General features: G+C 67.7%; 52 protein-coding genes and 3 tRNA genes (2 of these 55 only partly in view). 14 read left to right on the forward strand and 41 right to left on the reverse strand.

Features of this window, described 5'->3' with window-relative positions; all coding sequences use genetic code 11:
- Positions 1–2415: the 3' portion of a formate dehydrogenase subunit alpha gene (gene fdhF / locus C566_RS0111580; RefSeq protein ID WP_018774509.1), read on the forward strand. It extends 261 nt beyond the left edge of the window; 2415 of the gene's 2676 nt are visible here — the last part of the coding sequence; its start codon lies off the left edge, out of view; its stop codon occupies positions 2413–2415.
- Positions 2416–2432: 17 nt separating this feature from the next.
- Here the strand turns inward: fdhF and C566_RS0111585 are convergent, their stop codons facing one another.
- From C566_RS0111585 to dxr, 11 genes are all read right to left on the reverse strand, one after another.
- Positions 2433–3845: a pyridoxal phosphate-dependent decarboxylase family protein gene (locus C566_RS0111585; protein ID WP_018774510.1), complete on the reverse strand. Its 1413-nt coding sequence runs from the start codon at positions 3843–3845 to the stop codon at positions 2433–2435.
- 66 nt (positions 3846–3911) lie between these two features.
- A complete protein-coding gene (locus C566_RS0111590) occupies positions 3912–4706 on the reverse strand; it encodes a sulfite exporter TauE/SafE family protein (protein ID WP_018774511.1) in 795 nt (264 codons plus the stop codon).
- A 28-nt stretch (positions 4707–4734) separates the two neighbouring features.
- Complete coding sequence (locus tag C566_RS0111595; RefSeq protein ID WP_018774512.1) at positions 4735–6546, reverse strand: proline--tRNA ligase; 1812 nt, start codon at positions 6544–6546, stop codon at positions 4735–4737.
- A gap of 435 nt (positions 6547–6981) precedes the next feature.
- Positions 6982–7752 carry a hypothetical protein gene (locus C566_RS0111600; RefSeq protein ID WP_026266619.1) on the reverse strand — a complete coding sequence of 257 codons (771 nt, stop codon included), beginning with the start codon at positions 7750–7752 and terminating at the stop codon, positions 6982–6984.
- 41 nt (positions 7753–7793) lie between these two features.
- Positions 7794–8681: a GNAT family N-acetyltransferase gene (locus C566_RS0111605; RefSeq protein ID WP_026266620.1), complete on the reverse strand. Its 888-nt coding sequence runs from the start codon at positions 8679–8681 to the stop codon at positions 7794–7796.
- Positions 8644–9810, reverse strand: coding sequence for a flavodoxin-dependent (E)-4-hydroxy-3-methylbut-2-enyl-diphosphate synthase (ispG, locus tag C566_RS0111610; protein WP_026266621.1), 1167 nt, complete (start codon positions 9808–9810; stop codon positions 8644–8646). The genes C566_RS0111605 and ispG overlap by 38 nt, the downstream gene beginning before the upstream one ends.
- Positions 9811–9859: 49 nt before the next feature.
- Complete coding sequence (locus C566_RS0111615; RefSeq protein ID WP_018774516.1) at positions 9860–10150, reverse strand: YciI family protein; 291 nt, start codon at positions 10148–10150, stop codon at positions 9860–9862.
- Positions 10151–10208: 58 nt separating this feature from the next.
- On the reverse strand, positions 10209–10721 hold the full coding sequence (locus C566_RS0111620; RefSeq protein ID WP_018774517.1) for a hypothetical protein: 513 nt from the start codon (positions 10719–10721) through the stop codon (positions 10209–10211).
- Positions 10718–11407 (reverse strand): hypothetical protein, encoded by a 690-nt coding sequence (locus C566_RS0111625; protein ID WP_018774518.1) that lies wholly within the window; start codon positions 11405–11407, stop codon positions 10718–10720. The genes C566_RS0111620 and C566_RS0111625 overlap by 4 nt, the downstream gene beginning before the upstream one ends.
- Positions 11408–11526: 119 nt before the next feature.
- Positions 11527–12858 carry a M50 family metallopeptidase gene (locus C566_RS0111630; RefSeq protein WP_018774519.1) on the reverse strand — a complete coding sequence of 444 codons (1332 nt, stop codon included), beginning with the start codon at positions 12856–12858 and terminating at the stop codon, positions 11527–11529.
- An 18-nt stretch (positions 12859–12876) separates the two neighbouring features.
- A complete protein-coding gene (dxr, locus tag C566_RS0111635; RefSeq protein ID WP_018774520.1) occupies positions 12877–14061 on the reverse strand; it encodes a 1-deoxy-D-xylulose-5-phosphate reductoisomerase in 1185 nt (394 codons plus the stop codon).
- Positions 14062–14169: 108 nt separating this feature from the next.
- On the opposite strand from dxr, the gene C566_RS0111640 reads away from it, so the two are divergent.
- Entirely contained in the window at positions 14170–15672 is a 1503-nt protein-coding gene (locus C566_RS0111640) for a lipase maturation factor family protein (RefSeq protein WP_043466823.1), read from the forward strand.
- 119 nt (positions 15673–15791) lie between these two features.
- Here the strand turns inward: C566_RS0111640 and C566_RS0111645 are convergent, their stop codons facing one another.
- The 3 genes from C566_RS0111645 to C566_RS0111655 are packed head-to-tail and all read right to left on the reverse strand — an operon-like array spanning position 15792 to position 18890.
- Complete coding sequence (locus C566_RS0111645) at positions 15792–17324, reverse strand: tripartite tricarboxylate transporter permease (RefSeq protein WP_026538271.1); 1533 nt, start codon at positions 17322–17324, stop codon at positions 15792–15794.
- Entirely contained in the window at positions 17317–17856 is a 540-nt protein-coding gene (locus C566_RS0111650; protein WP_018774523.1) for a tripartite tricarboxylate transporter TctB family protein, read from the reverse strand. Before C566_RS0111650 ends, C566_RS0111645 begins: the two co-directional genes overlap by 8 nt.
- A 2-nt stretch (positions 17857–17858) precedes the next feature.
- Positions 17859–18890: a Bug family tripartite tricarboxylate transporter substrate binding protein gene (locus C566_RS0111655; RefSeq protein ID WP_018774524.1), complete on the reverse strand. Its 1032-nt coding sequence runs from the start codon at positions 18888–18890 to the stop codon at positions 17859–17861.
- Between the two features lie 172 nt (positions 18891–19062).
- Between C566_RS0111655 and C566_RS0111660 the strand changes: the two genes are divergently transcribed.
- A complete protein-coding gene (locus C566_RS0111660) occupies positions 19063–20643 on the forward strand; it encodes an ATP-binding protein (protein WP_018774525.1) in 1581 nt (526 codons plus the stop codon).
- A complete protein-coding gene (locus tag C566_RS0111665; protein WP_018774526.1) occupies positions 20640–21386 on the forward strand; it encodes a response regulator in 747 nt (248 codons plus the stop codon). Before C566_RS0111660 ends, C566_RS0111665 begins: the two co-directional genes overlap by 4 nt.
- A gap of 447 nt (positions 21387–21833) precedes the next feature.
- Here the strand turns inward: C566_RS0111665 and C566_RS0111670 are convergent, their stop codons facing one another.
- The 7 genes from C566_RS0111670 to C566_RS0111700 form a co-directional block, all read right to left on the reverse strand.
- Positions 21834–22676 carry an HpcH/HpaI aldolase/citrate lyase family protein gene (locus C566_RS0111670; protein WP_018774527.1) on the reverse strand — a complete coding sequence of 281 codons (843 nt, stop codon included), beginning with the start codon at positions 22674–22676 and terminating at the stop codon, positions 21834–21836.
- Entirely contained in the window at positions 22673–23245 is a 573-nt protein-coding gene (locus tag C566_RS21400; protein ID WP_018774528.1) for a MaoC family dehydratase, read from the reverse strand. Before C566_RS21400 ends, C566_RS0111670 begins: the two co-directional genes overlap by 4 nt.
- On the reverse strand, positions 23242–24000 hold the full coding sequence (locus tag C566_RS0111680) for a CoA transferase subunit B (protein ID WP_018774529.1): 759 nt from the start codon (positions 23998–24000) through the stop codon (positions 23242–23244). The genes C566_RS21400 and C566_RS0111680 overlap by 4 nt, the downstream gene beginning before the upstream one ends.
- 2 nt (positions 24001–24002) lie before the next feature.
- A complete protein-coding gene (locus C566_RS0111685) occupies positions 24003–24803 on the reverse strand; it encodes a CoA transferase subunit A (protein WP_018774530.1) in 801 nt (266 codons plus the stop codon).
- 19 nt (positions 24804–24822) lie between these two features.
- Entirely contained in the window at positions 24823–25986 is a 1164-nt protein-coding gene (locus C566_RS0111690) for an acyl-CoA dehydrogenase family protein (protein ID WP_018774531.1), read from the reverse strand.
- Positions 25987–26084: 98 nt separating this feature from the next.
- On the reverse strand, positions 26085–28361 hold the full coding sequence (locus tag C566_RS0111695; protein ID WP_018774532.1) for an ATP-binding protein: 2277 nt from the start codon (positions 28359–28361) through the stop codon (positions 26085–26087).
- A 7-nt stretch (positions 28362–28368) separates the two neighbouring features.
- Positions 28369–29976: a carboxyl transferase domain-containing protein gene (locus C566_RS0111700; protein ID WP_018774533.1), complete on the reverse strand. Its 1608-nt coding sequence runs from the start codon at positions 29974–29976 to the stop codon at positions 28369–28371.
- A 161-nt stretch (positions 29977–30137) separates the two neighbouring features.
- Between C566_RS0111700 and C566_RS0111705 the strand changes: the two genes are divergently transcribed.
- A complete protein-coding gene (locus tag C566_RS0111705; protein WP_018774534.1) occupies positions 30138–30806 on the forward strand; it encodes an SACE_7040 family transcriptional regulator in 669 nt (222 codons plus the stop codon).
- Positions 30807–31023: 217 nt separating this feature from the next.
- Here the strand turns inward: C566_RS0111705 and C566_RS0111710 are convergent, their stop codons facing one another.
- Genes C566_RS0111710 through pdhA form a run of 3 tightly spaced genes read right to left on the reverse strand, consistent with a single transcriptional unit; the run spans position 31024 to position 34627 of the window.
- Positions 31024–32442, reverse strand: coding sequence for a dihydrolipoamide acetyltransferase family protein (locus tag C566_RS0111710; RefSeq protein WP_018774535.1), 1419 nt, complete (start codon positions 32440–32442; stop codon positions 31024–31026).
- Positions 32439–33449, reverse strand: coding sequence for an alpha-ketoacid dehydrogenase subunit beta (locus C566_RS0111715; protein WP_018774536.1), 1011 nt, complete (start codon positions 33447–33449; stop codon positions 32439–32441). The genes C566_RS0111710 and C566_RS0111715 overlap by 4 nt, the downstream gene beginning before the upstream one ends.
- Positions 33449–34627: a pyruvate dehydrogenase (acetyl-transferring) E1 component subunit alpha gene (pdhA, locus tag C566_RS0111720; RefSeq protein ID WP_018774537.1), complete on the reverse strand. Its 1179-nt coding sequence runs from the start codon at positions 34625–34627 to the stop codon at positions 33449–33451. The genes C566_RS0111715 and pdhA overlap by 1 nt, the downstream gene beginning before the upstream one ends.
- Before the next feature lie 195 nt (positions 34628–34822).
- Here pdhA and C566_RS0111725 point away from each other — a divergent pair, with 195 nt between their 5' ends.
- On the forward strand, positions 34823–35296 hold the full coding sequence (locus C566_RS0111725) for an Lrp/AsnC family transcriptional regulator (RefSeq protein WP_026266622.1): 474 nt from the start codon (positions 34823–34825) through the stop codon (positions 35294–35296).
- Between the two features lie 135 nt (positions 35297–35431).
- On the forward strand, positions 35432–36178 hold the full coding sequence (locus C566_RS23195) for a hypothetical protein (protein WP_231386343.1): 747 nt from the start codon (positions 35432–35434) through the stop codon (positions 36176–36178).
- Between the two features lie 87 nt (positions 36179–36265).
- Here C566_RS23195 and C566_RS0111735 read toward each other — a convergent pair whose 3' ends face one another.
- Together C566_RS0111735 and C566_RS0111740 are read right to left on the reverse strand one after the other, a co-directional pair.
- Entirely contained in the window at positions 36266–37882 is a 1617-nt protein-coding gene (locus tag C566_RS0111735) for a solute symporter family protein (protein ID WP_026266623.1), read from the reverse strand.
- The gene (locus tag C566_RS0111740; protein WP_018774541.1) at positions 37879–38259 is read right to left on the reverse strand and encodes a DUF485 domain-containing protein; all 381 of its coding nucleotides are present in this window, start codon (positions 38257–38259) and stop codon (positions 37879–37881) included. The genes C566_RS0111735 and C566_RS0111740 overlap by 4 nt, the downstream gene beginning before the upstream one ends.
- Positions 38260–38519: 260 nt before the next feature.
- On the opposite strand from C566_RS0111740, the gene C566_RS0111745 reads away from it, so the two are divergent.
- The 4 genes from C566_RS0111745 to C566_RS0111760 all read left to right on the forward strand — a co-directional run bounded on the left by C566_RS0111745 (position 38520) and on the right by C566_RS0111760 (position 42429).
- Entirely contained in the window at positions 38520–39737 is a 1218-nt protein-coding gene (locus C566_RS0111745; RefSeq protein ID WP_018774542.1) for a sensor histidine kinase, read from the forward strand.
- Positions 39738–39778: 41 nt separating this feature from the next.
- Positions 39779–40498, forward strand: a complete 720-nt coding sequence (locus C566_RS0111750; RefSeq protein ID WP_018774543.1) for a LytR/AlgR family response regulator transcription factor — start codon at positions 39779–39781, stop codon at positions 40496–40498.
- The gene (locus C566_RS0111755) at positions 40495–40872 is read left to right on the forward strand and encodes a hypothetical protein (RefSeq protein ID WP_018774544.1); all 378 of its coding nucleotides are present in this window, start codon (positions 40495–40497) and stop codon (positions 40870–40872) included. The genes C566_RS0111750 and C566_RS0111755 overlap by 4 nt, the downstream gene beginning before the upstream one ends.
- Before the next feature lie 90 nt (positions 40873–40962).
- The gene (locus C566_RS0111760) at positions 40963–42429 is read left to right on the forward strand and encodes a sodium/solute symporter (protein ID WP_018774545.1); all 1467 of its coding nucleotides are present in this window, start codon (positions 40963–40965) and stop codon (positions 42427–42429) included.
- A gap of 57 nt (positions 42430–42486) precedes the next feature.
- Here the strand turns inward: C566_RS0111760 and C566_RS0111765 are convergent, their stop codons facing one another.
- From C566_RS0111765 to rpsB, 6 genes are all read right to left on the reverse strand, one after another.
- Complete coding sequence (locus C566_RS0111765) at positions 42487–43113, reverse strand: DivIVA domain-containing protein (protein ID WP_051082302.1); 627 nt, start codon at positions 43111–43113, stop codon at positions 42487–42489.
- A gap of 31 nt (positions 43114–43144) precedes the next feature.
- Positions 43145–44065 carry a phosphatidate cytidylyltransferase gene (locus tag C566_RS0111770; RefSeq protein WP_018774547.1) on the reverse strand — a complete coding sequence of 307 codons (921 nt, stop codon included), beginning with the start codon at positions 44063–44065 and terminating at the stop codon, positions 43145–43147.
- The gene (gene frr / locus C566_RS0111775; RefSeq protein WP_018774548.1) at positions 44065–44622 is read right to left on the reverse strand and encodes a ribosome recycling factor; all 558 of its coding nucleotides are present in this window, start codon (positions 44620–44622) and stop codon (positions 44065–44067) included. The genes C566_RS0111770 and frr overlap by 1 nt, the downstream gene beginning before the upstream one ends.
- 134 nt (positions 44623–44756) lie before the next feature.
- Positions 44757–45494, reverse strand: a complete 738-nt coding sequence (pyrH, locus tag C566_RS0111780; protein WP_018774549.1) for a UMP kinase — start codon at positions 45492–45494, stop codon at positions 44757–44759.
- Between the two features lie 174 nt (positions 45495–45668).
- Positions 45669–46505, reverse strand: coding sequence for a translation elongation factor Ts (gene tsf, locus C566_RS0111785; RefSeq protein WP_018774550.1), 837 nt, complete (start codon positions 46503–46505; stop codon positions 45669–45671).
- Positions 46506–46638: 133 nt separating this feature from the next.
- A complete protein-coding gene (gene rpsB / locus C566_RS0111790; RefSeq protein ID WP_026266624.1) occupies positions 46639–47556 on the reverse strand; it encodes a 30S ribosomal protein S2 in 918 nt (305 codons plus the stop codon).
- Between the two features lie 477 nt (positions 47557–48033).
- Here rpsB and C566_RS0111795 point away from each other — a divergent pair, with 477 nt between their 5' ends.
- Positions 48034–48666: a M23 family metallopeptidase gene (locus C566_RS0111795; RefSeq protein ID WP_018774552.1), complete on the forward strand. Its 633-nt coding sequence runs from the start codon at positions 48034–48036 to the stop codon at positions 48664–48666.
- Positions 48667–48742: 76 nt separating this feature from the next.
- Here the strand turns inward: C566_RS0111795 and C566_RS0111800 are convergent, their stop codons facing one another.
- The 6 genes from C566_RS0111800 to C566_RS0111825 all read right to left on the reverse strand — a co-directional run bounded on the left by C566_RS0111800 (position 48743) and on the right by C566_RS0111825 (position 54174).
- Positions 48743–49933: an acyl-CoA dehydrogenase family protein gene (locus tag C566_RS0111800; RefSeq protein ID WP_018774553.1), complete on the reverse strand. Its 1191-nt coding sequence runs from the start codon at positions 49931–49933 to the stop codon at positions 48743–48745.
- Between the two features lie 210 nt (positions 49934–50143).
- Positions 50144–50217 (reverse strand) — tRNA-Ile (locus C566_RS0111805).
- A 195-nt stretch (positions 50218–50412) separates the two neighbouring features.
- The gene (locus C566_RS0111810; RefSeq protein WP_018774554.1) at positions 50413–51609 is read right to left on the reverse strand and encodes a glycosyltransferase; all 1197 of its coding nucleotides are present in this window, start codon (positions 51607–51609) and stop codon (positions 50413–50415) included.
- Positions 51610–51714: 105 nt separating this feature from the next.
- The gene (locus tag C566_RS0111815; RefSeq protein ID WP_018774555.1) at positions 51715–52617 is read right to left on the reverse strand and encodes a DMT family transporter; all 903 of its coding nucleotides are present in this window, start codon (positions 52615–52617) and stop codon (positions 51715–51717) included.
- Entirely contained in the window at positions 52617–53240 is a 624-nt protein-coding gene (locus tag C566_RS0111820; RefSeq protein ID WP_018774556.1) for a CDP-alcohol phosphatidyltransferase family protein, read from the reverse strand. Before C566_RS0111820 ends, C566_RS0111815 begins: the two co-directional genes overlap by 1 nt.
- 55 nt (positions 53241–53295) lie before the next feature.
- Complete coding sequence (locus tag C566_RS0111825) at positions 53296–54174, reverse strand: phage holin family protein (RefSeq protein ID WP_018774557.1); 879 nt, start codon at positions 54172–54174, stop codon at positions 53296–53298.
- Between the two features lie 184 nt (positions 54175–54358).
- Between C566_RS0111825 and C566_RS0111830 the strand changes: the two genes are divergently transcribed.
- Together C566_RS0111830 and C566_RS0111835 are read left to right on the forward strand one after the other, a co-directional pair.
- On the forward strand, positions 54359–55582 hold the full coding sequence (locus tag C566_RS0111830; RefSeq protein WP_018774558.1) for a multidrug effflux MFS transporter: 1224 nt from the start codon (positions 54359–54361) through the stop codon (positions 55580–55582).
- A gap of 248 nt (positions 55583–55830) precedes the next feature.
- A complete protein-coding gene (locus C566_RS0111835; protein WP_026266625.1) occupies positions 55831–56238 on the forward strand; it encodes a hypothetical protein in 408 nt (135 codons plus the stop codon).
- A gap of 124 nt (positions 56239–56362) precedes the next feature.
- Here the strand turns inward: C566_RS0111835 and C566_RS0111840 are convergent.
- From C566_RS0111840 to dnaG, 3 genes are all read right to left on the reverse strand, one after another.
- Positions 56363–56435 (reverse strand) — tRNA-Asn (locus C566_RS0111840).
- Positions 56436–56570: 135 nt separating this feature from the next.
- Positions 56571–56643 (reverse strand) — tRNA-Asn (locus C566_RS0111845).
- Positions 56644–56696: 53 nt separating this feature from the next.
- A protein-coding gene (gene dnaG / locus C566_RS0111850; RefSeq protein WP_018774560.1) for a DNA primase crosses the window boundary here: on the reverse strand, positions 56697–56985 show its 3' portion. Its footprint extends 1667 nt past the window's final position; the window shows 289 of its 1956 coding nt (coding positions 1668–1956); its start codon lies beyond the right edge, outside the window; its stop codon occupies positions 56697–56699.

A 56985-nucleotide genomic window follows, 5' to 3' on the forward strand; every position in this document is an offset into this window, starting at 1 on the left:
GCCATCGTCGCGGGGCTGCCGACGCGGGCGCTGGATGTCCCGGCCGACCGCAGCGAACTGGTCCGGCAATGCGCCGACTACGGGGTGACAGCCCCGTCTGGTGCCGTCACGCCGCCGGAGCGCGGACTTGACCACTCTCACCCGTACGTCAAGCTTGACCGCGATCTCTGTATTGCCTGCGGGCGGTGTGTCCGCGCCTGCGCGGAGATCCAGGGCACGTTCGCCCTGACCCTCACGGGCCGCGGAGCCGGCACGGTGGTGGCGCCGGGCACCGGTGGTCCCTGGGCGGAGTCCGACTGTGTCTCGTGCGGGGCGTGCGTGGATACGTGTCCCACCGGCGCCCTGTCCGAGCCCGGGCTGCTCAACATGCTGCCGATCGAACGGCAGACCCTGACCACCTGCGGGTACTGTGGCGTCGGCTGCAGCCTGGAGGTCTCCACCCGTGACAACGTGATCATGACCGTCCGGCCCGCCGGTGAGGGCTCAGTGAATCGCGGCCACGCGTGTGTCAAGGGACGGTTCGCCCACGGGTTCCTGGGTTCAGCAGACCGTCTGACAACCCCGCTGATCCGCAGGAACGGAACCCTGGCGCCCGCGTCGTGGGAGGCCGCCACGGCTTACGTTGCCGCCAGGCTTGCCGGGATCCGGGACGCGGACCCGGGCGGATTCGCCGTCATTTCCTCGGCCCGGGCCACCAACGAGGAGAACTATCTGGCCCAGAAATTCGCCCGGGCAGTCATGGGGACAAACAACGTGGACAACTGCGCCCGGCTCTGCCACGCCCCCTCCGCGGCCGGCCTGGCCGCCACGTTTGGCCTGGGCGGCGGCACGAATGCATTCGATGACCTCGACCGGTGCGACGTGATCCTCCTGGTTGGCGCGAATCCGACGGCGGCGCACCCCGTCGTCGGCTCACGGATCTTCCAGCGGGTCATGGACGGCGCCCGCCTGGTGGTGGTGGATCCCCGGCGCACCTTCTTGGCCCGGCACGCCGACGTCCACCTCCGGCCCCGGCCGGGAACCAACGTGGCCGTGTTCAACGGCCTGGCCCACCTCCTGGTCCGCGAGGGGCTCGTGGACACCGCCTTCCTTGAAACCCACACCAGCGGCTACGACGAGCTGCTCGGGTTGCTCGAGGACTACCCGCCGGAACGCGTGGCCGAAATCTCCGGTGTCCCGGCGCGCGACCTCGTGCGCGCCGCCGTGATGTACGGGCAGGCACTGGTCCCGGCAATCTTCTACGGACTCGGCGTGACCGAACACCGGCACGGCACGGACGGTGTCCGGACCCTGTCCAACCTGGCACTCCTGCGCGGCGCCGTGGGGCCGGGTGACGGCGGCGGGGTGAACCCGCTGCGCGGGCAAAATAACGTCCAGGGTGCGTCTGACATGGGCGCTCTGCCCGACCTGCTGCCCGGCTACCAGAAGGTCATGGACCCGGCAGCGCGGACCCGCTGCGCCGAGGCCTGGCGGGCCGATGTGCCGCCGCGGCCAGGGCTTCGGATCCCGCAGATGTTCGCAGCCGCCCGGGACGGGGCGTTGCAGGCGCTGTGGGTGATCGGGGAGGACGTGCTCGCCACCGATCCTGACAGCGCTTCGGTGCGGGCGGCCCTGGAAGCCTGCCCGCTGGTGATCTGCAACGATCTGTTCCTCTCCCCCACGGCCGCCGCAGCGGACGTCGTCTTTCCCGTGGCCGCCTGGCTCGAGAAGGACGGCACGTTCGTCAACTTCGACCGGCGCTTCCAGCGGGTCAGGGCCGCCGTGGCGCCCCCGGCCGGCGTCCGCACGGACTTCGCGGTGCTGCACGCCGTCGCGGCCGGCATGGGGGCGGACCTTGGATGCCCCACACCGGAGGAGGCCATGGCGGAGTGCGCCAGCCTGGCGCCGCTGTTCGGCGGAATATCCCACGCACGCCTGGACCGGGACGGCCCGCTGCAGTGGCCGTGCGGGTCCGCCGCTTCCCCCGGAACACCACGGCTCTATCAGGACCGGTTCGCCACCCCGGACGGCCTGGCACACCTGGCCGCGCGTCCATACCTGCCGCCGGGCGAGCAGTGCGACGCGGCGTATCCGTACCTGCTCGTCACCGGGCGCCGGGCGGAGCACTACAACTCCGGCAGCATGACCCGCCGGACCGACAACCTGGTCCTGCTCACCGACGAAACGATCGACGTCGAGCCCGGGGACGCGGCGGCGCTGGGACTGAAAGACGGCGATACTGTCCGGCTGGACAGCCGGCATGGCATGGCGGTCCTGAGGCTCAGGATCACGGACGATGTGGAACCCGGTCAGGTGTTCGCGGGCTTCCACTTCCCCGGCGCAACAGTCAACAGCCTCACCTCTGCCGTGGAGGACGAGGTAACGGGGTGCCCTGAATACAAGGTGACCGCGGTCCGCATCTCCGCACACGCGTAACCGGACAACCCCCGCAGTCAGCCCCGCACGGCCGCCAGGGCGTCGCGGACGGCGTCGACGGCGACGCTGACATCGGCGTCGTCCGTGCTCCAGTTGCTCACCGAGATCCGCAGGATGTCGCGGTCCTGCCAGCGTGACCCGGACATCCAGACCCGGCCGTCGCCCATGATCGTCCCCGTCACGGCGCGGGTCACGGCGTCGTCGCCGAACGCCAGGGACACCTGGGTGTAGTCGACGTCGTTGAGCACCTCGACGCCGTCCAGCGCCGCGAGCTGTTCGGCCAGCTGCGCGGCCCGGTGCACGAGCGTGCGGACCTGGCCGGCGACGCCGTCGCGGCCCAGGGATTTCAGCGCCGCCCACACCGGCACGCCGCGTGCCCGGCGGGAGAGTTCGGGCACTCGCTCGGACGGGTCCCCGGCCCCGTCCGCGGCCTGGATCAGGTAGCTGGCGTGCAGCCCCATCGCCGAGCGCAGCGCCTGGGCGTCGCGCACGATCACGATCCCGCAGTCGTAGGGGACATTGAGGGTCTTGTGCGCATCCGTTCCCCACGAATCGGCCAGGCCGAGTCCGGCGGTCAGGGCGGACAGTTCGGGCACCGCGGCCGCCCAGAGCCCGAACGCCCCGTCCACGTGCACCCAGGCGCCGTGCGCCTTCGCGACGGCGATGGCCTCGGCGAAGGGGTCGAAGGCACCCGAATGCAGGTTGCCGGCCTGCAGGCACACGAGGGCCGGGGCGGGGCGGCCGCCCTCCCCCGTGCTGAGCGCGAGGTCCAGGGCGCAGTCCAGCTCGGCCGGGATGATGCGCCCCTGGCGGTCGGAGGGCACCACGGTGGGATGCCCGAGGCCCAGATAGCGCAGGCCGAGGTCTATGGTTTCGTGGCGCTCCTGGCCCACGAAGCAGCGGATCCGGGGCGCGCCGGCGAGGCCGTCGCCGTCGAGGTCCCAGCCGGCATCGGCCATGAGCCGCCAGCGGGCGGCGGCGAGTCCGGTGAAGTTGGCCATGGTGGCGCCGGTGGCAAAGCCGACGTCGGACTCCTTGGGAAGACCCAGCAGTTCAAGGATCCATTTGCCGGCGGCTTCCTCGATCGCGGCGGTGGCGGGCGTGGCGAAGCGCAGCCCCGTATTTTGGTCCCAGGCGCTGAGCAGCCAGTCCGCCGCCAGGGCGGCCGGCAGTGTGCCGCCGATGACCCAGCCGAAGAACCGCCCGGACGGCATGGCCATCAGCCCGGGTTCGGCCTTGGCCGCGAGATAGTCCACCACCTCCGCGGCCGGCATCCCCGTTTGGGGCAGCGGGCCGCCGAAGTCGGCCGCGAGCCCGGCCGCCGTGGCCTGCGGCCCGATCCGGCGTGTTCCCTGGCTCTCGAGCCACCGGCGTGCGTGCCCGGCCGCGGCCTCGAGGGCATCCCGGTAGCGTTCCTCACTTGCCGACATAGCTGCATGCTACGCCCGCCACCAGCGGACCGGGAGTCCCATGCGGGTGTTGCGGGATCAGGCGGCTTAGGACAGGTTGTCCTGCCAGACGTCGGAGCCGAGCTTGATGATCAGCGCGCCCACCACCACCAGGAACACTATCCGGATGAACCTGCTCCCCTGCCGGACCGCGGTCCGGGCACCGAGATAGCCGCCGGCCATGTTCGCCATGCCCAGCAGCAGCCCGAGCCCCCACAGCACGGCGCCGTGCGGCACGAAGAACAGCAGGGCACCGGCGTTGGTGGCCACGTTCACGATCTTGGCCTTGGCGCTGGCCTCGAGGAAGGCGTAGCCCATGGCCGAGACGAGGGCGATGATCAGGAACGAACCGGTGCCGGGACCGATCAGGCCGTCGTAGAAGCCGATCACGCCGCCGATCAGGCAGGCCACCACATAGTGCCGGTGCCCCGCGTGGCGCAGTTTGGTCAGCTGGCCGATGCCGGGCTGGAAGGCGGTGAAAAGCGCGACGGCGATCAGGGCCACCACAATGATCGGCTTGAACACGCTGGCCGGCAGGTTGGCGGCCAGCGCCGCCCCGCCGTAGCTGCCCGCCAACGCGATGGCGGCCATGGGCAGGGCGGTGCGCAGATCGGGCCGGACGCGGCGGTAGTACGTGGCCGCGCTCGTACTGGTTCCGAAGATGGAGCCCATCTTGTTGGTCGCCAGCGCCTGGACCGGGCTGATGCCCGGCACCAGGAGCATGGCCGGGAGCTGGATGAGCCCGCCGCCACCGACGACGGCGTCGACCCAGCCCGCCGCCAGGCCGGCCACGACGATCAGGATGACAGTTCCGAGCTGGATCGACTCGAGTCCGGAGACCATTACCTAGTTCGGCCGGGACGGCGCTGCATCAGCTGTTGCGCACGGCGTTGACCACGTAGTCAACAGCCTTGTCAACGGCTACATTCTCGGCATTGCCGCTGCGGCGGTCCTTGATCTCCACGACGCCGTCCACGAGTCCGCGCCCGACGGCGAGGATGGTGGGGACGCCGACGAGTTCGGCGTCGCCGAACTTCACGCCGGGGGAAACCTTGGGGCGGTCGTCATAGATGACGTCCAGGCCGGCAGCCTCAAGCTCCAGGGACAGTTTTTCGGCGGCGGCGAAGATTTCCTCGCCGCGGCCCACGGCCACAACGTGGACGTCGGCCGGGGCGACGGCGCGCGGCCAGACCAGGCCCTTGTCGTCATGGTTGGACTCGGCCAGGGCGGCCACGGCGCGGGTGACGCCGACGCCGTAGGAGCCCATGGTCACCACCACCTGCTTGCCGTTCTGGTCCAGGACCTTCAGGTCCAGGGCAGCGGCGTACTTCCGGCCCAGCTGGAAGATGTGGCCCATTTCGATGCCGCGGGCGGTTTCGAGGGGACCGGAACCGTCGGGAGCCTCGTCGCCGGCGCGCACCTCGGTGCACTCAATGACACCGTCCCAGCCGAAGTCGCGTCCGGCGACGAGGCCGAAGACGTGCTTGCCGGCCTCGTTGGCGCCGGTGACCCAGGCGGAGCCGCTGACGACGCGGGGATCCACGAGGTAGAGCAGCTTCGCGGCGCCCTCGCTGCCCAGCAGCGGCGCGTCCAGGGACATGCCGGGGCCGAGGTAGCCCTTGACGATCAGGGGCTGCTTCTTGAGGTCGTCCTCATTGGCGGCCTCCAGCGTGATCTCGCCGGCAATCGGCAGGAAGGACCCGATGTTCGCTTCGACGCGCTTGAGGTCGACGCCGCGGTCGCCGGGGAGGCCGATCACGACGATCTGGCGTTCGCCGGTTGGCAGCGTCACGGCGAGGACGACGTTCTTGAGCGTGTCGGCCGCGGTCCAGGGACCGCCGTCGGCTTCTGTGCGCGGAACCAGGACGTTGGCGGCGTCGACGAGGGTTTCGATGGTGGGGGTGTCCGGGGTGTCCCGGACTTCGGCGGCCGGGGCGTTGCTGAAGTCGATGTCCGCGGGGACCACGGTGGTGACGGCCTCGACGTTGGCGGCGTAGCCGCCGGCCGAGCGCACGAAGGTGTCCTCACCGATCTCGGTGGGGTGCAGGAATTCCTCGCTCTTGGACCCGCCCATGGCGCCGGCGGTGGCAGCAACCGGAATCACTTCAAGGCCGAGGCGCTCGAAGATCTTCAGGTACGCGCCGCGGTGGGCGGCGTAGCTGTCGTCCAGGCCGGCGTCATCGACGTCGAAGGAGTAGGAATCCTTCATGATGAATTCGCGGCCGCGCAGCAGGCCCGCGCGGGGACGCGCCTCGTCGCGGTACTTGTTCTGGATCTGGTAGATGCTCAGCGGCAGGTCCTTGTACGAGGAGTACAGGTCCTTGACCAGCAGGGTGAACATTTCCTCGTGCGTGGGGGCCAGCAGGTAGTCGTTGCCCTTGCGGTCCTTGAGCCGGAAGATGCCCTCGCCGTATTCGGTCCAGCGGTTCGTGGCCTCGTAGGGTTCCTTGGGCAGCAGCGCCGGGAAGTGGACTTCCTGGGCGCCGATGGCGGTCATTTCCTCGCGGATGACCTGCTCCACCTTGCGCAGCACACTCAGCCCCAGCGGCAGCCAGGTGTAGATGCCGGGCGCGGCCCGCCGGATGTAGCCGGCGCGGACCAGGAGCCGGTGGCTGGCCACCTCGGCGTCGGCGGGATCTTCGCGCAGGGTGCGCAGGAACAGCTTGGAGAGTCGAAGGACCACAGGTGGGGTATCCGTTTCTGGGGAAGTGCGGGCAAAGCCGGGAAAAGCATCTAGGTACTAATCTACCGTCCAGAGGGCACCCCTTTGCCGCGCCGGCCACGTCACGGCCCCGCCGCGGTGACGCGCGGGCGATGCGCAGCACATGGAAGAGCCACGCCATAACTGATGGAAGCCCCTGGCCGTTTCCGGCTGGTCATCCCGTCATGGCGTGGCTCCCGTGGCCCCAGCACCCCCAGATCTCAGGCTGCGAGCTACTTGGTGTCGTCTCCAGGCGCGGCCTTCCCCGGAATTTATACCGAGGTATAGACAGCAGGGTGTGCGCGCCTGTGCGACACGGCTAGGTAGAACCTATGTGACATGGGGTCCGGAATCAATAGTCTGCAACCGGATATTTTCGGCATGTCGTTTCGTGTCCCCTGCGCGGCGGCAATCGGGCTACTTCCCGACGAGCGCCGCGGCCTGATCCAGTAATTTTCCGGCCCGGGAGATGGCATCGGCCTCGCTGCCGCCACCCACCGCGCTGACAGTGATGAGAACGCCGTCCTGGATCACCTGTCCGGTGATCGCGGACTGCTTCCGGCCGCCCGGCAGAGCGGTGTCTGTGCGGTACGCAACGGTGCCCGGGGTTGAGCCGAATCCGGCCAGCTTCGTCAGTTTGAGGTCTACTTTGGTGCCATTGGTCGTGAATGAAAGGGCTGAGCACTTTTTGAAGTCCTCGCCCTGGGCGAGTCCCTTCTCGAGGAGCTTGGCGTCAGCCCGGAACGCCAGAGAGACACCCGTGGAAGCTCCCGTCGCGGCATCTTGGCCCACGGCCGCCGCGACCGCTGTGCCCTCGGTCGAGGCTGCCTGACCGCCAAGGGCCAAAGCTGCGCACTCCGCGGGTTCCACCGAGATCGATGCCAGCAAGGACTTTGCCTGTTCGACCGACTTCTTGAGGTCGGCAAGCGGCATCACCGTGAGCGGCTTGCCCTGGGCATCCTTCAACTGTGCCACGAGGGCCGTCAGTTCATCGCTCGTGTAAGCCTTGGCTTGCGTCCGGGTGGGAGTAGGCGTCGTGGTCGCGCTGGGAACCGTGGTTGCGGCCTGGGCTTGGGCACTCTTGGCTGTGTCCGGCGAGCCGGTTGGGGTGCCACATGCGGCCAATCCCACGGCGCCCCATGCAAGGAGCGCCGAGGCCCCGAAAATGCGCAGCACTGATGTCTTCATGTTTCCCCCAAAAAACTAGACCGGCAGCCGGCATTTGCCCGCTAGAAGAGCACTGTAGCGAACGTGCCCACCTGGCGAAAGCCCACCCGATCGTAGGTGGCGCGCGCCTTGGCGTTGAAGCCGTTGACGTACAGGCTGGTCACCGGCGCGAGGGTCTGGGCGAGGACGACGACGGCGGCCATGTAGCCCGCGCTCAGTCCCAGTCCGCGGAACTCGGGATTCATCCAGACACCTTGGACCTGGGTCACTTCCGGCGTGACGGCGCCGAGTTCGGCCTTGAAGACCACTTCGCCGGCGGCGTTCACGTGCACCAGGGAATGGCCCTGGCGGATGAGGCTCTTGACGCGCCGGCTGTAATACTCCCTGCCGCCAAGGTAGGGCGAATAGCCCACCTCTTCCTCGAACATCGCGGCGCAGGCGGGCAGGATCTTGTCGAAGTCGGCCAGCTGGCCGAAGCCGAGTGCGGGTTCGGGCCGGACAGCGGGCGGGCCCGAGATCGTCAGCAGGGGCTGGTGGTCCCGGACCTCGTGGGCAGTCTGGCCGAGCTGCTCCAGTGCCGCGTAGACGGCCAGGACAGTTTCGGCGGGGCCAAAGATCGAGGCGTAGCGGCGCCCGGAGCGGTGCGCGGCCATGGCAATGAGGCCGGCGAGCTCCGGCGCCAGCTCGATCGGCACCAGGTTGGCGCCGGCCCAGCAGGCACCGAGGAGGGTGCCGCCGTCGAACACGCCGAGAATGCTGGCGCCCCCGGCCGTGGGAGACGCCGTGCCGGCGGCTTCCAGGTGCGAGAGGATGAAGACGTTGGCGACGGCGTCCCGGTGCGCCAGCGCCAGCAGTTGTCCGGTGTCCGCGCCGCCAAGGACCCGGACGACGACGCCGGGAGCGGCGTCGTCCCTACGAGACGCTAACCACGGGGCTACCCTTGACAGCATCTTCGCCATCGCCGTCCCCCATCTCTTCCGCGATACGCATGGCTTCTTCGATCAGTGTCTCAACAATCTGATCCTCCGGGACAGTCTTGATGACTTCGCCCCTGACAAAGATCTGGCCCTTGCCATTGCCGGAGGCAACGCCGAGATCGGCCTCGCGTGCCTCGCCGGGACCATTGACTACGCAGCCCATGACCGCCACGCGCAGCGGCACCTCCATGCCTTCCAGGCCAGCGGTGACCTGCTCGGCGAGCGTGTAGACGTCCACCTGGGCGCGGCCGCAGGACGGGCAGGAGACGATTTCCAGCTTGCGGGGGCGCAGGTTGAGCGACTGCAGGATCTGGTTGCCCACCTTGATTTCCTCGACCGGCGGCGCCGATAGCGAGACGCGGATGGTGTCGCCGATCCCGCGGGAGAGCAGGGCGCCAAACGCCGTGGCGGACTTGATGGTGCCCTGGAAGGCCGGTCCGGCCTCGGTGACGCCGAGGTGGAGGGGCCAGTCGCCCTTTTCAGCCAGCATCTCGTAGGCAGCAACCATGATGACCGGGTCGTTGTGCTTGACGGAGATCTTGAAGTCGTGGAAACCGTGCTCTTCGAAGAGCGAGGCCTCCCAGACGGCGGATTCCACGAGGGCCTCCGGGGTGGCCTTGCCGTATTTCTTCATGATGCCCGGTTCCAGGGATCCGGCGTTGACGCCGATCCGGATGGAGGTGCCGTGGTCCTTTGCGGCCCGGGCGATCTCCTTGACCTGGTCATCGAACTTGCGGATGTTGCCCGGGTTCACGCGCACGGCGGCACAGCCGGCCTCGATCGCGGCGAAGACGTACTTCGGCTGGAAGTGGATGTCCGCGATCACCGGGATCTGGGACTTCCTGGCGATGATCGGCAGCGCCTCGGCGTCATCGGCGGACGGGCAGGCGACACGCACGATGTCACAACCGGAGGCCGTGAGTTCCGCGATCTGCTGCAGGGTGGCGTTGATGTCGGTCGTCGGCGTCGTGGTCATGGACTGGACGCTGATGGGCGAATCGGAGCCGACGCCCACTGATCCCACCTTGATCTGGCGCGTCTTCCGGCGGGGGGCTAGGACGGGGGGCGGTGCTGACGGCATTCCCAGGCTGACCGAGGTCACATGGACTCCCTTGTAGAATTCGAAGTTGCGAAGGTGCGGACGGGACGGGCTAGGCGTGCCCGGCCAGAAGACCGGTCAGCGGCGCCCACACGGTGGTGCGGGTGCCCGAGATGGCACCGGCGGCTGCGAAGGGGTCCTGCCGCAGAAGGTCATTCAAGGCCGCCTCATCGGCCGCCTTGAAGATGAGCAGCGCGCCTGCGCCGTCGCCGTAGGGGCCGCTGGCCAGCAGGGCGCCCTCGCGGGCAAGTCCCGCCGTCCATTCGCGGTGTGCCGGGCGGCTGGCATCGCGGACCTCGGATGATTCGGCGTCGTACACGTACTCCACAGCAAAAACAGTCATATGGATACACTATCGCCCTGTTTGCCCGGTTCCCATCCGGAGGCGCCGGGGCACGCGGTCAGCCGAGGAAGAGGACCTTGGCCAGGGCGGCGACACCGGCTGCCCAGAGCATGGAGGTGAGGGTTCCGATGATGAACCGCTCGGCGGCCACCGGAGTGGCTTTCAACTCGGCAAAGCGGCCGAGGCCCTTGATGGCCACGACATAGGCGATGGCGACGGGCTGGCCGGCCAGGATTGCCAGGCACACGGCGAACCGCTCCAGGATGCCGATAATCGCGCCGCCGCGCAGGATGCGCACGCTGCTGACGGTCTCGACGGACGGGGCGGCGGCCGCCGCTGCCGGGGTGGGCGTTGCGGTGTCCGGCCCGGCCGGCTCCGCGGCCGGCTGGATGTCGGGGTCCGTGGTGGAGTCCGCGGAGGGGTCCTCAGCCGCGTCTCCGCCGGCGGCGGCGCCGCTTCCGGCGTCGGCCCGGTCATCAATGGTCCGGGCGAGGCGGAACACCCAGGCAGTGACCGGCCAGCCGACGAATCCTGCGGTGAGCAGGGCCAGCGTGATCCAGAGGGCGTTCACTTCTCTCCTTCGGTGCTGTCGTGGGCGAGGGTCAGCAACAATTCTGCGGCCGGCCTCGCGGCCCATTCTTCCTGCCAGCCCGAGCGAAGGACTGCGCGGCTCACCGACTGCTCCGTGATTCCGAGTTTCTGTGCCGCTATTTTTTGGCTGCCGTGGGTTCCGTGGGTGTCTTGCCGCACCGAGCGCAGCACGTCCACCACCTTCCATTGCGCCGCGGTCCGGTCCTGGACCAGGCGGCCAATCAGCCGGAGCACCGCCTCCGCGTTGGCGCAGGCCCTGGCCCCCTGGGACCCGTTAGCGGCGTCCGCGGCCGCATTCGCTGCATTTGCCCGACGGCGGTCGCGGCCGGCGACCACGGCGAGGGGCACATGGGCGGCCGCCCCCTTGGCCCGGTCAACGGCGGCCCGGGCCGCCACGAAGGCGGGACCGGAGCCTTCGCGCGGGCTGGCGGGCAGCGGCAGGTCCACCTCCCCCACCCCGATTCCGACATACCAGCGGCCGCTGCGCAGGGCGTGCAGGGCGATCTCCACCACCTCGTCGGCCCGTTCCACGACGCCCTGGACCTCGTCGCCGACCGAACGCTCAAAGCGCCCGGCGGTGGAGAGGGCGCTGAGCCCCTTCAGGAGGCCGGGGACCCGGTCGATGTCGCCCGTGCTGCCGCGTTGGTCGATTGTCATGACGTACATGACCCCAGCCTAGGGAGGTGATACTGAATAATCAACCATTTTCAACTGATTATTTAAAATCAGCCGAAATAGGCTTATGAATGATAGTCAGCGTGATTTGGCTGGAATGCCTGCCGGCACTATCCGAAGAGGTTGACCGGCTTGACGATGTCGGCGTAGATCAGCAGCGCGCCCATGCCCATCAGCAGCACCGCCACCACATACGTCACCGGGAGCAGCTTGGCGATATCGAAGGCGCCGGGATCCGGGCGGCCGAACAGCTTGGCGATCTGGCGGCGGGCCCCCTCGTACAGCGCGCCCGCGATGTGGCCGCCGTCGAGCGGCAGCAGCGGAATGAGGTTGAAGACGGCCAGGGCGAAGTTGAGTCCGGCCAGCAAACCCACCAGGGCGGCGAAGCGGGACTGCAGCGGGACCTCCTCCATCGCGGCGACCTCGCCGGCCACGCGGCCCACGCCCACCACGCTGATGGGGCCGTTGGGATCCCGGGGTTCCTCGCTGAAGGCTGCCTTGGCCACGCCGGCCACGCGCTCCGGCAGGTTCACCACGACGCCGGCAACCTGCTTGATGTTCTCCCCCGCCATGGGCAGCACGGACGACGCCGGCTGCTGCACGAGGGCCGTCTGGGCGCCGATGCCCAGGAAGCCGACGTCCTGGTACTGGAGGCTGCCGTCAGCGGCCTTGGCCTGACGGCCGTCGGGGCCGAGGACCGGGCGGGCGGAGAGCACGGGCGTGACAGTGGTGGAGACGGTGGCGCCGCCGCGCTCCACGGTGATGCTGACCTGCCGGCCCGCCGAGGCGCGGATCCAGCCGGTGAGTTCGTCCCAATTGGTGACGGCCTTGCCGTCGAAGGAGGTGATGGTGTCATTCGGCAACAGGCCCGCGGCCGCGGCGGGGGTGGGCTTGCAGTCAGCGGAGTCCGGGTCCACGGTCTCGCCGGCCTTGACCTGGCACTTGGAGACGTCCGCGATGGTGGTGGTCTGGCTGGCGGTGCCGAATCCCATCAGCAGCACCGCGGTCAACACGACGCCGATCAGCAGGTTCATTGCGGGGCCGCCGAGCATGATGATGATCTTCTTCCAGACCGGCAGCCGGTAGAAGACCCGGTTTTCGTCGTCCGGGCCGATTTCCTCGTGGGCCAGGGAGCGGGCATCGGATGCCAGCGACTGGAACATTCCGGTGCTGGAGGTGCGGACGGTGCCGTCTTCCTTGTTGGGCGGGTACATCCCGATCATGGACACGTAGCCGCCCAGCGGGATGGCCTTGAGGCCGTACTCGGTTTCGCCCCTCCTCTTGGACCAGACGGTGGGTCCGAAACCGATCATGTACTTGGTCACGCGGACCTTGAACAGCTTGGCCGGGAGCAGGTGCCCGACTTCATGCAGGGCAATGGACGCGGCGATGCCGATCGCCACGAAGATGACACCGAGGATAAAGAGGAGGACGGGGCTCATACTGTGATCTGCTGCTTCCTAGACGCTTCTGACGGCTAAACGTTCGTGGGTGCGGGCGCGTGCCCATCTTTCAGCATCCAGTACGGACTCCACCGTCAGCCCGGAGGAGCCTGTGTGTTCGCTGAGGACGGCATCGATGGTGTCCACGATGTCGGTGAACCGGATCTGCCCGGCGTGGAAGGCCATCACCGCTTCCTCGTTCGCGGCGTTGAACACGGCCGGGAAGGTGCTGCCCTGCGTGGCGGCAGCCTTGGCGAGGGCGACGGCGGGGAATGCCACGGCGTCCAGCGGCTCGAACGTCCAGCTGGTGGCCTTGCTCCAGTCGCAGGCGCTGGCGGATCCGGGAACGCGGTCCGGCCAGCCGAGGCCGAGGGCAATGGGCAGGCGCATGTCCGGCGGCGAGGCCTGGGCGATCGTGGAGCCGTCGACGAACTGGACCATGGAGTGCACCACGGACTGCGGGTGGACCACGACGTCGATCTTCTCCAAGGGGATATCGAAGAGCAGGTGCGCCTCGATCACCTCCAGGCCCTTGTTGACCAGGCTGGCGGAGTTGGTGGTGACCATCAGGCCCATGTCCCACGTGGGGTGGGCGAGGGCGTCCTGCGGCGAGACGTCGTGCAGTTCGTCCCGGGTCTTGCCGCGGAACGGCCCGCCCGATGCCGTCAGGATCAGCCGGTCCACTTCCGCAGCGGAGCCGGAGCGCAGGCATTGGGCAATGGCCGAGTGCTCCGAATCCACAGGCACGATCTGCCCTTCGCGGGCCGCGGCCTTGACCAGGGCGCCGCCGACGATCAGGGACTCCTTATTGGCCAGCGCCAGGGTGGCACCGGATCGGAGCGCGGCCAGGGTGGGGGCAAGCCCGATGGAGCCGGTGATGCCGTTGAGGACGACGTCGGCACTGATTTCCGCGATACGGGTGGAGGCATCCGGGCCGGTGATGATTTCGGGACGGTAGCCCGTCACTGAAGCCGCGCGGGCGGCGTCGTCGATCATGTCCCGGAGGGCGGAAGCCTCCCCGGCTGCGACACCGACGGCCTGGGCGCGGGTGTGGACGGCCTGCCGGGCCAGGAGTTCGAGGTTGCCGCCGCCGGCGCTGAGCGCGACGACCTCAAAAAGGTGCGGGGCGCCGTCGACGACGTCGATCGCCTGTGTGCCGATGGAACCGGTGGACCCGAGGAGGACGATTTTGCGCGGCTGCATGATTCAAGTATCCCGCACGGCGTTCTGTGCTCGGGTTGCCGCTTTCCCCGCGCTGGCGGGTCGCCGCCACTCGTTGACGCAGCAGAGCGGAGGCGTAACGTGGAAAACGTGGAGTGGACCGCGTGGTTCGACGCGCCGGAGTACGAGTTCGCCCGGCAGGTGCTGCAGCGCAGCACCGCCACCCTGTATTTCGTGGCCTTCCTCTCCTCGCTCAACCAGTTCCCGGCCCTCCTCGGCGAGCGCGGCCTGTTGCCGGTGCCGGCGTACCTCGACGGCTTCAACCGCCTGGGCCGGCCGAGCCTGTTCCGCTGGCGCTACACGGACCGGCTGCTGCGGACAGTGTGCTGGAGCGGCATGGCCATTGCCGCCACGCTGGTCGCCGGGCTGCCGCAGCTCGGGCCGCCCTGGGTTCCGCTCATCGCGTTCCTGGCCCTGTGGCTGCTGTACATGTCGATCGTGAACGTGGGGCAGACGTTCTACGGCTTCGGCTGGGAGATGTTGCTGCTCGAGGCCGGGTTCACGGTGGCCTTCCTCGGCTCCGACCAGACTCCCCCGCCGCGGACCATCCTGATCCTGCTTGTCTGGCTGGTGTTCCGGCTGGAGTTCGGCGCCGGCCTGATCAAGATCCGGGGCGGCACGGAATGGCGGGACCTGACGGCCCTGTATTACCACCACGAGACCCAGCCGATGCCGGGGCCGCTGAGCCGGCAGGCCCACCTCCTCCCCAAGGCCTGGCACCGGCTGGAGGTCCTGGGCAACCACTTCGCCCAGCTGGTGGTGCCCTTCTTCCTCTTTGCCCCGCAACCCCTGGCCAGCGCCGCCGCCGGGATCATCATTTTCACCCAGCTGTGGCTGGTGGCGAGCGGAAACTTCGCCTGGCTGAACTGGCTGGCGATCATCCTGGCCTTCGCGGCGGTCAGCGATCCCGTGGCGCACGCCGTGATCCCGGCGATCCCGCTGGACTGGCATGCCGCAGCCGCAGCCGCAGGAACCGGAGCCGAAGGGGCCGGGGCGGGCAGCCAGGCGCCGGTTGCGTGGCTCGTGGTGGTCCTGGTTGCCACCGTGCTGCTGGTGGTGCTCAGCTACCGGCCCATCGAGAACCTCTTCTCCCACCACCAGCTGATGAACGCATCCTTCAACCGCTGGCAGCTGGTGAACACCTACGGCGCGTTCGGCACCGTCACGAAGCGGCGGATCGAGATCGTGGTGGAGGGGACGCTCGACTCGGATCCCGGCGACGACGCGGACTGGCGGGAGTACGGGTTCAGGGGCAAGCCCGGCGACGTCCGGCGCATCCCGCGCCAGTACGCCCCGTACCACCTGCGGCTGGACTGGCTGATGTGGTTCCTGCCGCTGCGTACCGTGCATGAGGAGTGGTTCTACGCGTTCCTGGCCAAACTGCTGGCGGCGGACCGGCCCACGCTGCGGCTGCTGCGCCACGACCCGTTCGACGGCGGACGGCCGCACTGGGTGCGTGCCACCAGCTACCTCTACCGTTTCTCCACCCGGGCCGAGTTCCGCGCGACGGGCCAGCGCTGGATCCGGACCCCGCTGTATGTCGTCATCCCGCCGTCGCGGCTTCCGTCGTCGCGCCCGACGTCGGAGCGCTGAGGGCCCCTTCCGGGCAACCCAGTGACCGCGGTGCGTTCTCCTGGCCCCGTTTGCCGCAAATGGCCGGAATGAGGGTCGTCATTCCGGCCATTTGCGGCAATCCAGTGGCACGCCCGCGCCTAGACGGACACCTCTTCCTTCGCCGGCGCAGCCTCCAACGTTGCCTGGCGGCGGCGCAGCCACCACGAGGCAACGAAGATCAGCGCCATGGAGACGTACACCACCAGGGCGAACGGCGAGGAGAACAGGGCCATGGGGTCGTTCTGCGAGAGCTGCAGCGAACGCCGCAACTGCACCTCGAACATCGGTCCCAGGATCATCGCCACCACCATGGGCGCCACAGGGTAGCCGTAGCGGCGCATGAAGTAGCCCAGGATGCCCACCACCAGCAGGATGCCGACGTCGCTCGGGGAGAAGTTCACCGAGAAGGCGCCCAGGGCGGCGAAGACCAGGATGCCGGCGTAGAGGTAGGGCCGGGGGATCTGCAGGATCTTCACCCACAGGCCCACCAGCGGCAGGTTCAGCACCAGCAGCATCAGGTTGCCGACATACAGCGACGCGATCAGGGTCCAGACAAGCGCCCCCTGGTTTTCAAACAGGAGCGGGCCGGGCTGGATCTGGTAGCGCTGGAAGGCCGTGAGCATCATGGCCGCCGTCGCCGTCGTCGGGATTCCGAGCGTCAGCAACGGCACCAGGACACCGGCGGCCGCGGCGTTGTTGGCCGCTTCCGGTCCGGCGACGCCTTCGATCGCGCCCTTGCCGAACTGGGCCTTGTTGGCGCCCTTGGCCAGCTTCCGCTCGGCCGCGTAGGACAGGAACGTGGAGACGTCCGCGCCGCCGGCCGGGACGGTGCCGATCGGGAACCCGATGAAAGTTCCGCGCAACCACGGCTTCCAGGACCGCTTCCAGTCCTCCTTGGACAGCCAGGCGTTCTTGCCCTTGCTGACCGGGATGAGCTCCACGGGGCCGTGCCTCAGCTTGGACGCGACATAAAGCGCCTCGCCGAGGGCAAAGAGGCCTACGGCAACGAGGACCATGTCGACGCCGTCAACCAGGGTGGGGTTGTCGAACGTGAAACGCTGCTGCGCCGTGCTGTCATCGATGCCGATCAGGCCGATGAACAGCCCGAGGGCCAGGGATGCCAGGCCGCGCAGGACGGAGGCGCCCAGCAGCGCACCGACGGTCAGGAAGGCCACCACCATGAGGGCCACATAGTCCACAGGGCCGAGGCCGACGGCGAAGTCGGCAACGACGGGCGCCAGGAAGGTCAACAGGACCGTGGCGATGGTGCCAGCGATGAAGGATCCGATCGCCGCCGTCGCCAGGGCTGCCGCTCCCCTGCCGGCCTTGGCCATCTTGTTTCCTTCAAGCGCCGTAACGATCGAGGAGGACTCACCCGGCGTGTTCAGCAGGATGGAGGTGGTGGAACCGCCGTACATGCCGCCGTAGTAGATCCCGGCGAACACGATCAGCGCGGCCGCGGGGTCCAGGGCATAGGTGATGGGCATGAGCAGGGCCACGGTCATGGCGGGGCCAATGCCGGGCAGCACCCCGACGGCGGTGCCGACGAAGACCCCGCCCAGCGCGTAGAGCAGGTAGACGGGCTGCAGCGCGGTGCTGAATCCTTCGAGCAGGAGCATGAAGCTATCCATGGAAGAACGGCACCCCCTCCAGCAGCGGCCCCGGCGGCAGGGACACGCCCAGCAGGCCGCCGAAGACGTACTGCAGCACCAGCGCCAGGATCACGGACACGGCGATCGCCTTCCAGAGGGGTTTGGCGTCCAGGGACCAGGCGGCACCGCTGAAGAGCACGGCGGCGGCCACCGGCCAGCCGGCCGGCTCGATCAGGAAGATGTGCAGCACCACGAAGCCCACCAGTTTGGCCAGGGCCACCCAGTCGGTCTTGGCGGTCACGTCCAGGTCTTCACTGTCCTCGGCCTGCCCGACCTTGCCGCGGAGGACCTGCAGGACCACCCCGGCGCCGCACAGCACCAGCAAGCCGCACACGATGTAGGGGAAAGCGCGCGGGCCGATGCCGGTCTCCGACGGCGGAATCGGAATGGATCCCGCCGTCGCCAGACCCGCGACGCCCACGCTGACGAACACCAGGGCGAACAGGATCTCCCCGGTCGGCCGTTTGGCGGGCGCCGCGGCGGAAGACGACTGTGATGCGAGGGACGACACTGCTACTTGACCAGGCCGATCTGGGTCAGGGTGGTCTTGACCTTAGCGATGTCCTCGGTCAGGAAGGTTTTGAAGCCGTCGCCGGCCAGGAACGCGTCGTCCCAGTTGTTCTTGGTCAGGGTGGACTTCCAGGCCTCGGACGCGTGCAGCTTGGTGACGACGTCGGTCAGCTTCGCGCGCTGGGCGTCGTCGATGGACCCGGGAGCCACCACGCCGCGCCAGTTGGTCAGCACGACGTCGATTCCCTGGTCCTTGAGCGGCTTGATCCCGGGAAGGGCCGGGGCCTCGGCCTTTCCGGAGACGGCGAGCGCCCGGACCTTGCCGGCCTTGACCTGTTCGGCGTACTCGCCCACGCCGGAGATGCCGGCCTGGACTTTGTTGCCGAGCAGCGCCGCGATGGACTCGCCGCCGCCGGAGTAGCCGATGTAGTTCAGCTTGTCCGCCTCCACGCCCTGGGATTTCAGGATCTGCCCGGCCAGGATGTGGTCCGCGCCGCCGGCCGAGCCACCGGTGATGGCCACGCCCTTGCCGTTGGCCTTGATGTCCGCGACGAGGTCGGCGACGGACTGGTACTTCGACGACGCCGGCACCACGAGGACCAGCGGCTCTTCGGTGAGCCGCGCGATCGGGGTGGTGTCTTCGAGCCGGGTCTTGGCGCCGTTAGTTTCGACCGCACCCACCATGACGTAGCCCATCACCATGAGGGTGTTGACGTCCTTCTCGGTGGCGAGCTTGGCGAGGCCGTTGGTCCCGCCGCCGCCGCCGATGTTGGTGACTTGGGCGGAGGAGACGAGCTTGTTCGTCTGCAGGTCCTGCTGCATGGCGCGTCCGGTCTGGTCCCAGCCGCCGCCGGGGTTGGCCGGGACGATGATGCTGAGCTTCTTGATGGGGTCGGCGCCCGCGGACGCGCCGGCAGCCGCGCCGGTCCCGCTTCCTGCGCAGGCGGACATGGCCAGGACGACTCCGGCGGCGCCGGCAATGAGGGCGGCGCGGCGGGTGTGGGTGGGCCGGGTGAAAAAGTTCTGGGCGGTCATGGTTTCTCCTTGAGCGAATGTGATGCACATCATTGGAATCACGTCACCGACCCTAGGAGCGCCCGGAGAAGGGCAACAGCATTTGGCCTTAGAGGTAGTAGTGGTCATATTGGTCACGGCCCCGGCCGCCTATTTGGCGGGCGGACTGCGCTGCCAATGGGAAACTTGTGACATGTTTCACAGGATTCCCCTTCGGTACCAGCTGGTCGCGTTGCAGCTGGGCATCGTGCTGGCCGTCCTCACGGCGGTGGGGGCCGTGACCATCCGGATGCAGGAACAACAGCTCCGGGACGCCTACAAGGGCCGGCTGATCGGCGTTGCCGAAAGTGTTGCCCAGCTGCCCTCGGTCATCAACGCGTTCGGAACGCCGTCGCCGGCCCAGACCATCCAGCCGATCGCGGAAGTCATCCGGCAGGCATCTAATGTCACCTATGTGGTGGTGACGGACCGGCACGGGGTCCGGCAGTCGCACCCCAATCCGGCGGAAATCGGTCGGCCGGTCTCCACCGATCCTTCCGTGCCCCTGTCCGGGGAGATCTACGTGGGTACCCAGACGGGCACGCTCGGTGAGTCCTGGCGGGTGAAGGTTCCCATCTTCGATGCGGCCGGCGCGGTGATCGGCTCCGCATCCGTCGGGGTGCTGGAGAGCACCCTGGCCGCCGACCTCCTTGAGGACATGCCGCAGCTGTTCGGCTGGCTGCTCGGGGCGGCGCTGCTGAGTTCCCTGGGCGCGATGTATGTCTCGAAACTGGTGTGGCGGCGGATCTACAAACTCGAGCCGGAGGACATTGCCGCCCTGCTGGAGACGCGCGACGCCATGCTCCACGGCCTCGGTGAAGGACTGGTGGCGGTGGACGTCGACGGCAGGATCGCGCTGGTCAATGATGAGGCACGCCGCCTGCTCGCCCTGGCAGGGGACATCACCGGGACCCCTGCAGCGGCAAGCCTGGAACCGGCGGTCCTCCGCTTGCTCTCGGCCGGGTCCGCCACGGAGGAACTGGTGCTCTCGGGTGAGCGGATCCTGCTGGGCAAGGTCAATGCGGCCACCGTCGACGGCCGCGAGGTCGGCAAGGTACTGATCCTGCGCGACCGCACGGAGCTGCACACCGTCCTGCGTGACCGCGACGGCGCCGTGGACGTGACGCAGGCACTCCGTGCCCAGGCGCACGAATTCGCCAACAAACTGCACGTCATCTCCGGGCTGCTGGAGCTCGGAAAGCAGGACAAGGCCATCGAATACCTGGGCCGCAGCCACAACGACGCCGTCTTCGCGAACCGGCCGCTGGCGCCCGGAATCACCGATCACGGGGTCCAGGCTCTGCTGATCGCCAAGTCCACGGTCTGCGCCGAGCGCGGCATCGAGATCATCGTCAGCCCGGATTCGCTGTGCTCGGCCGATGACTCGGGCGACGTCATCACGGTGCTGGGAAACCTGATCGACAACGCTGTGGACGCCGCGGGTTACGACAGCACTGTTGCCATCCGGCTGGGCGAGAGCGCCGACGGCGGGCGGACCATCGTGGTGGAAGACGATGGACCCGGCGTCCCGGTTCCCGAACGCGCTAAAGTGTTCGAGCCCGGCGTGACCAGCAAGGAGGCCGAGGGAATCAACAGCCGCGGGTTTGGGCTGGCCCTAGTCCAGCGGGTTGCCCTCCGGCGCGGAGGCCGGGCGGCGGTATCCTCATCGGCGTTGGGTGGAGCCTGCTTCTCGGTAGTGCTCAGGACAAAAGAGGCGGAACTACAGAAGCTATGAGCGCCATACGCACCCTCATCATCGACGATGACGTAGCAGTGGCCGGGATCCATCACGGGTTCCTGCTGGCACGCGGCGGATTCGACGTCGTGGCCATGGCCCACACCGGGCAGCAGGGCCTCGATCTGGCCGCGGAGCTGGGGCCGGAGCTGGTATTGCTGGACATCCATTTGCCGGACATGTCCGGCCTGGACGTCCTGCAGCGGCTGCGCGGGCGCCGGCGGCCGGTGGATGTCCTCGTGATCACCGCATCGAGGGAACTTGACACCGTCCGGGGCGCGATGGCCGGCGGGGTGCTGCACTACCTGGTCAAGCCCTTCTCCTCGCAGGCATTGATCGAACGGCTGGACGAGTACGTCATGCTGCGGGAGGAACTGGCCTCCGGCGGCACCGGAGAGCTGGACCAGGCAAGCATCGACCGCCTGGTGGCTCCCTCCCGCCGGTCCGCGCCGGCGGAAACTCCGGCGCGCACCCCGGCGGGACAATCCGCCCAGCCGGAACCGGGCCAGGCTGCCCTGCGGCTTCCCAAGGGACTCTCCCGGCCCACCCTGGACGCTGTGGTCGAGGCACTGAAGGCCAGTGCGGAGGACGTCTCCGCGGCCGGCCTGGCGCTGCAGCTGGGCCTGTCCCGGGTCAGTGCCCGCCGTTACCTCGAGTACCTCGTGGTTCACGGCCATGCCCGGCTGACGCCCCGCTACGGAGCGGCGGGCCGGCCGGAGAACCGCTATCTCTGGCGGCGCTGAACATGTCTGGTTCTTGAAGGCCGCACGGAGCATGTCCAGTTCTTGAAGGCAGCCCGGGACACGTGGCACAAATGCCGGGGCTCGGGCCTCGGAGACTGGTCGAGGATTCAGAGGCACAGGGCACCCATTCGACGCAGATGGCCGCAATAGGACCAGCCATTCCGGCCATCTGTGGCGAATCGACGAAGTCCAGCCCGGCAGGGCCCCACCTCGGCACCCGCGAATTTGCCCGGCCAGCCCCGGGACGCCGGCAGCCACCCAGGGACCATCGGCACAGGGCCTCGGAGACTGGCCGAGGATTCAGAGCCACAGGGCACCCATTCGACGCAGATGGCCGCAATAGGACCAGCCATTCCGGCCATCTGTGGCGAATCGAGGAGTTTCACGCGGCAGAGCTTCACCCAGGCACACGTTGGTGGGCACGTGACGGCGTCCAGGACCCAACGGTCAGGACCCGACGCGGCCCGCGCGGCGCAGTGTGGACGCGGCGTGCTTGAGGATGGGCCCGTCGATCATCTTGCCCTTGAACTGGAAGACGCCCGAGCCTGCCGTAGAGGCGGCGTCGAGCAGCTCGGCGGCCGCTGAGACGTCGGCCTCGGTGGGTGCGTAGGCTTCGCGGACCACGGCCACCTGGTCCGGGTGGATGCAGGCTTTGGACGAGAATCCGGATGCAACGGCGTCGCGGGATTCGAGGGCCAGCCCGGCCAGATCGGGGATGTTGACGTACACGGCGTCGATCGCGTCCTTGCCGAAGGCGCCGGCGGCCAGCAGGACGCTGGAGCGGGCGTGCAGCGCGACGGCCCGGTAGCTGCCGTCCTCCGATCGGCTGGAGGTTCCGCCGAGCGACGCCAGCAGGTCCTCCGCACCCCACATCAGGGCCACCACATTGGGCTCGGCGGCGATGGCGGCGGCGTTGAGGACGCCGGCGGCCGTCTCGCAGAGGGCAATCACGCTGTAGCCCTCGAGTTCCCTCAGCTGGGCCGCGCTCTCCGCCTTGGCCAGCATGATGTGCCGGTAGGGCGTGTGTTTGAGGCAGTGCATGTCCTTCTCGAACTCGTCCGTGCCCGCCGGGTTGACCCGGACGATCGTGCGGGAAGGATCCAGTTCCGGGACGTCGCCGGTGGCGCCGAGTTGGGCGAGGATGGCGCCGCGGGCCCGCTGCTTGTCGGCGGGGGCGACGGCGTCCTCGAGGTCCACGATCACGGTGTCGGAGCGTTCGGCGGCTTTCTGGTACCGCTCGGGGCGGTCGGCGGGGCAGAACAGCAGGGCAGGGCCCATCAGGAAACTCATGTCTCTATTGTCCCCTTTTGCGCCGCTTCCAGCTCGGCAGCGGCGTGGGCCTCGCGTGTCCACATCAGGCAGCTGCGGGCGGCGAGGGCCACGACGTCCCCACGCTGGTTCCGTCCGGTGTGCTGCATGGTCACGATGCCCTGGCCGGGGCGGGACGCGGACAGTCTCTTCCCGGTCACCACCGTCTCCGTGTACAGGGTGTCCCCGTGGTACAGCGGGCGCGGAAAGGACACATCCGTCAGGCCCAGCTGGGCGATGATGGTGCCCTGGGTCAGCTGCGGCACGGACTGGCCCACCACCGTGGCAAGGGTGAACATCGAATTCATCAGCCGCTGGCCGAAGGGTTGCCCGGCGCTCCAGGCCGCGTCGAGGTGCAGGGCCTGGGTGTTCATGGTCATGGTGGTGAACAGGACGTTATCCGTCTCCGTGACCGTCCGGCCCGGCCGGTGGGCGTAGACAACGCCCTCCTGAAGCTCATCGAAATAGAGGCCGCGCTGCTCGATCACCCGGGGGGTGCCGGTACCCGGATGTGCGCCTGTGCCCGGTGAAGTCGTGTCTGCGTCGCTCATACGGTCAGTTCCTGGTCTTCCTCAAAGAGTTCGGCTCCGGTGGCCGCCACCACGTCCTCCACGGACACGTTCGGCGCCAGCTCCCGCAGCACCAGCCGGGACTTCCCGCCCTCGGTCACGACGTCGATCACGGCGAGGTCGGTGATGATCCGGTCCACGCAGCCCTTGCCGGTCAACGGCAGCGTGCAGGTTTCCACGATTTTCGGTTTGCCGTTGCGGTCCACGTGATCCATCATCACGATCACCTTCTTGGCCCCGAACACCAGGTCCATCGCGCCGCCCATGCCCTTGACCATCTTGCCCGGGATCATCCAGTTGGCGAGGTCGCCGTTGGCGGCGACCTCCATGGCGCCGAGCACGGCCACATCGACGTGGCCGCCCCGGATCATGCCGAAGGAGGCGGCGGAATCGAAGAACGCCGCACCCTTGTTGACCGTGACGGTTTCCTTGCCGGCATTGATCAGGTCCGGGTCGACCTGATCCTCGGCCGGGTACGGCCCGACGCCCAGGATGCCGTTTTCCGAATGCAGCACCACCTCGACACCGGCCGGAATGTAGTTCGGTATCAGCGTCGGCATGCCGATGCCGAGGTTGACGTACTGGCCGTTGTGCAGTTCCTGCGCCACCCGGGCCGCGAGTTCGTTGCGGGTCCAGCCCTTGCCCTCAGTACCGGCGTGTTCGACGGCGGAGCGCCGGTATTCGTGGCGCACGGCCTCGGGACGGGGCGGGGCCTCGGGGGCTTTGTTCGTTTCCACGGCTATGCTCCTGCCTGCTCCGGCGACAGTTCTGGTGTGCCGGAGGCGCCGGTGGCCACCGCAACCGTCCGCTTCTCAATCCGTTTCTCGCCCTGCGGGGCCAGGACCACGCGCTGGACGAAGATCCCCGGGACGTGGACGTGCTCCGGGTCCAGCTCCCCCGGCTGCACGAGTTCCTCGACCTCGGCGATGGTGATCTTCCCGGCCATGGCGCACAGCGGGTTGAAATTCATGGCCGTGGCATGGAAGACGAGGTTGCCGTGGCGGTCACCCTTCCAGGCGTGCACCAGACCGAAGTCGGGCGTCAGCGATTCTTCCAGCACGTAGTCGGCGCCGTGGAAGCTGCGGACTTCCTTAGCGGCGGAGGCAATCGCGACGTTGCCCTCGGCGTCGTACTTCTGCGGCAGGCCGCCGTCGGAGACCTGGGTCCCGACGCCGGCCGGGGTGTAGAACGCGGGGATGCCCGCGCCGCCGGCGCGCAGCTTTTCCGCCAACGTGCCCTGCGGGGTGAGGACCACCTCCAGCTCGCCGGAAAGGTACTGCCGGGCGAACTCCTTGTTCTCCCCCACGTAGGAGCTGATGGTGCGCCGGATCCGGCCGTCCTTAAGCAGGATCCCGAGCCCCCAGTCGTCGACGCCGCAGTTGTTGCTGACGGTTTCCAGATCAGTTGCACCGCGCTCGTGCAGGGCCTCGATCAGCGTCACGGGGATGCCGCACAGCCCGAACCCGCCGACGGCGAGGGAGGCGCCGTCGTGGATGTCCGCGACGGCCTCGGCGGCGCTGGCAACAACTTTGTTGATCATCGGTGATCCTTCCGGCCGGCTACAGTCCCAGTTCGCGGGCGATCAGCATCAGCTGGACCTCCGTGGTGCCCTCGCCGACTTCAAGGATCTTGGAGTCGCGGTAGTGGCGTGCCACGGTGAATTCGTTGATGAAGCCATAGCCGCCGAACACCTGGGTGGCGTCCCGCGCGTTGTCCATGGCTGCCTCGCCTGCGACCATCTTAGCGATGGCCGCCTGCGTCTTGAACGGCTTGCCGGCGAGCATCCGGGCGGCCGCGTCGTAGTAGGCCAGGCGGGCCGTGTGGGCGCGGGCTTCCATCCGGGCGATCTTGAAGGCGATGGCCTGGTACTTGCCGATGTTCTGACCGAACGCGCTGCGTTCCTTGGCGTATTTCACCGACTGGTCCACGCAGCCCTGGGCCGCGCCGACGGCGAGTGCCGCGATCGCGATCCGGCCTTCATCGAGGATGGAGAGGAAGTTCGCGTAGCCGCGGCCCCGGGTGCCGAGCAGGTTCTCCTCGGGGACGTGCACGTTGTCGAGGGTCAGCGGGTGCGTGTCGGAGGCGTTCCAGCCGACCTTGTTGTAGGCCTTCTCCGCTGTGAAGCCCGGGGTATTGGTGGGCACCAGGATGGTGGAGATTTCCTTCTTGGTGCTGCCGTCCGCACGCTCCTCCTGGCCGGTGACGGCGGTGACGGTAACGAGCCTGGTGATGTCCGTGCCGGAGTTGGTGATGAACTCCTTGTTGCCGTTGATGACCCACTCTCCGCCGCCCAGCTTGGCTGTGGTCTTGGTGCCGCCGGCATCGGAGCCGGCTTCCGGCTCGGTCAGACCGAAGCCGGCGAGCGCCTTGCCGGAGGCCAGCAGCGGCAGCCACTCCTGCTTCTGCGCCTCGTTGCCGAAGCGGTGGATCGGCATCGCGCCGAGCGAGACGCCGGCCTCGAGGGTGATGGCGACGGACTGGTCCACCCGGCCGAGCTGCTCCAGGGCCAGGGCCAGGGCGAAGTAGTCCCCGCCCATGCCGCCGAACTCTTCCGGGAACGGCAGGCCGAAGAGGCCCATGTCCGCCATCTGGGAGACCACTTCGTAGGGGAAGCTGTGCTCTTCGTCGTGCTTGGCGGAGACCGGGGCCACCACCTCGTCGGCGAATTCGCGGACGGTGTCGCTAAGGATCTGGTAGTCCTCGCTGAGTTCAAAATCTGGCATGGGGTGACTCCTTTGTCTGAGGTGCATCTGTAGTCTGTTGAAAATGGGTGTTGGCTCGGCTGGGGTTGGCCAGCCCGCGGTGGATCAGTACGGTGCAGTCATTCGGCCGCACCCATCGCGATGACGGCTTCCTCGATCGTGTCCTCCGCTGCGTTCTCCGCCGAGGGCGGCCCGCTCTGGACGGCGGGGTGGATCGTCGCCAGCACCTGGTCTGCCTTGACGAGGTCGCCGGAGCCGACGCTGATGTGGACGGTTCCGTCCAGGGGCGCCACAAGCTGGTGCTCCATCTTCATCGCTTCCACCGAGACAAGGACCTGGCCGGCCTCCACGGTGTCGCCGTTGCTGACGGACACCGACACCACGGTGCCGGGCATCGGCGAGCGGACCGCCGGGTCGGCGGCGCCTTCCTCGCGTTCGATCGCGGCCAGCACCCGAACCAGCCGGGCCTCCCGGGTGAGCACCTCGAGCCGGCAGGACCAGCCCTCGTTGCCGAGAAAGAGTGCCGATAGGACGCGGGGATCGGGAGCCATCCAGCTCTGGGCTTCAGGACCGGTGCGAACGGGTGCAAGTGCATAGCTGCTGGCCTCGCCATCGAGGGTGAGCACCGGGCGATCCCGCGCGGTGAACTCCAGGAAGGCTGTGCGCTGCGGCCCTCCGTTAACGCTTACAGTGACCTGTTCCCCCGCGGCCGGGCCCCTCACCTCCACTGTGGCAACACCGCCGTCGGGGGTTCCCAGGCTGATCCGGCGCGGCGCCGGCGCACCGATCCGCCAGCCGTCGCGGCGCTGCCACGGGCCGCCTTCACGCTCCTCCTGCCTGGCTTCCTCCGCCATGGCCAAGGCGTACAGTGCGGCGACCACAAGTTCGCTGTCGCCCACCCGCCGGAAGCTGAACTCCGGCATCTTGCGTTCGATCAGGCCGGTGTCGAGCCGGCCGGCGCGGACGTCGGCGTCGTTGACCAGCAGCCGGAGATACTCAACATTGGTATCGACGCCCAGCACCGTGTACCCGGCGAGCGCCTCGTCCAGGGTATCGAGGGCAGCGGTGCGGTCTTGGCCCCAGGCGATGACCTTGGAAATCATCGGATCGTAGCTGGAGGAGATCTCGAGTCCGTGGATGAGGGCGGAGTCCACCCGGACGCGGCCGCGGGCCGTTTCGACTTCGTTGCGGGCCGGAGCGCTCGGGCGCTGGGCCGGGCCGGGCAATTCGTCCAGGAGCAGCACTTCACCGCCTGAGGGCAGGAAGTTCTTCTCCGGCACCTCGGCGTAGACGCGTGCCTCCACCGAGTGGCCGGTGAGCACGACGTCGTCCTGGGCCACGGTGAGTTCCTCGCCGGCTGCGATGCGGACCTGCCATTCGACGAGGTCGATGCCGGTGACCATCTCGGTGACCGGGTGTTCGACCTGCAGGCGGGTGTTCATCTCCATGAAGAAGAACTCGTCCGGGGCGGTGTCCGAAACCAGGAATTCCACGGTCCCGGCGCCGGAGTAGTTCACACTGCGCGCGGCGTTGCAGGCGGCCTCGCCGATCCGGGCCCGGACAGCCGCCCCGTCGGGGAGGGACTCCAGCAGCGGGGACGGGGCTTCCTCGATGACCTTCTGGTGGCGGCGCTGCAGTGAACACTCGCGCTCCCCCAGATGGATGACGTTGCCGTGGTTGTCCGCCAGGACCTGGACCTCGATGTGCCGCGGGGTGGTGACGAGCCGTTCGAGGAACAAGGTGTCGTCGCCGAAGGCGCTCGCCGCGACCCGGCGGGCGGTGGCCAGGGTGGCTTCAAGGTCCTCGGCGCGTTCGACGATGTGCATGCCCTTGCCGCCGCCGCCGGCGGAGGGCTTGATCAGCAGCGGGAAGCCGACGCCGGCCGCGGCCTCGATCAGCTGGGCGTCGGTCATGCCGGGTTCGGCGATGCCCGGGACCACCGGGACACCGTAGCCGGTGACGTGGTTCTTCGAGCGGATCTTGTCGCCCATGACGTTCAGGGATTCGACGCCGGGGCCGATGAACGTGATCCCGGCTGTTTCCAGGGCGCGGGCGAAGTCGACGTTTTCGCTCAGGAAGCCGTAGCCCGGGTGCACGGCCTCGGCGCCGGTGTCGCGGCAGGCCTGGATGATGGCATCGATCTTGAGGTAGCTCTCGGTGGCGGCCGCCGGGCCGATGCGGACGGCGGCGTCCGCCTCCCGCACGTGCCGGGCACCGGCGTCGGCGTCGGAATAGACGGCCACCGAGCGGATCCCGAGGGCGCGCAGGGTCCGGATGACGCGGCAGGCGATTTCGCCGCGGTTGGCGACGAGCACGGTGCCGAACAGCGGGGTGCCGGTGGTGGGGGCGGCCGGCGGGGTGGCCACGGAAGGCGTGGTGGGCGAAGAGAGGGTCATTGCTGGCTCACATCCGGAACAGGCCGAAGGAGGTCTCCGGCAGTGGGGTGCGGGAGACGACGTCGAGCGCCAGTCCCAGGACGGTGCGGGTGTCCGCGGGGTCGATCACGCCGTCGTCCCAGAGCCGGGCGGTGGAATAGTAGGGGCTGCCCTGGTCCTCGTACTGGGCCTTGATGGGGGCCTTGAACGCTTCCTCGTCCGCGGCGGACCATTCCTCGCCGCGGGCCTCGTACTGGTCCCGCTTCACGGTCGCGAGCACGCTGGAGGCCTGGTTGCCGCCCATCACGGAGATCCGCGACGCCGGCCACATCCACAGGAAGCGCGGCGAGTAGGCCCGTCCGCACATGGAGTAGTTGCCGGCGCCGAAGGACCCGCCGATCACGACGGTCAGCTTGGGGACCCTGGCGGTGGCGACGGCGGTGACCATCTTGGCGCCGTTCTTGGCGATGCCACCCTGCTCGTAGTCCTTGCCGACCATGAAGCCGGAGAGGTTCTGCAGGAAGATCAGCGGGATGCCGCGCTGGTCGCAGAGTTCGATGAAGTGCGCGCCCTTGAGGGAGGACTCGCTGAACAGCACTCCGTTGTTCGCCACGATGCCTACCGGGTGGCCGTGCAGCTTGGCGAAGCCCGTGACCAGGGTGGTGCCGTAGTTTTTCTTGAACTCATGGAACCGGCTGCCGTCGACCAGCCGGGCGATGACCTCGCGCACGTCGTACTGGGCGTTGACGTCCGTGGGAACGGCACCGTAGAGCTCGTCCGGGTCGGCAACGGGCTCGACGACGGTGTCCACGTCCCAGACGGGTGCGGAAGGCTTCGGCAGGGTGGAGACGATGTCGCGGACGATCTGGAGGGCGTGCTCATCGTTCTCGGCCAGGTGGTCGGTGACGCCGGAGATTTTCGAGTGCACGTCGCCGCCGCCGAGTTCCTCCGCCGTGACGATCTCGCCGATCGCGGCCTTCACCAGCGGCGGGCCGCCCAGGAAGATGGTGCCCTGGTTGCGGACAATCACCGTCTCGTCGCTCATCGCGGGAACGTACGCGCCGCCGGCGGTGCAGGAGCCCAACACGGAGGCGATCTGCGGGATCTTCGCCGCGGACATCCTGGCCTGGTTGAAGAAGATCCGGCCGAAGTGTTCCTTGTCCGGGAAGACCTCGTCCTGCTTGGGCAGGAACGCCCCGCCGGAGTCCACGAGGTAGATGCAGGGCAGCCGGTTCTCCAGCGCGATTTCCTGGGCCCGGAGATGCTTCTTCACCGTCATCGGATAGTAGGTGCCGCCCTTGACGGTGGCGTCGTTGGAAATGACGAGGACCTGGCGGCCGTGCACCAGGCCGATCCCGGCGATGACGCCGGCGCCCGGGGAGTCATCGTTGTACATGCCGTTGGCCGCGAGCGGCGCGATTTCCAGGAAAGGGCTGCCGTCGTCGAGCAGCTGGTCAATGCGCTCGCGCGGAAGAAGCTTGCCGCGCGCCACGTGGCGTTCCCGGGACTTTGCCGGCCCGCCCAGTGCGGCGGTGGCGAGCCGTTCCCTCAGCTCGCCGGCCAGCCCCAGTTGGGCCTCCCGGTTCGCGGCAAAGGCGGTGCTCGTCGCATCCACCCGGCTGGCGATTGTCTCCATTGACTACTTCCCGTTCCCTGACCTGCGCGGACCTGCGCACCGGACCGGCAGCTCAGGCCGCCCCGGCTATTTCGGTTAGTACCGCATAACTGAGATTTAGGTTAGTCTCTATTAACTGTGATGTCCAACACAGGGATCATTTGCAACGAGGGGATGCTCCGGTGACCGAGCCCAGCCAGACTGCCCAGCTTCCGTCAGCCCAGGCAGCCTCAACGCACGCAGCCTCGACCCAGCGCAGCCAGGCCAAGGCCAACAGGCGGCAGGCCCTCCTGTCCGCCGCCGCCGCGCTCTTTGCCCTGGAGGGCTTCAACCGCGTTTCCCTGGAGGATCTCGGCGCCGCTGCCGGCGTCAGCGGGCCGGCCGTCTACCGTCATTTCGCCGGCAAGCAGGCCGTCCTCGGCGCCCTGCTGCTCAGTGTCAGCCAGGACCTGCTCGACGGCGGACGCAAGGTGGTGGCCGATTCCGACGGTGACCTGGCGGCGCTGGGCGGGCTGGTGGCCTTCCACGTCGATTTTGCCCTCAGCAATCCGGACGTCATCCGGGTCCAGGACCAGGACTTCAGCAACCTGGCCGGCGAGGACCAGGCCGAGGTCCGCACGCTCCAGCGCAACTACGTTGAGCTCTGGGTGGACGTGCTGGCCGGACTGCACGAGGGCACGGAGGCCGCCGAACTGCGGATGCGCGCGCACGCCACGTTCGGGCTGATCAACTCGACCCCGCACTCGGTGCGCAGCCACGGGCGCCGGATCGGCGTCCGACGCGCCAGGCCGCTGCTGGAAAGCATGGCGCTGGCCGCGCTCCTGGCACCAGCGACGCTGCCGGAAGACTGACGCCCCGCCGGACTGCACCCCTTCCGGTGCCGCGGGACCCGCCCACCACGCTCCAGCCGGCGCTCCGGGGGCACTTTGGCACAGACACGCCGTCAACTGGGCCGCCGCCGTCGAAAATTATCCTCAAAGTGCCCCCGGACGGATGCAACCCGCCCACAAAAAACTGCCGGCTGCCCCTTCCTTTCGGACGGGGCAGCCGGCAGCTGTGTACAGGGGCCTAAACCATCGCGAGCACCATGCCCGGATCGGCCAGCATGGCGCCGAGGTCCTGGAGGAACCGCGAGCCCTGCTCGCCGTCGACCAGCCGGTGGTCGAAGGAGAGGCTGAGCGTCATGACCTGGCGCAGGGCAACCTCGTCCTGGTACTCCCACGGCATCTTCCGGACCGCGCCGAGGGCCAGGATGGCTGCCTCGCCCGGGTTCAGGATGGGCGTGCCGGCGTCGATGCCGAAGACGCCGATGTTCGTGATGGAGATCGTTCCGCCGGAGAGCGCCTCGGGGCTTGTCTTCCCGGCCCGGGCCGTGTCCGTCAGTTCCGTCAGGGCGGTGGAGAGATCCATGAGGGACATCCGGTCCGCATCCTTGATGTTCGGAACCGTCAGCCCCCGCGGGGTCGCGGCCGCGATGCCCAGGTTCACGTAGTTGAACTGGACGATCTCCTGGTTGGCCTCGTCCCACCGGGCGTTGAGCGTCGGGTGGTTGCGCAGCGCAATCAGCACCGCCTTGGACACGAGCGTCAGCGGGGTGAGCTTGTACCCGGCGAACGCGCGGCTGGCCTTGAGCCGTGCCAGCAGCTCCATGGTGGGCGTCACGTCGACGGTCAGGAACTCGGTGACGTGCGGTGCGGTGAAGGCACTGGCCACCATGGCGGCGGCCGTGAACTTCCGCACTCCCTTGATCGGCGTGCGGGTCTCCCGCTCGCCCCGGGCCTGGACAAGGCCTGCGGCCTGCGCTGTCGCGCCGGCGGCTTCCTGGGCCCCAAGTCCCTGCATTGTCGCGGGCAGGTCCCCGCCGCCGACGAAGTTCAGCACATCGTCGCGGGTGATGAGCCCGCGCTCCCCCGAACCGGTTACGGCCTCGAGGTCGACGCCGAGATCCTTGGCCAGCTTGCGCACCGGCGGCGTGGACCGCGGGCGCTCCCCCGACGCGGAAGCGGCTGGCTTGGTTTCGACCGGCTCTGGTGCGCGGACGGGTGCGACCGGCTCGACTGCGCGGACCGGTGCCACCGGCTCGGCCGCGGCTGGAGAAGCCGCCGGGGCAGCGAACGTGCGGGCCCGGCGGGCGGGCCGGCCGGAGGCTTCGAGGACGGCGCCGTAGCCCACGAGGTTCGGCTCACGTTTGCCGCCGGCCTCAGCACCGCCGCCTGAGCCGTCGGCGCCGTCGTCACCCTCAATTTCGAAGGAGACGATCGGCTTCCCGACCTCCACGACGGTGCCGGGCTGTTCGTGCAGGGCCGCGACCACGCCGGCGAAAGGCGAGGGCAGCTCGACGACGGCCTTGGCCGTCTCCACCTCGGCGATGATCTGGTTGAGGGTGACGGTATCCCCCACCGCGACCTTCCAGGCCACGATTTCCGATTCCGTCAGTCCTTCACCGAGGTCCGGGAGCCTGAATTCCTTGATCATGGTGGCGCTCATCCTTCCAGCCCGCTGAGGGAGTTGGGGCGGCCGAGGGCACGGTCGACGCCGTCGAGAATCCTGTCAAGGCCCGGCAGGTGATGCATTTCCAGCTTGGAGTAGGGGTAGGGAACGTCGAAGCCGGTCACGCGGACGGGAGCGGCCTCGAGGTGGTAGAAGCAGCGCTCGGTGATGCTCGCGGCGACTTCGGCGCCGAGGCCGCCGGACTGGCTGGCCTCGTGGGTGATGACCAGCCGGCCGGTCTTGCGGACCGAGGCCTCAAGGGTGGCGAAGTCCAGTGGTGCCAGTGAGCGGAGGTCGATGACCTCGACCGAGATGCCTTCGTCGGCGGCCGCCAGGGCGGCGTCGCGGGCGGTCTTGACCAGCGGGCCGTAGGCCACGAGGGTGACTTCCGTCCCCTCCGTGACCACGCGGGCCTTTTCCATGGACAGGGCAGTGCTCAGGTCGACAGTCTCGTCCACCTCGCCCTTGTCGTGGTAGCGCCGCTTGGGTTCGAAGTACAGGACGGGATCATCGGAGGCGATGGCCTGCTGAATCATGGTGTAGGCGTCCTGGGGGTTGGACACGCTGATCACGCGCAGCCCCGAGGTGTGGGTGAAGTAGGCCTCGGGCGATTCCGAGTGGTGCTCCGGCGAGCCGATGCCGCCGCCGAACGGCACGCGGATGGTGATGGGCATCTTGACCGCGCCTTGGGTGCGGTAGTGCATCTTGGCGACCTGGCTGACGATCTGGTCGAACGCCGGGTAAATAAACCCGTCGAACTGGATCTCCACCACCGGACGGTAGCCGCGGTATGCCAGGCCGACGGCGGTGCCCATGATGCCGGACTCGGCGAGCGGGGTGTCCACGACGCGGTGCTTCCCAAAGTCTTTCTGCAGCCCGTCCGTGACACGGAAGACGCCGCCAAGGGCGCCGATGTCCTCCCCCATCAGGACCACCTTGGGATCGTTTTCGAGGGACTTGCGCAGGCCCGAATTGATGGCTCGGGCAAAGGTCATCTGCGTCATCAGCGTGCACCTTCTTCAGAAGCGGCTTCTGCGGGATCGCCGAAGGAAGCCAGGTAACGGGAGTAGTGCTCCTGCTGGCGGTCCAGCCAGGAGTGAGGCGTGCTGTACACGTGCTTGAAGATATCCAGCGGCTGCGGCTCGGGCATGTTGATGGTGCCGGCCCGGAGTTCCTTGGCCACGGCGTCGGCCTGCGCGGCGACGGCGGCCTCGAAGCCCGCGGTCAGCAGCCCCTTGCGCTCCAGCAGCGATTTCATCCGGCTGATCGGGTCCTTGGCGGCCCAGTCCTCGAGCTCGTTGGCATCCCGGTAGCGGGTGGGGTCATCCGCCGTCGTGTGCGGGCCCATCCGGTAGGTCACGGCCTCGATGAAGGTGGGGCCGCCGCCGCGCCGGGCGCGGTCCAGGGCGATGCGGGTGGCTGCCATGACGGCGAGGACATCGTTGCCATCGACCCGCATGCTGGGAATGCCGAAGCCGGATGCCCTGTCCGCAAGCTGGATGTGGGACTGCAGCCGGACGGGCTCGGAGATGGCCCAGTGGTTGTTCTGGCAGAAGAAGACGACCGGCGCCTGGAAGCTCGCGGCGAAGACCATGGCCTCGTTGACGTCGCCTTCGCTCGTGGCGCCGTCGCCGAAGTACGCCACGGCGACGCAATCGGCGCCGTCGTTCTGGATGCCCATGGCGTAGCCCGTGGCGTGCAGGCTCTGCGCACCGATGATGATCTGCTGGGTGGCAACGTTGACGGTGAACGGGTCCCAGCCGGCGGAGGCGTTGCCACGCCACGCGCGGACGAGGTCCTCCGGCTTCACTCCGCGACAGTAGGCGACGCCGTTGTCGCGGTAGCTCGGGAAGACAAAGTCGTCCTCGCGCAGGGCGCGGGCCGAGCCAATCTGGGATGCTTCCTGGCCGAGCAGCGGCGGCCACAATGCCAGTTCGCCCTGCCGCTGGAGGGCGGTGGCTTCAGCATCGATCCGGCGAATGACCACCATGTCCTCATAGAGCGCGCAAAGCTGCTCATCGCTGACGTCCTGGAGCCAGGGATCGAACTCGGGATGGCTGATGCGCTCGCCCGCCGGGGTGATGAGCTGGACGAGGTCGCCGCCCGTCCGCCTCATAGAATTTTCACTGTTTCCGGGGCCCCCGGCGGCAATGCCGCCCTTGCCCGCGTCGTCGGTAAACACTGTTGTCCGCACCTTCTGACGTCGTCTGACCGGAACGCGCAGGACTCGTGATCCCGCGGCGCGCCAGCCGCCCGGGCGCCGTTGCCCCGGATAATTGTGACCCTACTCACAATGCTCATCGGGTACAACCACCCGCAAAAAAGTTGAGCATTATGCACTGTTTGGCCTCCGCCAACCGTGCTAATCTTGCGCATTATGCAAACCTTGGATGGCACTGACACCCGCCTGCTTTCGGCCATGGCGCGGGACCCCCGGCGGACCGTGGTTGCCCTCGCCCAGAAGCTCGGGCTCTCGCGCAATACGGTGCAGGCCAGGATGGCCCAGCTGGAGAAGAAGCACGTGTTCCTCTCCTTCGAGCGGCGGATCAATCCGGTGTCCCTGGGGTACCCGCTGATGGCTTTCATCTCCGTCCACGTCCAGCAACAGAAGCTCGGTCCCCTCGCCGTCGAGCTCGCCGGGATTCCGGAAATCCTGGAGGGCTACGGCCTGACGGGCTCGGCCGATCTGCTGCTGCGGGTGGTGGCGCTCGACGCCGAGGACCTGTTCCGGATCAACGGCAAGATCCTGGCCTGCGACGGCGTGGACCGGACCGATACGGCACTGGCGATGGGCGAGCTGATCCCGTTCCGGATCCAGCCCCTGCTGGAGCGCGGATCCGCAGATAACTGATCCCCTTTTCATCTGTGCCGTGGGCGGCCGCGGCGCTAGGCTGTGTCCGTTGGGTCCCCCTGAGTCCTTGGGTCCGCGCACGCGGCCCAGTGCAACAGGCAGTGGCTTGTCTGGACTGCCGGAAAGGCTTGAACCGTGAGCAGTCCCGAGGAACCACGCCGCCCGGTACCGCCGCAGCCCGGGCATGAGCCTGCAGCCGGCCACCCGGCGTCCGGCCAGCCGCCCGTTCCGTACTACGCGCCCCCGCCCGGGCCACCCGCCGACGCCGCGGCACCCAACTACCAGCCACCTAACAACCCGCCACCCGCCGACGGCGCGGCGCCCAACTACCCGCCACCGGGTAATGGCGCAGCGCCCAACTATCCGCCACCGGCCAACGGCGCGCCTCCGTACTACGGGGGCCCGGGTCAGCCGCCACCCTACTACGGCGGCGCCGCCCAGCCGCCCCCGAAAAGGAGCCGCAAGGCCCTGTGGATCGTCCTCGGGATCGTCGGCGGTGTGCTCCTGCTGGTGAGTGCCGGCGTCGTCGTCCTCCTCAACGTGGTGGGCGGAGCCACCAACCAGGCCCGGGGCATCGCGGACGATTTCACCAAGCTGCTCATCGCCGGCGAGGTCAGCACCGCCTACGAGAAGTACCTGGATCCGGCCCTCATGCGGAAGATTTCCCCGGAGGAGTTCGCCGCGGGGGTGCAGAGCCTGGAGCTTGACGGCAGCTGTAAACCAAACTTTTCAAGCCTTAACGTCAGCTCCAACAACGGCGCCAACGCCGCCGACGTCGCCGGAACGATCGACTGTGACACGAAGAGTGTGGAGCTGGCCTACCGCTTCGAGGGCCACGACGAGCTGAAGATGGTGAACATTCGGCTGAGGCCACAGCGCTGACCTCGAAAGCACTTTCGCAGAAGGCGCCCATCCGACAGAGGGGCTCCCGTGCTGCTGCCCGGGAGCCCCTCTGGTGGTACGGCCTTCCTAGTGGTTGGTAGCCTTTTCGGCGCCCACACCCGTCAGGGAACGGACCTCCATTTCGGCCTGCTTTGTGGCGTCTTCCTTCCGCTTGTCCAGGACGGTGCCCAGCCAACCCAGGAAGAACGCGAGCGGGATGGAGACGATGCCGGGGTTGCTCAGCGGGAAGATGGCGAAGTTGGCGCCCGGGATCATCGACGTCTTGGCCCCGGAAACCACCGGGGAGAGCGCAATCAGGATGATGGCCGCGGACAATCCGCCGTACATGCTCCACAGGGCTCCCTGGGTGGTGAACCGGCGCCAGAACAGCGAGTAGAGGATGGTCGGAAGGTTGGCGGAGGCAGCCACGGCGAAGGCGAGCGCCACGAGGAACGCGACATTCTGTCCGTTGGCGAAGATGCCGCCGGCGATGGCCAGCAGGCCGATCACCACCACGGTGCGGCGGGCAACCTTGACCTCGGTGGCGGCGTCGGCCTTCCCCTTGGCGATGACGCTGGCGTAGATGTCGTGTGCGAAGGATGCTGCCGCGGTGATGGTGAGGCCGGCGACGACGGCCAGGATGGTCGCGAAGGCCACCGCCGAGATGAAGCCCAGGAGCAGCGGACCGCCGAGGTGGAAGGCGAGCAGCGGCGCGGCCGAGTTGACGCCGCCGGGGGCTGCCTTGATGGTGTCGGCGCCCACCAGCGCAGCTGCGCCGTAGCCCAGGACCAGGGTGAACAGGTAGAAGATGCCGATGAGCCAGATGGACCACACCACCGACTTGCGGGCTTCCTTTGCGGTCGGAACCGTGTAGAAGCGCATGAGCACGTGCGGCAGGGCTGCGGTGCCGAGCACCAGGGCCAGGCCGAGGGACAGGAAGTCAACCTTGGAGGTCTCGGTCTTGCCGTACTGCAGTCCCGGGTTGAGCAGGTTCGGGTTGCCCGAGGTTTCCACCGCGCCGCCCAGCAGGTCCGAGAGGTTGAAGCCGTAGATCGCGAGGACCCAGAAGGTCATGACGGCGGCTCCGGCGATCAGGAGCATGGCCTTGATGATCTGCACCCAGGTGGTGCCCTTCATGCCGCCGATCAGGACGTACATGATCATCAGGGCGCCGACGACGATGATCACCAGGGCTTGTCCGCCCCAGTCGCTGATGCCCAGGAGCAGTGAGATGAGGCTGCCGGCACCGGCCATCTGGGCCAGCAGGTAGAAGAAGCAGACGGCCAGCGTGGAGATGGCTGCCGCGATGCGCACGGGGCGCTGCTTGAGCCGGAAGGAGAGGACATCGGCCATGGTGAACTTGCCGGTGTTGCGGAGCAGTTCGGCGACGAGCAGCAGGGCGACGAGCCAGGCGACGAGGAAGCCGATGGAGTACATGAAGCCGTCATAGCCGTTGATGGCGATGGCTCCGGTGATGCCGAGGAAGGACGCTGCGGAGAGGTAGTCGCCAGCGATGGCGGTGCCGTTCTGCGGGCCCGTGAAGGAACGTCCGGCCGCGTAGTAGTCGGCCGCCGTCTTGTTGTTGCGGCTGGCCCTGATCACAATGACCATGGTGATCGCGACGAAGAGGGCGAAGATGCCCATGTTCAGCAGGGTGGTGTCCTTGAGATCCGCAACGTTTACTGCGGGAACCATGAGTGTCATTTTGCTGTCCCCCCAACCGGGTTGCCGTGCTTGTCGAATTCGTGCCCCTCGATTTCCTGGCGGATCTCGGAGGCAATGGGGTCCAGCTTGCGGTTCGAATAGCTGACGTACCAGCCGGTGATCGCGAACGTGGAGACAAACTGCAGCAGGCCCAGGATCAGGCCAACGGTGATGTTGCCCCAGACCTTGATCGACATGAATCCCACCGCGTAGTCGGCCAGCAGGACATAGGCGAAGTACCAGAGCAGAAAGGCAATGGACAGCGGGAAGACAAAGCTGCGGTGACGTGTGCGCAGTTCCTGGAACTGCTCCGTCGACTGGACTTCCTTGAAGTCCACGGCCGCCGCAGCGTCCGTTTCTTGGGCGTCGTGACCCATCGGTTCCTCCTCATTGAGACTGGTGAGCCCACACCGGTTGCCGTGGTCTGCGCGGGACGCGCCCTACAACCCAATCTGCCGATGTGACTGCAATCACTGTGCACTGTGGCGTGGGTTGCCTACTACAGCCGGGGCGGGCTGCGTCGCTCAGCGGTCCCGGCGTTGCGCCAAACGGCGACCGATACACCGGTTTCGCGGCCATCGGGGTCCGGGCACGTGCCAGAGTCCTCAGCCCCGGCACCGGCGGTAGGCTGGGCATCATGCCGGACTCTCCCCTGTTCACCGCCGCCGCTGTCGCGGTGATCGCCATGGCGATCGCGGTGGTCGTCGCCGTCGGGCTCCAGGTCCTCCGCTCCTTCCGCGACCTCGGCACCGATGCGGAGCGCGCCACGTACAAAACGCTCCACGCCGCCTCCCGGGCCGGCCAGTACCTGCGGACCGGCCTGAACCCTGCCGGTGCGGCCAAGGCCAGCCGGCAGCTGCGCAGCATCTTGGGCTGCGATGCCCTCGCCATCACCGACACAACCGGCGTGCTCGCGTGGGACGGCGCCGCCGAGGAGCTCAAGCCTGCCCTGATGGGGCTCGCGTCAAAAGTGTTCGACGGCGGCCACCTCGCCGTCATTCCGGCCGGCGAACTCGAGCTCCTGGCCGCTGGCGACGGCGGCGTGATGCTGGCGCCGGAGGTGGAGCGCGCCGTCGTGATCGCCCCGATCAAAACCGGCACGCGTGTGGTGGGTGTGGTGGCCGCCTTCGCGCCGGCCGCCGGGGCGGGACTGGTCCGCGCCACCGGCGAGGTGGCTGACTGGGTGGCCACGCAGGTGGAACTGGCCGAGCTCGACGCTTCCCGCACACTCCTGATGGAAGCCGAGGTCCGCGCCCTCCGCGCCCAGATCAGTCCGCACTTCATCTATAACTCGCTCAACGCGATCGCATCCTTCATCAACACGGATCCGGTCCGGGCGCGGGAGCTCGTGGTGGAGTTCGCCGATTTCACCCGCTACTCCTTCCGCCGCCACGGCGACTTCACTACCCTGGCCGAGGAACTGCGCTGCATCGACCGATACCTGCTCCTGGAGCGGGCCCGCTTCGGGGACCGCGTCCAGGTCAGCCTGCGGATCGCTCCCGAGGTGCTCAGCACCGTGATCCCCTTCCTGAGCCTGCAGCCGCTCGTGGAAAACGCGGTCCGGCACGGGCTGGAGGCCAAGGAGGGTCCGGGCCACATCTCCATCACGGCGAACGACTCCGGCGCCTTCGCGGAAGTGACGATCGAGGACGACGGCGTGGGCATGGACCCGGACCAGCTGCGCTCTGTCCTTGCCGGGCACAGCGACGGCGACCACGTCGGGCTGCGCAACGTCGACGCCCGCCTGCGCCAGGTGTACGGCGACGACAACGGCCTCGTGATCGAGACGGCGCCCGGCGAAGGCACCCTGATCACGATGCGCGTCCCCAAGTCCCAGCCCCGGCACGACGCCTGATTCCGGTCGGGCAAGAATGTCTCCGGCAGTACGCTAGAGCCATGATTAACGTCCTCGTCGCCGACGACGAGCTCCCCGCCGTTGAGGAACTGGCCTTCCTGCTCGGCCGGGATGACCGGATCGGCGCCATCCACCGGGCCTCCTCGGGCGCCGAGGCCTTGCGTGCCCTCGAAGCCGAAGACGTCGACGCCGTGTTCCTCGACATCCATATGCCGGCGCTGTCCGGGCTGGACATTGCCCGGGCCATCGCCCGCAGCGCCCGTCCGCCGGCCGTCGTTTTCGTCACCGCGGACGAGGACTGCGCGCTGGAGGCCTTCGAGCTCGCGGCCGTGGACTACCTGCTCAAGCCCGTGCGGGCCGAAAGGCTGGCCAAGTCGATCGGACGCATCAGCGAACTGCTCAAGGACGGTGCCCCTGCACCCGAAATGATCACCGTGGACCTGGGCGGGACCACCAAGATGATCCGTCGCGAAGACGTCACCTACGTCCAGGCGCAGGGTGATTACGCCCGGCTGCACACCGCCGATGCCAGCTACCTCATCAGGGTTCCGCTGGCGGACCTCGAACAGCAGTGGGCCGACGCCGGATTCCTCCGCATCCACCGCTCCTACCTGATCGCGCTGAGCCACGTCGGCCACTTGAAGCTCGCCGCAGCGCGGCCCAGCGTCACGGTGGCCGGAGCCGAACTGCCTATCAGCCGCCGGCACCTGCCTGCTGTCCGGGAAAAGCTTGGCGCAACCCGTATCCGGCCGCAGGCATGACAAGGGTCCGGGTCACGGCGCCACGCAGCGTCACACCAAACGGCACCGCCCTGAACGGCGGGCGCTCCGCGGCAGCCTCCCTCGATGCGGAGGAGGAGACCGACGCCGGGCAGCTGTTCGTCCGTTCGCTCATCCGGTCCCAGCTCCGGCTGGGCCTGGTGGTGGCCCTGGGGTTCCTGCTGATCATGCTCGCCTTCCCGCTGATGCTGGGGCTGGTCCCGGGCCTGGCGGACTCCACGATTGCCGGCCTTCCCTTCGACTGGGTCCTGCTGGGGGCCGGGATCTATCCCGTGATCGGCCTCAGTGCCTGGCTGTACGTGCGGACCGCGGCCAGGAACGAGGCCCGCTACCGGGACCTCGCCGGCGACAAATGACCGAACTCGTGAGGCCCACGTGAACGGCCCGGCGGGAGGCCACGTACGGGGCCCGGTGGGCGGCCACCCACGCGGCCGGGTGAACGGCCGGTGAATCCCGTCGTCGGCGTCGCGGCGTTCGCCGCCGTCTCCCTCGCCACGGCTGTGATCGGTTTCTACGGGTTGCGGATCTCGCGCACCACCGGGGACTTCTACGTCGCGTCCCGGACGGTCAAGCCGTGGTGGAACGCCTCAGCAATCGGCGGGGAGTACCTCTCGGCCGCGAGCTTCCTGGGTGTCGCCGGGCTCATCCTGCTCTCCGGCACCGACGCCCTGTGGTATCCGGTGGGGTACACGGCCGGATACCTGATGCTGCTCTTGTTCGTCGCCGCTCCCCTGCGCCGCTCGGGCGCCTACACGATCCCGGACTTCACCGAGGCGCGCCTCGATTCGCGTGCCGTCCGCCGCGTCACAAGCCTGGTGGTGGTCCTGGTCGGCTGGCTCTACATCGTCCCGCAACTCCACGGCGCCGCACTGGCCATCCGGATCACCACCGGGCTGCCGGCGTGGGTGGGCCCGGTGGCGGTGGTCGCCGTCGTCTGCATCACCGTGGTGGCGGGCGGGATGCGCTCCATCACGTTTGTCCAGGCGTTCCAGTACTGGCTGAAGCTGACCGCGGTGGCGGTGCCCATCGTGTTCATGCTGCTGGTGCTGGGCGGCAACAGCTCCCCGGCGGAGGCAGCCCCCGCGGTGAATCCGACGGCGCTGGCACCCTCGGGCCCCTATCAGGTCATTTCCCTGCTCGTGGCCCTGCTCTTCGGGACCCTCGGCCTGCCGCACGTGCTGGTCCGGTTCTACACAAATCCGGACGGACAGTCGGCCCGGCGCACCACCCTGATTGTCCTGGGCCTGCTCTCGGTCTTCTATCTGTTCCCCACGGCCTACGGCATGATCGGCCGGGCCTACGCCCCCGACCTCGCCCAAAGCGGGCCGGCCGACGCCCTGGTGCTGCTGTTGCCTGGCCGCCTGGTGGGCGGGGCGGCCGGCGACCTGCTCTCTGCGCTGGTGGTGGCCGGGGCGTTTGGGGCGTTCCTGTCGACGACGTCGGGCCTGGTGGTCTCGCTGGCCGGCGTGATCAGCCAGGACGTGTTCGGCGGCAGCGTGCGCGGCTTCCGGCTGGCAGCGCTGATCTCGGCGCTGGTGCCTCTGGGAATCGCGTCGATGACCGAATCGCTGGCTCTGGCCGGCAGCGTGGGGCTCGTGTTTGCGTTTACCGCGTCCACGATCTGCCCGGTCCTGCTGCTGGGCATCTGGTGGCGGGGACTGACGGACGCCGGGGCAATCGCGGGCATGGTGACCGGCGGCGTGCTCTGCGGCAGCGCGATGGTGGCCGGTTCGGTGCTGGGGGCGACACAGACGCCGTCGTGGCTGGCACAGCCGGCCGCGTGGACGGTGCCGGCCGCGTTCGCCGTCACGATCCTGGTGTCGCGGGCCACGCGGGGCCGGGTGCCGCGGACGATGACGCGCCTCATGACCCGGCTGCACACCCCGGAACGGCCGCTCGCGACGGAGCGGTGACCCGGCGTCGGTGACCCGGCTTCGGTGATCCGGGGTGGGGCTCCGGGCCGGGCGTGCCTAGTCGATGGCCGCCATGAGCTCGACGGCGCGCTCCAGGAACGCGTCGACCTGGCTTTCCTCGTAGCCCTCCCGGCCCACGGCGGGGCGGAACACGGCGCGTCGGACGTTGTCCACGCTCAGCGGCTGGTCCTCCTCGAGGTAGCCGATCAGCTCGTGGCAGAGGTCGTCGACGTCGGTGGTGTTGTAGCTGCGGGCCTTGGGCTTGGACGGGCGTCGGAAGCGCTGGCCGTCCGGGCGGTGCAGGCGCCCGCGCAGGACGCCCGCGAGCCGGCCGATTTCGCGCAGCCAGGCGTCCTCGCCGCGTTCGGCAACCAGCTCATCGCGCTCGCGCCGGGCGAGGGCGTCCTCGAGCCGGTCCAGCGCGGCATCCACGCCGGCCGCGGCGTAGCCGCCCTTCACGGGATCGAAGGACACTGCGCGGACGTCCGAGCTCTTGATGGCGCGGGAGGCCGAGGACGGAGCTTCGAATGACACCCGTGCGCGTTGCAGGAAATCGTCGACCTGCCTGGCGTTGTAGCCATACTGGTTCCGCTGCACGCGGTCAAAAGACGCAGGAATCTGCCGTTGAATGTCCACTGTTACTTTGTTCCTTTGATGCCGTTCGGCTGGTTTGCTCGGCACCATTCTAGGCGCCGGAAGTGCTGGGCCTGTGCTTCTAGGCGGCCGTGAGGGCCGAGAACAGGATGAACGCCACCGGCGAGGCAAAGACAATCGAGTCCAGCCGGTCCATGACGCCTCCGTGTCCGGGGAGGATGCTGCTCATGTCCTTGATGCCGAGCTCGCGCTTGACCATCGACTCGGCCAGGTCGCCGGCGGTGGCGGCTGCCACCATGCCCACCGCGAGCACGACGCCGAACCACCACGGCTCGCCCAGCACGAAGATCATGGCGAGCACGCCCACGACGACGGCCCCCGCGATCGAGCCGGCGAAGCCTTCCCAGGTCTTCTTGGGGCTGATCTTGGGGGCCATCGGATGCTTGCCCAGGGAGGCGCCCACGAGGTAGCCAAAGGTGTCGTTGGCCACCACCAGGAGCAACAGGGTCGCGATCTGCCACGCACCGGCCGGAATCACCCCGTCAGGCCACAGGCCTACCGGCGTCTCGCCGTCGGCGGTGTGCAGCAGCAGCGTCGCAAAGCTGATCAGGAACGGCACCCAGGACAGGGTGAAGACCCCCGCGAAGATGCTCCGCGCCGAACCGGCGGCGCCTTCCAGGGTCCGCCACAACAGCACCGCCACGCTGCTGACAAGCATCGCAAAGAGCAGGCTTTCGAGGCCGCCGAAGTAGGCGGCGATCGGCATGGCGACCGTGCCGACCATCACCGGCACGATCGGCAGGCGCGTGCCCGCGGCCTCCAGCGCACGGAAGATCTCCCAGACGCCGAAGATCGCAAAGGTGGCGGTCACCAGGACGAAGCCCAGCGGGAGGAACAGCAGGCCGCCGAGGACGCACACCAGCATGCCAACGCCCACCACGGTGGCGGCGGGCAGGTTCCGGCCCGCTTTGGGCGTCGGGTTCTCGCGTTGCTTCCCCCGCCTCCGGGCGCGCGGCCCGGAGGCCTCCTGTGCCTGACTCATCAGACCTCGAGCAACTCAGCTTCCTTGCGCTTGAGCAGCTCGTCGATCCCGTCCACGTGTGCCTTGGTCATGGCGTCCAGTTCCTTCTCGCCGCGGGCGCCTTCGTCTTCGCCGGCGTCGCCGTCCTTGACGAGCTTGTCCAGCGTCTCCTTGGCCTTGCGGCGGATGTTGCGGATGGACACCTTCGCGTCCTCGCCCTTGGACTTGACGATCTTGACGTATTCCTTGCGCCGTTCGCTGGTCAGCTCGGGAATGGTGATCCGGATGACGTTGCCGTCGTTGGACGGGTTGGCGCCCACCTCGGAGTCGCTGAGCGCGCGTTCGATGTCGCGCAGGGCCGTCTTGTCGTACGGGGTGACGAGGATGGTGCGGGCATCCGGGACCGCGAAGGAGGCCAGCTGCTGCAGCGGCGTCGGCGTGCCGTAGTACTCGACGATGACCTTGTTGTACAGGCCAGGCGTCGCGCGTCCGGTCCGGATCGAGGCGAAGTCTTCCTTGGCTACCTCAACTGCCTTGTCCATCTTGTCCCCGGCTTCGAGCAAGGTTTCTTCGATCACGGTCTCTCCTCAGAAATTGGTGCGTCCCGGGGGCCGGGGCGCGGCACGTCTTCTTGGTGCGCCTGATGTATTCCGCCGGGCGCTTTTGTCTTCCGCCTGGCGGCGGAAAGGTCCTGAAAACATCCTAGCCGTTGCTAGGGGGTGACGACGGTGCCCAGGTCCTCGCCCCGGATGGCGCGGGTGACGTTGCCCTCGCCTTCCATGCCGAAGACCACCATCGTGAGGTTGTTGTCCTTGCACATGGTCATCGCGGTCTGGTCCATCACGCGGATGTCGCGGCGGAGGGCGTCGTCGTAACTGAGGCGGTGCAGCTTCTCCGCCGTCGGGTCCTTCTTCGGGTCGGCGGTGTAGACGCCGTCGACGCCGCTTTTGGCCATCAGGACGACGTCGGCGTGGACCTCCATGGCGCGCTGGGCGGCCACGGTGTCCGTGGAGAAGTACGGCAGTCCGGCGCCGGCGCCGAAGATGACAACCCGGCCCTTTTCCATGTGGCGGATGGCGCGGCGGGGAATGTAGGCCTCGGCAACCTGGCCCATGGTGATGGCGCTCTGCACGCGCGTTTCCACCCCGGCCTGCTCCAGGAAGTCCTGGAGCGCGAGGCAGTTCATGACGGTTCCGAGCATGCCCATGTAGTCGGCGCGGGACCGGTCCATGCCACTCTGGGACAGTTCGGCGCCGCGGAAGAAGTTGCCTCCGCCGACGACGATTGCGACCTCGACGTCGGGAACTGCGGCGGCGATCTGCTTGGCCACGCCACGGACGGTATCCGGGTCGACGCCCAGTTTGCCGCCGCCGAAGACCTCGCCGGAGAGCTTCAAGAGGACGCGGCGCCTGTTCTTCTTTGGCTGGGCTGAAGTGGTGACGGTTTCCATGGTGCCTTCCCGTTGGTGAACTCTGAGTTAGGTTATCGTGCTGGGCGCCCAAGGCGGCATTCCGGCCGTGACCGGAACCGGTGCCTCACGGGTGCATGCAAAAGGGGTGGCCACCGTGGTGACCACCCCCTTAGCGTGTCTTGCTAGTGCCTGACTGGTGTCTGGCCAGTCTGACTAGGAACCGACGCGGAAGCGCGTGAAGGCAGTTGCCTTGACGCCGGCCTCTTCGAGGACCTGGGCGACAGACTTCTTGGCATCCTTGGCGAATGACTGGTCAACGAGGACCTCGCCCTTGTAGAAGCCGGTAACGCGGCCTTCGACGATCTTGGTCATCGCAGCTTCGGGCTTGCCCTCGGCCTTGGCCGTTTCCTCGGCGATGCGGCGCTCGGACTCGACGAGCTCGGCCGGAACGTCCTCACGGGTGAGGTAGTTCGGAGCCATGGCGGCGACGTGAACGGCGACGTCGTGGGCTGCCGTGGCAGCCGCTTCGCCTTCGCCGTCAACAGCGAACAGCACGCCAACCTGGGCCGGGAGGTCCTTGGAGGTCTTGTGCAGGTAAGCGTCGACCGTAGCGCCCTCGATGCGGGAGATGCGGCGGACAACAACCTTTTCGCCCAGAACGGCGCCCTCTTCGATGACGACCTCGGACAGCGGCTTGCCGTCGACCTCGGTGGCCAGCAGGGTCTCGAGATCGGCAGCGCCGGACTCGACAGCCACGGCCAGGACCTTGTCGGCCAGCTGGATGAACTTGTCGGCCTTGGCAACGAAGTCGGTCTCGCAGTTGACTTCGATCATCACGCCGACGCCGTTGGCGACCTTGGCAGCAACCAGGCCTTCAGCGGTGGAGCGGCCTTCGCGCTTGGTGGCGCCCTTCAGGCCCTTGATGCGGATGATTTCGATGGCCTTCTCGGCGTCACCGTTGGCTTCGTCAAGAGCCTTCTTGACATCCATCATGCCGGCGCCGGTGCGCTCGCGCAGAGCCTTGATATCAGCGGCAGTGTAGTTCGCCATGTGAACCCCTCTGTCTAGAAATTTATGTGGTGTACGGACCGACAGGACGGCTGCTCACCGAGTGAGCGGCCATCCTGTCGGTACCCCCTATGCAGCTGAGCGCATGTGGGGAGATCCAGATTTACTTGTCTGACTACTTGGCTTCGTCGGCGGCCGGTGCTTCTTCAGCAGCCGGTGCTTCTTCAGCAGCCGGAGCGGCCTCAGCGGCCGGAGCAGCTTCAGCGGCCGGGGCCTCTTCAGCAGCCGGTGCAGCCTCAGCGGCGGGCGCTGCAGCAGCTTCAGCCTTGTTGCCTTCGAGGAGCTCGCGCTCCCACTCGGCCAGCGGCTCTTCCGGAGCTTCCGTGGTGCCAGTGGCGCGCTGGTTACGGGCGATGAGGCCCTCAGCAACGGCGTCGGCGACAACGCGGGTCAGCAGGTTGACGGAGCGGATGGCGTCGTCGTTACCCGGGATCGGGAAGTCGACTTCGTCGGGATCGCAGTTGGTGTCCAGGATGGCCACAACCGGGATGTTCAGCTTCTTGGCCTCGTCGACAGCAAGGTGTTCCTTCTTGGTGTCAACGATCCACAGCGCGGACGGCGCCTTGGTCAGGTTGCGGATACCACCGAGGTTGGTTTCCAGCTTGGTGAGTTCGCGGCGAAGGAGCAGCAGTTCCTTCTTGGTGTAAGCCGAACCGGCGACGTCGTCGAAGTCGATCTCTTCGAGTTCCTTCATGCGCTGGATGCGCTTGGAGACCGTCTGGAAGTTGGTCAGCATACCGCCGAGCCAACGCTGGTTGACGTAGGGCTGGCCAACGCGGGTGGCCTGCTCGGCGATGGATTCCTGCGCCTGCTTCTTGGTGCCGACGAAGAGAACGGTGCCGCCGTGTGCAACGGTGGCCTTCACGAACTCGTAGGCACGGTCGATGTAGGACAGCGACTGCTGCAGGTCAATGATGTAGATACCGTTGCGCTCCGTGAAGATGAAGCGCTTCATCTTCGGGTTCCAACGGCGGGTCTGGTGTCCAAAGTGGACGCCGCTGTCAAGCAGCTGGCGCATAGTTACGACGGGCATGCCGACGCTCCTTCCGGCAGGTCATTCATGAGAGAGCCCATGGCCCTCTTACCCTGCCAATAGTTGACGGTTGTTTAGCATTCGCCCGGGATGGGCGTTGCTCCTGGCATCCACTGCACTTCCCATCCGCGCCATATGGACATGCCATGTGGAACGGACCGCAGGAGGCGCAGTCCTCCGCAGCCGAAGTTTGTGGCTTCTTTTGAGGAGGGCTGGATACGCGTAGTCAGCTGCTGTTCCCCCGCACCCCTGAATGAGGCGTGCCGGCTTCGGCAATCACGAAGTATCGCGACTTACAAGCGTGAGGGCACAGCAAACTGCTCCACCAAGTGTACTACAGCGGCCCCGCCCCGAAAGACGGTTTTGCCACGGCAGCGGGGCGGGGTTCCGGGGCTTGGGCGGGGGTCGGCGGGCACCTTATCCACATAGCCATGGCGGGAGATTCCGTCCGGGGCGCTGCCTTGGCAGGCTGGGGCCATGAAGCTCCCCCTTGGCCTGCCGGCACCGTTCCTGGCGCCACTGTTCCTGGCGGCACCGTTCCTGGCGCTGTCCCTGGCGCTGTCCCTGGCGCTGTCCCCCATCGCCGCCGATGCCCATATCTCCGCCGCCGCCGACATCGGCGCCGGCGCCCAGGCTGCGATTTCACCCGGCCGGGGCTCTCCAAGGGCAGGGCCGGTCCCGGAACCTGCCTGGAGCTGGCCGCTTAGCCCGCGGCCGGCGGTGCTGCGCGCCTTCGATCCCCCGGCCAGGCCGTGGCTCAGCGGTCACCGCGGTGTCGATATTGAGGCGGCCTTCGATGGCGCCCCACTCCTGTCGCCGGCCGCCGGGACGGTGAGCTTTGTCGGGACGGTGGTGGACCGGCCGGTCATCACGATCGATCACGGCAACGGGCTGCGCAGCAGTTTCGAGCCGGTGGCGAGTTCACTGACGGCTGGGACCGCGGTGGCGGAAGGCGAGGTCCTGGGGCGGGTGCAGGCCGGCCACTGCGGCCCGGCCCCGCCCTGCCTCCACTGGGGCGTCCGCCGCGGCGAGGACTACGTCAACCCGCTGGCGTTCGTGATGGACCTGAGGCCTTCCGTCCTGCTCCCGCCCCTGGAGCCGGGTCCGTGATGCGGCGTTTGGCGCCGCCTTGATGCGCGGCTCCTCCGTTGAGGCACGCGGGCCTCCGCGTCGGCCGTTTGGCGCATCAGACGATCGCGGAAATGCCCGTGATCGCCCGGCCGGTGACCAGGGTGTTGATTTCGTGCGTGCCCTCGTAGGAGTAGATGGCTTCGGCGTCCGCAAAGACCTTGGCCATTTCGAAGTCCGTCACGATCCCGTTGCCGCCGAGGATGCTCCGTCCCAGGGCCACGCTTTCGCGCATGCGCGCGGTGGTGAACGCCTTGGCCAGGGCGGACTGCTCGTCCTTCGCCTCCCCCGCATCCTCCAGCTGGGAGAGCCTCACCATCATGCCCATGGAGCTGACGGCGTTGCCGAGGATCTGCACGAGCTGGTGCTGGATCAGCTGGAAGGAGGCAATCGGGCGGCCGAACTGGCTGCGTTCCACGGCGTAGCGCCGGGCGACGTCGAAGGCGGCGAGCTGCTGCCCCACCGCTTGCCAGGCAACGGCCAGGCGGGTGACTTTCAGGACCTTGTTCGTGTCACGGAAGCTGTTGGCATTGGCGAGCTTGAAGAACTCCGGCACCACAACGTTATCGAGCGTGATGTCGGCGTTCTGAACCGTGCGCAGCGAGATCTTGTTCTCGATTTTCGAGGCTCTGTACCCCTCGGTCTTGGTGTCCACGAGGAACCCTTTGACCTGGTTGTCCTCGACATCGCGGGCGTAGATGACCACCCAGTCGGAGAAGGTTGCGTTGCCGATCCAGCGCTTGGCTCCATTGAGGATCCAGTTCCCGCCGTCGCGCCGCGCCGTGGTGCGCGTACCGCCGGCGACGTCGGAGCCGCCAAGGGGCTCGGTGAGGCCGAAGGCGCCGATCTTCTTGAGCGAGTAAATCTCGGGAAGCCACGCGTCCTGCTGCTCCTGGGAGGCAAGGGCTTCGATGGAGCCGGTGAAGAGCCCGTCATGGACGCCCATGAACGTCGCGATCGACGTGTCGGCGCGGGTGACTTCCGCGTGCAGGATGCCGGCGAAGAGGTTCGAGTAGCCCTGCCTCCGGACGGGGCTGACCAGGTCGATTTCTGCCAGCTTCGGGATCAGCTCCATGGGGAACTCCGCGCGATTCCAGCAATCGACGGCGATCGGCCGGACTTCGCGGGCAAGGAACTCGCGGACTTCGGCCAGCCTGTCCTGCTCCTTGGCGCTGAGCAGCTGCTCGAACGCAAAGAAGTCGCCATCGGCGTAGGGCAGGTTATGGATGTCGATGGCAGCTTTGGACATGGTGTTCCTTCACTCGATCAGCGGGGACCAAAAGGGCGCCGGCTTCGCGCCGACGATATGTTACTCATGAGTAACATATCGCAGTGTCGAGACGCCTGCAAGCGTCGGACCCGACCCCGACAAAAAGGGAGCCGTGGCCGACGTCGGACGTCAGCCACGGCTCCCGTGGTTGCGGGCCCCCTGATGAGGAGGCTGCCGCAGAAATGAATGTAGGGCTACTCGGACTTGAACCGAGGACCTTAGGATTATGAGTCCCGCGCTCTAACCAGCTGAGCTATAGCCCCCTGCGCCCGGAGCCGGACCTGGCCCGCTGGGGGCCGGATTGGTTCCGGGCAAAAATACTCTAGCAATAGTAGACGCATCACACGTACGCGCCGCCACCGGCAGGCGGCCCGGCGCAACTGACCTGGATGCTGTTGGACTGGACGCACTGGGACTGGACGCGTTCGGAGTGGACGCATCCCTGCCAGGCGGCGTGCCTAGAGGACCAGGTCGTCGTAGCTGGCGCCCCGGTAGATGTCCTCAAATGTCTGCAGCGTGCGCGCGATGCCGTGGCTTTCCACCATTTCGCGGCTGGTCTTGCCCATCGCATCACGCTCGTGGTCCGGCAGCGAGAACACGCGCGTCAGCTTGGCGGCGAGGTCGTCGCTGTCGTTGGGGATAAAGAGGTAGCCGTTTTCCCCGTCGCGGACCAGGTGCGGCAGCGCCATGGCGTTGGCCAGCAGGACTGGCGTAGACGCCGACATCGCCTCCAGGGTCACGAGGGACTGGAGCTCCGCCGTGCCGGGCATGCAGAACACGTCGGCCGTGATGTAGGCCTTGCGAAGCTCGGCGTCGCTGGCCAGGCCGAGGAACCTGACCCGGTCCGCCAGTCCGAGCCGGGCGACCTGTGCCTCGAGGGCAGGACGGACTTCGCCGCCGCCGACGATTTCGAGGTGAATGTCGAGTTCTTTGGGCGTCTTGGCTACGGCGTCGATCAGGACGTCCACATGCTTCTCCTCCGCCAGCCGGCCGGCGAAGAGCACGGTGGGGCTGGCGTGGCGTTCCGCGGTTTCGCCGGGATGCAGCTCGTAGGCGGCGGCGTCGATGCCGTTGGAGAGGGGCAGGACCTGGCGCAGGAAGGCGTGCTGGTGCATGGCCTTGGCGGCAAGCGGCGTGGGTGTGGTCACGACGTCGGCCTGGCCCATGACCTTGCCCATGTCACGCCAGGAGATCCGGCCCACGATGTCTTTGAACCATTGCGGGAACGGCAGGAAGGGGTTCAGGTTTTCGGGCATGAAGTGGTTGGTCGCCACCACCCGGATGCCTCGCTTCACGGCCTCGTACAGGACGTGCTCGCCGATCATGTAGTGGCTCTGGATGTGCACCACGTCCGGCTGGATGCGGTCGAACAGCAGCCCGATTTCCTTTTTGATCTCCCAGGGGAAGGTGACCCGGAAATACTCGTGCGTGGGCACGGAGTGGGAGCGCAGGCGGTGGACGGTGGCCTCGTCGCTGAACTCGCTGTAGCTCGGGCCCTTGCCCGGGCGGCATGCCAGGACGTGGACCTCGTGACCGCGGGCTGTCATCCCCTTGGCCAGGCGGTAGCCGAACTGGGCGGCGCCGTTGACGTGGGGCGGGTACGTGTCAGCGGCAATCAGGATGGTCAGCGGCGGCTGGTTGTCGGACGTGGTCACGTGGAGAGCTCCTGGTGGTCGCTGTGCGGTCAGCTGGATCAAAGGTGGCCGGCTGGCCATCGGCGCACGGGCGCCGGGCCTGCAGCCGAAGTCTGGGCGGACGCCCTAGGACCTGCCCGCAGTCTTCCGCGCGTCCTTCTTGCGCTTGGTGACTTCCGGGTGGTGTCTGGAAAGGGCTATTACTCCCACGATAGCAAGTGATGCGGCCGTCCCCATGGCGATAGCCATCACAGGCTGGACGTCGGGACGCAGTTCTCCCAGAATTACGATGCCGATTGCGATGCCCACAATGGGGTCGATCACGGTCAAACCGGCGATCACGAGGTCCGGCGGTCCGCTGGAGTAGGCATTCTGTACAAACCACGATCCCAGCACGCCTGCAGCCACAATTGCCACGGCGCTGTACCACGGCACATTCAGCAGGAACTGCCCGTTCGGGTCCAACAGATGCCGGCCGATGATGCGGGTCAGGACCGCCACGAAGCCGAACAGGACGCCGGCGCCGAGGATGTAGACGAAGGCGCTCATGCGGTGCTTGAACAGGACGGCGAGCGTTCCGAAGAGCCCAACCGCCAGGGCCAGGAGCAGCACGATGGTCAGTTCGTCCGAGCTGCTGACGTTGTGGTTTTCCTGGGTGACATTGACGGCCAGCACCACAAAGAGTGCTGAACCTGTCACGCAGAGCGAGATGGCCACGATGGTGGCCCGGTTCATGCTCAGGCCCTGGTCCTTGGTGTTGACCACGGTGGTGATGACCAGGGCGATCGCGCCGATCGGTTGCACCACCGTCAGCGGGGCCATGACGAGCGCGACGGCGTTCATCGCCATCCCGACGCACAGCAGCATGAACCCGAAAAGCCAGCGCGGATTGCGCGCGAGCCGAAGCAGGCCGTGGGTGCTCAGCGCCAGGCCGCCGGTATCGGCCTTGACCGCGCTGCCCTGGCGCTGGGCGCCAAAGGCCAGGCAGAAGGCACCGAGCACCGCAAGCAGTACCGCAACCCAGACCATCAGTGGGAGCCGCCGTCGTGCGCGCGAAGTTGCCTGCCCTTGCCGATGATGGCCCAGACGTAGTTGTAGGCCGCGATCCAGTGCCCGACGAGGCCCAGGCCCAGGAAGATCCACGCGACCGTGGCGTACGCGTCGGCAGCGGGCACCGGAAGTTTGGACAGCACCAGCAGCGGGGTGCCCACCAGCAGCAGGCCCGTCCGGATTTTTCCGATGCGGCTCACCGGCAGATCCGGGTGGCCGTGGAAATAGAACAGTGACAGGGCGAGCAGGACCGCGTCCGGGACCAGCAGCGCGGCGAGATACCACCACTCGACGACGCCTGCGATCACGAGGGTCACGGCGACGGCGATCAGCGAGAGTCTGTCGGCAATCGGGTCCATGACCCGGCCGAGGTTGGACATTTGATTGAAGCGGCGGGCGATGTAGCCGTCCACCCAGTCGGTGCTGGCCATGATGGCGAGCACGAGGGCACCGTAACCGTACTTGTGCTCCGAGAGGACCAGCCAGATGAACACCGGAACACCAAGGAAGCGCACCACAGTCAGGACATTGGGGACCGTGAAGACCGCGTCGCGGTGGACGAGGGGCTGCCCGGGGCGGGCGCCAGCGCCGATGAACTTCATCGATTCCCCCCTTCCGTGGACGGCAACGGTTTGGCGTTTGGGTTCAGGGATCTGCCTAGCCCTTTAGCAGCCGGCGCACAAGGACCGCGAGGGCGGCTCCCGACGCGGCGAGCACAGCCAGGGGCTTCCAGCGCTGCTTGATCGTGTCGGCCAGGCCCTGCCCGTCAGCGGATGTGGAGGACCCCGCCGAGGTGCGGACTGAGGAGCGGAAGCCTGCGATCTTGTCGCTGAGCTGCTCCTTGCCGTCCTGGAGTCGGGCCTGGGTGGCGGCCAGCAGGGTTTGGGCCTGGGTCTTGACGTCGAGTTCGCGGCCGAGGTCGTCGCGCACGCCGGTGAGATGCGTGCGCCGCTGGTCCACCCGGCGTCGGAGTTCGGCCTCTGTGGGGGGCGGCCCGAAGTCGGGCTTGGCGGCCGCTTTGGCTTCCTTCTCCGCCTTCGCCTTGGCGGCGGCGGCTTCCTTGGCGGCCTTGGCGGCTTTGTACTGTTCGGAGTTCGGATCCAGGATCGCCGCGTCGAAGGCGGAGCCCTCCTTGGCGATGCCGAGGTCGTACTTGAGCCCCCGGATAGTCTCCTCGGGGACCAGCGGCATGAGCTTCTTGAACTTGTTCAGACCGATGAGCGCCCCGATCGCGGCGATGACCAGGAAGACTGCGCAGACCAGCAGGGCGGCGAGCCAGGCGGGCATGATCGTGGCCAGTCCCATGATTGCCGCAACGACGAGTCCGACCAGCAGGAACGCAACGAACACCAGTGCGACGGCGAAGAAGGCGCCTGCGACGCCGAGCTGGATCCCCTTGCGCTTGATTTCGGCCTTGGCCAGCGCAATCTCGTCACTGAGCTGCCGGGGCGCCAGCTTGAAGATCATCTTCAGGGTTTGCGGCAGCGCGGAAATGCGCAGCCCACCGCCTGTCCCGCCGCTGTGACGTCCGCTCATCGGTCCCGCCTAACTGGTGCCATCCGTCGATCCGCTCGCGCGGGCTTGCCGGGTCTGGACAGCTTCGCACAGACCCCGGTGTCAAAACTATCATTTAGGCTCTTGGGAGGCCCTTTCGGGCAAGGTGTGGCGCGCCTGCCCAGCCACCGGCCGGCTATCCCGGCGGGCCCTAGGATGGACCTCTGTGAGCACACCCCACAATCCCGGTGATTCCCTGAGCCGCCGTCGTAAATTCCTCTACATCCTGACGCTCGGCGCTTTGACCGCCCTCGGGCCGTTCACGGTTGACCTCTACTTGCCCGCATTCCCTGCCCTGGAAGAAAGCCTGGGCGTCTCCGCGGCCGCGGTGCAGCTGACGCTCACGGGGACGACCATAGGTTTCGCGCTGGGACAGCTGGTAGTGGGTCCGCTGAGTGACAAGTTCGGCCGGCGGCTGCCCCTGATCGTGGCGACGGCGGTTCACATCGCGGCATCCCTGGGCGCCGCGCAGTCCACGGACATCGCCACGCTGGGCTTCTTCCGCGTCCTCATGGGCGTCGGGGCTGCCGGAGGCGGTGTGGTGGCCATGGCCATGGTCCGTGACCTGTTCAGCGGCTACGCGATGGTGCGGATGTTCGCGAGGATGGCCCTTGTCAACGGGCTGGCCCCGATCCTCGCCCCGGTGATCGGCTCCCAGCTGCTGTTGCTGGTCCCCTGGCCCGGCATCTTCTTGTTCCTGGCCGCCTACGGGACCTGCGTCATCATCGCGGCCCTCTTCGTGATCCGGGAGACCCTGCCGCCGGAGCTGCGCGGCAAATCCGGGATGACCGCGGGCCAGCGTTACAAGGTGCTCTTCTCCGACCGGATCTTCGTGGGCCTGCTGCTGGTGGGCGGGATGAACTTCGCGGGCCTTTTCACCTACCTCTCGGCCTCGCCGTTCCTGTTCCAGAATGTCTACGGGTTCACGCCCCAGCAGTACGGCCTGCTCTTTGGCGTCAACTCGCTGGGCATCGTGGCGGGCGTGCAGACCAGCGCAAGGCTCATCAAGCGCGTCCCGCCACAGTGGATCCTGGCCTGTTCCACGGCCTGGATGTTCGTCATGGCCGTCCTGATTGTCGTCTTCGACCAGCTGGGGTTCGGGCTGTGGGGCGTCCTGGTGCCGCTGTGGTTCTACATCCTCGGCGCCGGTTTCACCTTCCCCACCGTGCAGGTCCTGGCCCTGTCCAAACATGGCGCCCAGGCAGGAACCGCGGCTTCCCTTCTCGGCGCGGCGACCTTCTTGATGGCGGGCCTTATCTCGCCGGTGGTCGGCTGGCTCGGCGTCAGCTCCGCAACCCCGATGGGCGCCGTCCAGGCCGTCTGCATCCTGCTGGCGGCCGCTGCACTGTGGCTGGTTGTACGGCCCAGCACGGTGCCACCGATCCAATAGCCGGGCTCCCCGGCGGGACATGCCCATTCTTCGCGGCTTCCCCGGCGGGACATGCCCACTCTTGGCACCGAGGACTGGACATATTGGCACTAGGTCCACCCGCCAGGACCACGACTGGACATGTCCCCCGGCCAGCCGGAATAGCCTGTACAACGGGCACCGCCGCACCCACAGCCTTGTCACTGGCCTGCAGTCCTGCGCCCCGTCGCACCCTGTTCGACGTCCGCGGCGGGCGATAAAGTTATTTCATGCCCGACAGGCAGGATCACCCGCCCCTTCCGGCCACTTGGCAGCGGTGCGACGCCGGAATCCTGCCCCTGTGGTGGGATCGTTTGTGCAGCCAGACCAGTCCGCAGTCGGCGGCCCTGTTCGCCGCCGGTCTGTTCACCGAAGACCGCCGGCGCCCAATTGCCCAGTGGTACAACCCTGCCTATGACTCCGCCCTCCTCGTGGCACCGGAATCTTCCCCGGAGTGGCCGGTGCAACGGTTCGGCATCTTCTATGCTCCCCCGGGCGGCGGATTCACCCAGGTGCACTCTGCGCCGCATGAATGGCACCCGCGGGAGCCACGGAAGTCCCCCACCGAGCAGGAGGCCTTCCAGGCAGCGGTCGCCGAGGCCCAGCGCTTCCTCCAGGTGGAAATGTACTTCGTCTGATCCCGCCACCTGAACTGCCCCCCTGGGACGTCCGGCTGGAAGCCCAGCCCACTGACGGAGCAACAAGAACGAAGAAATAAAAAAGGCCCCGCGGCTGGCTTTCACCGGCCGCGGGACCTGTCCGCTCCTCCTGCTGGACTTGAACCAGCAACCCTTCGATTAACAGTCGAATGCTCTGCCAATTGAGCTAAGGAGGAATGAAGCAGGTACGACATTAGCAAAGGTTTTGCCGGTAGGGAAATCGGCCGCGGAGCCGGCGCCAGCCAGTCCCGAAATACCCCCTCCGGGTATAAAAAAGTCCCCGTTCCGGAACCCGGAACGGGGACTGCGCGCTCCTCCTGCTGGACTTGAACCAGCAACCCTTCGATTAACAGTCGAATGCTCTGCCAATTGAGCTAAGGAGGAATGAAGCGGGTATAAGCCTAGCAAACACCAGCCCGGGAAACGAAATCGGCGGCTCAGGCGTCCGAGCGCAGGGACCGCCGCTGCATCTCAAGTTGCATGAGTTCGCGATTCAGCCGCTGGAATTCCTCGGGGTCAGCCGAGGCGTCCAGGCGCTGCAGCTGGCCCATCTTCTCGGCCTTGACCCGGGTGATCTGGAGTTCGAACAAGCGGGCGAGGATGTCCTTGCAGTAGCGCAGGACGCCTTCGGAAGTATTGGCCGGCAGGGGCACCACGGAGAGCTCGGACACAAGCGGGCGCAGCGGTTCAGGGACCTCCTGCAGCAACTGCTCGACCCAGCGCACC

It is taken from the genome of Arthrobacter sp. 131MFCol6.1 (assembly GCF_000374925.1).
Classification (GTDB): Bacteria; Actinomycetota; Actinomycetes; order Actinomycetales; family Micrococcaceae; genus Arthrobacter.

Bases quoted from the DNA above. Each gene is read 5' to 3' on its own strand.
- C566_RS0111660 (WP_018774525.1), top strand. From the start codon at position 19,063: ATGTTTCACAGGATTCCCCTTCGGTACCAGCTGGTCGCGTTGCAGCTG.
- pyrH (WP_018774549.1), bottom strand. From the start codon at position 45,494: ATGGAAACCGTCACCACTTCAGCCCAGCCAAAGAAGAACAGGCGCCGC.
- C566_RS0111700 (WP_018774533.1), bottom strand. From the start codon at position 29,976: ATGGAGACAATCGCCAGCCGGGTGGATGCGACGAGCACCGCCTTTGCC.
- C566_RS0111585 (WP_018774510.1), bottom strand. From the start codon at position 3,845: ATGTCGGCAAGTGAGGAACGCTACCGGGATGCCCTCGAGGCCGCGGCC.
- C566_RS0111795 (WP_018774552.1), top strand. From the start codon at position 48,034: ATGAAGCTCCCCCTTGGCCTGCCGGCACCGTTCCTGGCGCCACTGTTC.
- C566_RS0111735 (WP_026266623.1), bottom strand. From the start codon at position 37,882: ATGACACTCATGGTTCCCGCAGTAAACGTTGCGGATCTCAAGGACACC.
- C566_RS0111625 (WP_018774518.1), bottom strand. From the start codon at position 11,407: ATGTACGTCATGACAATCGACCAACGCGGCAGCACGGGCGACATCGAC.
- C566_RS0111600 (WP_026266619.1), bottom strand. From the start codon at position 7,752: ATGAAGACATCAGTGCTGCGCATTTTCGGGGCCTCGGCGCTCCTTGCA.
- tsf (WP_018774550.1), bottom strand. From the start codon at position 46,505: ATGGCGAACTACACTGCCGCTGATATCAAGGCTCTGCGCGAGCGCACC.
- C566_RS0111745 (WP_018774542.1), top strand. From the start codon at position 38,520: ATGCCGGACTCTCCCCTGTTCACCGCCGCCGCTGTCGCGGTGATCGCC.
- C566_RS0111725 (WP_026266622.1), top strand. From the start codon at position 34,823: ATGCAAACCTTGGATGGCACTGACACCCGCCTGCTTTCGGCCATGGCG.
- dxr (WP_018774520.1), bottom strand. From the start codon at position 14,061: ATGCAGCCGCGCAAAATCGTCCTCCTCGGGTCCACCGGTTCCATCGGC.
- C566_RS0111820 (WP_018774556.1), bottom strand. From the start codon at position 53,240: ATGAAGTTCATCGGCGCTGGCGCCCGCCCCGGGCAGCCCCTCGTCCAC.
- C566_RS0111695 (WP_018774532.1), bottom strand. From the start codon at position 28,361: ATGACCCTCTCTTCGCCCACCACGCCTTCCGTGGCCACCCCGCCGGCC.
- C566_RS21400 (WP_018774528.1), bottom strand. From the start codon at position 23,245: ATGAGCGACGCAGACACGACTTCACCGGGCACAGGCGCACATCCGGGT.
- C566_RS0111665 (WP_018774526.1), top strand. From the start codon at position 20,640: ATGAGCGCCATACGCACCCTCATCATCGACGATGACGTAGCAGTGGCC.
- C566_RS0111630 (WP_018774519.1), bottom strand. From the start codon at position 12,858: ATGAGCCCCGTCCTCCTCTTTATCCTCGGTGTCATCTTCGTGGCGATC.
- C566_RS0111815 (WP_018774555.1), bottom strand. From the start codon at position 52,617: ATGGTCTGGGTTGCGGTACTGCTTGCGGTGCTCGGTGCCTTCTGCCTG.
- C566_RS0111750 (WP_018774543.1), top strand. From the start codon at position 39,779: ATGATTAACGTCCTCGTCGCCGACGACGAGCTCCCCGCCGTTGAGGAA.
- C566_RS0111670 (WP_018774527.1), bottom strand. From the start codon at position 22,676: ATGAGTTTCCTGATGGGCCCTGCCCTGCTGTTCTGCCCCGCCGACCGC.
- C566_RS0111690 (WP_018774531.1), bottom strand. From the start codon at position 25,986: ATGCCAGATTTTGAACTCAGCGAGGACTACCAGATCCTTAGCGACACC.
- C566_RS0111800 (WP_018774553.1), bottom strand. From the start codon at position 49,933: ATGTCCAAAGCTGCCATCGACATCCATAACCTGCCCTACGCCGATGGC.
- C566_RS0111765 (WP_051082302.1), bottom strand. From the start codon at position 43,113: ATGGTGCCGAGCAAACCAGCCGAACGGCATCAAAGGAACAAAGTAACA.
- C566_RS0111755 (WP_018774544.1), top strand. From the start codon at position 40,495: ATGACAAGGGTCCGGGTCACGGCGCCACGCAGCGTCACACCAAACGGC.
- C566_RS0111715 (WP_018774536.1), bottom strand. From the start codon at position 33,449: ATGACGCAGATGACCTTTGCCCGAGCCATCAATTCGGGCCTGCGCAAG.
- C566_RS0111835 (WP_026266625.1), top strand. From the start codon at position 55,831: ATGCCCGACAGGCAGGATCACCCGCCCCTTCCGGCCACTTGGCAGCGG.
- C566_RS0111615 (WP_018774516.1), bottom strand. From the start codon at position 10,150: ATGACTGTTTTTGCTGTGGAGTACGTGTACGACGCCGAATCATCCGAG.
- C566_RS0111645 (WP_026538271.1), bottom strand. From the start codon at position 17,324: ATGGATAGCTTCATGCTCCTGCTCGAAGGATTCAGCACCGCGCTGCAG.
- C566_RS0111710 (WP_018774535.1), bottom strand. From the start codon at position 32,442: ATGAGCGCCACCATGATCAAGGAATTCAGGCTCCCGGACCTCGGTGAA.
- C566_RS0111605 (WP_026266620.1), bottom strand. From the start codon at position 8,681: ATGCTGTCAAGGGTAGCCCCGTGGTTAGCGTCTCGTAGGGACGACGCC.
- C566_RS0111770 (WP_018774547.1), bottom strand. From the start codon at position 44,065: ATGAGTCAGGCACAGGAGGCCTCCGGGCCGCGCGCCCGGAGGCGGGGG.
- C566_RS0111655 (WP_018774524.1), bottom strand. From the start codon at position 18,890: ATGACCGCCCAGAACTTTTTCACCCGGCCCACCCACACCCGCCGCGCC.
- C566_RS0111825 (WP_018774557.1), bottom strand. From the start codon at position 54,174: ATGAGCGGACGTCACAGCGGCGGGACAGGCGGTGGGCTGCGCATTTCC.
- C566_RS0111590 (WP_018774511.1), bottom strand. From the start codon at position 4,706: ATGGTCTCCGGACTCGAGTCGATCCAGCTCGGAACTGTCATCCTGATC.
- C566_RS0111685 (WP_018774530.1), bottom strand. From the start codon at position 24,803: ATGATCAACAAAGTTGTTGCCAGCGCCGCCGAGGCCGTCGCGGACATC.
- rpsB (WP_026266624.1), bottom strand. From the start codon at position 47,556: ATGCCCGTCGTAACTATGCGCCAGCTGCTTGACAGCGGCGTCCACTTT.
- C566_RS0111740 (WP_018774541.1), bottom strand. From the start codon at position 38,259: ATGGGTCACGACGCCCAAGAAACGGACGCTGCGGCGGCCGTGGACTTC.